General features: G+C 47.5%; 44 protein-coding genes (1 of these 44 cut by a window edge). 21 read left to right on the top strand and 23 right to left on the bottom strand.

Annotated features, from left to right (window positions below; translation table 11 throughout):
- The 3 genes from QUB63_RS21175 to QUB63_RS21165 all read right to left on the bottom strand — a co-directional run.
- A protein-coding gene (locus QUB63_RS21175; RefSeq protein ID WP_332947277.1) for a carbohydrate ABC transporter permease crosses the window boundary here: on the bottom strand, positions 1 to 436 show its 5' end (the start). It extends 443 nt beyond the left edge of the window; 436 of the gene's 879 nt are visible here — the first part of the coding sequence; the start codon lies at positions 434 to 436; the stop codon falls past the left edge of the window.
- Between the two features lie 354 nt (positions 437 to 790).
- Entirely contained in the window at positions 791 to 2,254 is a 1,464-nt protein-coding gene (locus QUB63_RS21170; protein WP_332947276.1) for a CIA30 family protein, read from the bottom strand.
- Between the two features lie 221 nt (positions 2,255 to 2,475).
- Entirely contained in the window at positions 2,476 to 5,022 is a 2,547-nt protein-coding gene (locus tag QUB63_RS21165) for an ATP-binding protein (RefSeq protein WP_332947275.1), read from the bottom strand.
- Positions 5,023 to 5,640: 618 nt separating this feature from the next.
- Between QUB63_RS21165 and QUB63_RS21160 the strand changes: the two genes are divergently transcribed.
- Positions 5,641 to 6,051, top strand: a complete 411-nt coding sequence (locus QUB63_RS21160; protein WP_332947274.1) for a hypothetical protein — start codon at positions 5,641 to 5,643, stop codon at positions 6,049 to 6,051.
- 124 nt (positions 6,052 to 6,175) lie between these two features.
- Here QUB63_RS21160 and QUB63_RS21155 read toward each other — a convergent pair whose 3' ends face one another.
- On the bottom strand, positions 6,176 to 7,030 hold the full coding sequence (locus QUB63_RS21155) for an Hpt domain-containing protein (protein ID WP_332947273.1): 855 nt from the start codon (positions 7,028 to 7,030) through the stop codon (positions 6,176 to 6,178).
- A 186-nt stretch (positions 7,031 to 7,216) separates the two neighbouring features.
- Positions 7,217 to 8,143 carry a DMT family transporter gene (locus QUB63_RS21150; protein WP_332947272.1) on the bottom strand — a complete coding sequence of 309 codons (927 nt, stop codon included), beginning with the start codon at positions 8,141 to 8,143 and terminating at the stop codon, positions 7,217 to 7,219.
- 1,112 nt (positions 8,144 to 9,255) lie between these two features.
- Here QUB63_RS21150 and QUB63_RS21145 point away from each other — a divergent pair.
- Together QUB63_RS21145 and QUB63_RS21140 are read left to right on the top strand one after the other, a co-directional pair.
- Positions 9,256 to 13,071: an FG-GAP-like repeat-containing protein gene (locus tag QUB63_RS21145; RefSeq protein ID WP_332947271.1), complete on the top strand. Its 3,816-nt coding sequence runs from the start codon at positions 9,256 to 9,258 to the stop codon at positions 13,069 to 13,071.
- A gap of 53 nt (positions 13,072 to 13,124) precedes the next feature.
- Positions 13,125 to 14,150 (top strand): SDR family NAD(P)-dependent oxidoreductase, encoded by a 1,026-nt coding sequence (locus tag QUB63_RS21140; protein WP_332947270.1) that lies wholly within the window; start codon positions 13,125 to 13,127, stop codon positions 14,148 to 14,150.
- A gap of 190 nt (positions 14,151 to 14,340) precedes the next feature.
- On the opposite strand, the gene QUB63_RS21135 is transcribed toward QUB63_RS21140, so the two are convergent.
- Positions 14,341 to 15,150 carry a calcium-binding protein gene (locus QUB63_RS21135; protein ID WP_332947269.1) on the bottom strand — a complete coding sequence of 270 codons (810 nt, stop codon included), beginning with the start codon at positions 15,148 to 15,150 and terminating at the stop codon, positions 14,341 to 14,343.
- Positions 15,151 to 15,348: 198 nt separating this feature from the next.
- Between QUB63_RS21135 and QUB63_RS21130 the strand changes: the two genes are divergently transcribed.
- The 6 genes from QUB63_RS21130 to QUB63_RS21105 all read left to right on the top strand — a co-directional run bounded on the left by QUB63_RS21130 (position 15,349) and on the right by QUB63_RS21105 (position 23,680).
- The gene (locus QUB63_RS21130) at positions 15,349 to 16,329 is read left to right on the top strand and encodes an ABC transporter ATP-binding protein (protein WP_332947268.1); all 981 of its coding nucleotides are present in this window, start codon (positions 15,349 to 15,351) and stop codon (positions 16,327 to 16,329) included.
- 224 nt (positions 16,330 to 16,553) lie between these two features.
- Positions 16,554 to 17,342: an ABC transporter permease gene (locus QUB63_RS21125; protein WP_332947267.1), complete on the top strand. Its 789-nt coding sequence runs from the start codon at positions 16,554 to 16,556 to the stop codon at positions 17,340 to 17,342.
- A 56-nt stretch (positions 17,343 to 17,398) separates the two neighbouring features.
- Complete coding sequence (locus QUB63_RS21120) at positions 17,399 to 17,764, top strand: four helix bundle protein (RefSeq protein WP_332947266.1); 366 nt, start codon at positions 17,399 to 17,401, stop codon at positions 17,762 to 17,764.
- Between the two features lie 263 nt (positions 17,765 to 18,027).
- Positions 18,028 to 20,589 carry a nitrite reductase large subunit NirB gene (gene nirB / locus QUB63_RS21115; protein ID WP_332947265.1) on the top strand — a complete coding sequence of 854 codons (2,562 nt, stop codon included), beginning with the start codon at positions 18,028 to 18,030 and terminating at the stop codon, positions 20,587 to 20,589.
- Positions 20,590 to 20,913: 324 nt separating this feature from the next.
- Positions 20,914 to 21,273, top strand: coding sequence for a nitrite reductase small subunit NirD (nirD, locus tag QUB63_RS21110; RefSeq protein WP_332947264.1), 360 nt, complete (start codon positions 20,914 to 20,916; stop codon positions 21,271 to 21,273).
- 310 nt (positions 21,274 to 21,583) lie between these two features.
- Positions 21,584 to 23,680 (top strand): HEAT repeat domain-containing protein, encoded by a 2,097-nt coding sequence (locus tag QUB63_RS21105; protein ID WP_332947263.1) that lies wholly within the window; start codon positions 21,584 to 21,586, stop codon positions 23,678 to 23,680.
- Positions 23,681 to 23,999: 319 nt separating this feature from the next.
- On the opposite strand, the gene QUB63_RS21100 is transcribed toward QUB63_RS21105, so the two are convergent.
- On the bottom strand, positions 24,000 to 25,727 hold the full coding sequence (locus QUB63_RS21100) for a pentapeptide repeat-containing protein (protein WP_332947262.1): 1,728 nt from the start codon (positions 25,725 to 25,727) through the stop codon (positions 24,000 to 24,002).
- A 375-nt stretch (positions 25,728 to 26,102) separates the two neighbouring features.
- Complete coding sequence (locus tag QUB63_RS21095; protein WP_332947261.1) at positions 26,103 to 26,531, bottom strand: hypothetical protein; 429 nt, start codon at positions 26,529 to 26,531, stop codon at positions 26,103 to 26,105.
- Positions 26,532 to 26,766: 235 nt separating this feature from the next.
- Between QUB63_RS21095 and QUB63_RS21090 the strand changes: the two genes are divergently transcribed.
- Genes QUB63_RS21090 through QUB63_RS21080 form a run of 3 tightly spaced genes read left to right on the top strand, consistent with a single transcriptional unit; the run spans position 26,767 to position 28,960 of the window.
- The gene (locus QUB63_RS21090; protein ID WP_332947260.1) at positions 26,767 to 26,919 is read left to right on the top strand and encodes a hypothetical protein; all 153 of its coding nucleotides are present in this window, start codon (positions 26,767 to 26,769) and stop codon (positions 26,917 to 26,919) included.
- A gap of 53 nt (positions 26,920 to 26,972) precedes the next feature.
- Positions 26,973 to 28,742 carry a S8 family peptidase gene (locus QUB63_RS21085; protein WP_332947259.1) on the top strand — a complete coding sequence of 590 codons (1,770 nt, stop codon included), beginning with the start codon at positions 26,973 to 26,975 and terminating at the stop codon, positions 28,740 to 28,742.
- Complete coding sequence (locus tag QUB63_RS21080) at positions 28,739 to 28,960, top strand: hypothetical protein (protein ID WP_332947258.1); 222 nt, start codon at positions 28,739 to 28,741, stop codon at positions 28,958 to 28,960. The genes QUB63_RS21085 and QUB63_RS21080 overlap by 4 nt, the downstream gene beginning before the upstream one ends.
- A 1,620-nt stretch (positions 28,961 to 30,580) precedes the next feature.
- Here QUB63_RS21080 and QUB63_RS21075 read toward each other — a convergent pair.
- Positions 30,581 to 31,363, bottom strand: a complete 783-nt coding sequence (locus QUB63_RS21075) for an SDR family oxidoreductase (RefSeq protein ID WP_332947257.1) — start codon at positions 31,361 to 31,363, stop codon at positions 30,581 to 30,583.
- Positions 31,364 to 31,563: 200 nt separating this feature from the next.
- Positions 31,564 to 32,478: a nuclear transport factor 2 family protein gene (locus QUB63_RS21070; RefSeq protein WP_332947256.1), complete on the bottom strand. Its 915-nt coding sequence runs from the start codon at positions 32,476 to 32,478 to the stop codon at positions 31,564 to 31,566.
- Between the two features lie 186 nt (positions 32,479 to 32,664).
- Between QUB63_RS21070 and murG the strand changes: the two genes are divergently transcribed.
- Both murG and QUB63_RS21060 read left to right on the top strand, forming a co-directional pair.
- The gene (gene murG, locus QUB63_RS21065) at positions 32,665 to 33,756 is read left to right on the top strand and encodes an undecaprenyldiphospho-muramoylpentapeptide beta-N-acetylglucosaminyltransferase (protein WP_442921783.1); all 1,092 of its coding nucleotides are present in this window, start codon (positions 32,665 to 32,667) and stop codon (positions 33,754 to 33,756) included.
- A gap of 213 nt (positions 33,757 to 33,969) precedes the next feature.
- Entirely contained in the window at positions 33,970 to 34,572 is a 603-nt protein-coding gene (locus QUB63_RS21060; RefSeq protein WP_332947255.1) for a hypothetical protein, read from the top strand.
- Positions 34,573 to 34,575: 3 nt separating this feature from the next.
- Here the strand turns inward: QUB63_RS21060 and ureG are convergent, their stop codons facing one another.
- The 4 genes from ureG to QUB63_RS21040 form a co-directional block, all read right to left on the bottom strand.
- The gene (gene ureG / locus QUB63_RS21055) at positions 34,576 to 35,178 is read right to left on the bottom strand and encodes an urease accessory protein UreG (RefSeq protein WP_332947253.1); all 603 of its coding nucleotides are present in this window, start codon (positions 35,176 to 35,178) and stop codon (positions 34,576 to 34,578) included.
- Positions 35,179 to 35,337: 159 nt separating this feature from the next.
- Entirely contained in the window at positions 35,338 to 36,051 is a 714-nt protein-coding gene (locus QUB63_RS21050) for an urease accessory protein UreF (RefSeq protein ID WP_332947252.1), read from the bottom strand.
- A 146-nt stretch (positions 36,052 to 36,197) separates the two neighbouring features.
- Positions 36,198 to 36,635, bottom strand: a complete 438-nt coding sequence (gene ureE, locus QUB63_RS21045) for an urease accessory protein UreE (protein WP_332947251.1) — start codon at positions 36,633 to 36,635, stop codon at positions 36,198 to 36,200.
- A gap of 413 nt (positions 36,636 to 37,048) precedes the next feature.
- Positions 37,049 to 37,498, bottom strand: a complete 450-nt coding sequence (locus tag QUB63_RS21040; RefSeq protein ID WP_332947250.1) for a DUF4168 domain-containing protein — start codon at positions 37,496 to 37,498, stop codon at positions 37,049 to 37,051.
- 911 nt (positions 37,499 to 38,409) lie between these two features.
- Here QUB63_RS21040 and QUB63_RS21035 point away from each other — a divergent pair.
- Both QUB63_RS21035 and QUB63_RS21030 read left to right on the top strand, forming a co-directional pair.
- Entirely contained in the window at positions 38,410 to 38,835 is a 426-nt protein-coding gene (locus tag QUB63_RS21035) for a DoxX family protein (RefSeq protein WP_332947249.1), read from the top strand.
- A complete protein-coding gene (locus tag QUB63_RS21030) occupies positions 38,832 to 39,329 on the top strand; it encodes a DUF4385 domain-containing protein (protein WP_332947248.1) in 498 nt (165 codons plus the stop codon). Before QUB63_RS21035 ends, QUB63_RS21030 begins: the two co-directional genes overlap by 4 nt.
- 557 nt (positions 39,330 to 39,886) lie before the next feature.
- Here QUB63_RS21030 and QUB63_RS21025 read toward each other — a convergent pair.
- The 4 genes from QUB63_RS21025 to QUB63_RS21010 form a co-directional block, all read right to left on the bottom strand.
- Positions 39,887 to 40,354 carry a regulatory protein RecX gene (locus tag QUB63_RS21025; RefSeq protein WP_332947247.1) on the bottom strand — a complete coding sequence of 156 codons (468 nt, stop codon included), beginning with the start codon at positions 40,352 to 40,354 and terminating at the stop codon, positions 39,887 to 39,889.
- 89 nt (positions 40,355 to 40,443) lie between these two features.
- Complete coding sequence (locus tag QUB63_RS21020; protein ID WP_332947246.1) at positions 40,444 to 40,851, bottom strand: AbrB family transcriptional regulator; 408 nt, start codon at positions 40,849 to 40,851, stop codon at positions 40,444 to 40,446.
- Positions 40,852 to 41,186: 335 nt separating this feature from the next.
- Complete coding sequence (locus QUB63_RS21015; RefSeq protein WP_332947245.1) at positions 41,187 to 41,378, bottom strand: hypothetical protein; 192 nt, start codon at positions 41,376 to 41,378, stop codon at positions 41,187 to 41,189.
- Positions 41,379 to 41,648: 270 nt separating this feature from the next.
- Positions 41,649 to 41,873, bottom strand: a complete 225-nt coding sequence (locus tag QUB63_RS21010) for a hypothetical protein (protein ID WP_332947244.1) — start codon at positions 41,871 to 41,873, stop codon at positions 41,649 to 41,651.
- A gap of 468 nt (positions 41,874 to 42,341) precedes the next feature.
- Between QUB63_RS21010 and QUB63_RS21005 the strand changes: the two genes are divergently transcribed.
- The gene (locus tag QUB63_RS21005; RefSeq protein ID WP_332947243.1) at positions 42,342 to 42,602 is read left to right on the top strand and encodes a hypothetical protein; all 261 of its coding nucleotides are present in this window, start codon (positions 42,342 to 42,344) and stop codon (positions 42,600 to 42,602) included.
- Here QUB63_RS21005 and QUB63_RS21000 read toward each other — a convergent pair.
- The gene (locus tag QUB63_RS21000) at positions 42,599 to 44,263 is read right to left on the bottom strand and encodes a CHAT domain-containing protein (protein WP_332947242.1); all 1,665 of its coding nucleotides are present in this window, start codon (positions 44,261 to 44,263) and stop codon (positions 42,599 to 42,601) included. The genes QUB63_RS21005 and QUB63_RS21000 overlap by 4 nt on opposite strands.
- A gap of 4 nt (positions 44,264 to 44,267) precedes the next feature.
- Positions 44,268 to 44,522, bottom strand: coding sequence for a hypothetical protein (locus QUB63_RS20995; RefSeq protein WP_332947241.1), 255 nt, complete (start codon positions 44,520 to 44,522; stop codon positions 44,268 to 44,270).
- A gap of 1,526 nt (positions 44,523 to 46,048) precedes the next feature.
- On the opposite strand from QUB63_RS20995, the gene QUB63_RS20990 reads away from it, so the two are divergent.
- From QUB63_RS20990 to QUB63_RS20980, 3 genes are all read left to right on the top strand, one after another.
- Positions 46,049 to 52,258 carry a cadherin-like domain-containing protein gene (locus QUB63_RS20990; RefSeq protein WP_332947240.1) on the top strand — a complete coding sequence of 2,070 codons (6,210 nt, stop codon included), beginning with the start codon at positions 46,049 to 46,051 and terminating at the stop codon, positions 52,256 to 52,258.
- Between the two features lie 122 nt (positions 52,259 to 52,380).
- Positions 52,381 to 52,509, top strand: coding sequence for a hypothetical protein (locus QUB63_RS20985; protein WP_332947239.1), 129 nt, complete (start codon positions 52,381 to 52,383; stop codon positions 52,507 to 52,509).
- Positions 52,510 to 52,539: 30 nt separating this feature from the next.
- Positions 52,540 to 53,094: a Uma2 family endonuclease gene (locus QUB63_RS20980; protein WP_332947238.1), complete on the top strand. Its 555-nt coding sequence runs from the start codon at positions 52,540 to 52,542 to the stop codon at positions 53,092 to 53,094.
- Between the two features lie 312 nt (positions 53,095 to 53,406).
- Here the strand turns inward: QUB63_RS20980 and phnE are convergent, their stop codons facing one another.
- The 3 genes from phnE to QUB63_RS20965 form a co-directional block, all read right to left on the bottom strand.
- Positions 53,407 to 54,201: a phosphonate ABC transporter, permease protein PhnE gene (gene phnE / locus QUB63_RS20975; RefSeq protein WP_332947237.1), complete on the bottom strand. Its 795-nt coding sequence runs from the start codon at positions 54,199 to 54,201 to the stop codon at positions 53,407 to 53,409.
- A 78-nt stretch (positions 54,202 to 54,279) separates the two neighbouring features.
- Positions 54,280 to 55,020: a phosphonate ABC transporter ATP-binding protein gene (locus tag QUB63_RS20970; RefSeq protein ID WP_332947236.1), complete on the bottom strand. Its 741-nt coding sequence runs from the start codon at positions 55,018 to 55,020 to the stop codon at positions 54,280 to 54,282.
- Positions 55,021 to 55,338: 318 nt separating this feature from the next.
- On the bottom strand, positions 55,339 to 56,334 hold the full coding sequence (locus QUB63_RS20965) for a phosphate/phosphite/phosphonate ABC transporter substrate-binding protein (protein ID WP_332947235.1): 996 nt from the start codon (positions 56,332 to 56,334) through the stop codon (positions 55,339 to 55,341).
- Positions 56,335 to 56,528: 194 nt separating this feature from the next.
- On the opposite strand from QUB63_RS20965, the gene QUB63_RS20960 reads away from it, so the two are divergent.
- A complete protein-coding gene (locus QUB63_RS20960; protein WP_332947234.1) occupies positions 56,529 to 57,509 on the top strand; it encodes a threo-3-hydroxy-L-aspartate ammonia-lyase in 981 nt (326 codons plus the stop codon).
- Positions 57,510 to 57,671 lie beyond the last annotated feature (162 nt).

Here is a 57,671-nt window from a genome sequence, read left to right as displayed (position 1 = left end):
GAGGCAAACCCAACAATTCTCCGAACTGATTCAGCAATCCAGTCTCAGCAAACAGCCACTTCCAAGCAATCCCGGCGACAACCATCGAAATCACCGCCGGCGTGTAATATGCTGCCCGAAACCAGTTCATCCCCCGCAGCTTTTGATTGCACAAAATCGCCATTCCCAACGGCAGAACAACCAATACAGGCACAACACAGGCGAGATACAGCAGCGTATTGGTCAAAGTTTCCCAAAAAGTGCGATCGCCCCACAACCTGTAAAAATTCTTCAAACCCACCCACTGCGGCATTTGAGTTAGATCGTATTCGTAATTAGTAAAACTCAAATAAAAAGCTTGCACCGCCGGCCACAAAACAGTCAAACTCAAAATAAACAAAGCCGGAAACAAAAACAAATAAGGCGTCGAATAGCGACGGAAAAAATTCAAATACATAATAATTGGGAATTAGTAATTGGTAATCTTGCCCCAAGAGCGAACCCGAAGGGTGGTAATTGGTAAGTGGTTCTCCTGGTACTCTTAGGTGCATCAAACTAAACTCAGTAACTCGCATTTTTAGGGTACGCACTGCGCACCATTGGTGTCAAATTATGAAGAAAGCCATTGATAAATCTCGCTTTTATCCAAATCTTGATCCCCCTAAATCCCCCTACAACCAGGGGAGTAGGGGTTGACGCAAGAATACTTCCTGTCCCCCCCTTTCTTAAGGGGGGCTAGGGGGGATCTAGGGCTTAAGAAACGCGCACCAAATCCCATTGCACGCACCAAACCCAGCCCTACAAACAATACCTATTTCACCCCAGAGAACAAACCCTCCCAATCTCCCGGAGAACCAGGATTTTCCCCCTCTTTCACCTCAAAAGTAACATTGCAAGCCTGCGGTTGTTCCAAAGCCTGCACGCACAATTCCGCAATATCTTCCCGACTAACTTTGCCCCTAATATTATCTCCTTGCTCGAATATCAAAGCTTTGCCGCCCGGTTCTTCAGTCAAAGCACAAGGCCTGACAACAGTATAAGGTATGCCGCTCGATCGCACGCAATCCTCACCTTTCAACTTCCAAGTCAAAATTCCCCCCAACATATCATTCATCCTGACAGCCGGCGGTTCCTCCTCCAAGTTAATTCCCGGGCGGCCCGGGCGAGTAACTCCAGCCGAACTCACCATCACAAATCGCGGCAAAATCTGCCCGCCATCAGCCTTAATAGATTCTAATTCCAGTTGAAAAACACCCGGTGTAAATTTCGGATTCAGCGCGCCATCGTATTCAAACTTGCTCAGCATTAACTGAAAAGAATAAATACTGCTCGGATCGAATTTCGAGCCATCCTTCACAGTTTTGGCGCGGAATACTGGAATCAACTTATCAAAGGGAACCGTCACAGTAATCCAGGTATTGTAAACAGTATCGAACGAATAGCAATAGCCAATTCCATCCCATTTAGCCTCGCTGCGCACGATCAACTTGTACCGCTTACCGTCCCCCTTGACCCGCAGCAGGAGGCCGCTAAATCCTGCGAGATTGACCGGAGGATCGAAGTTGCGGGTGCGCACGGAAGCAAAGCCGCCGGAGTTGGCGGTGGAAACATTGCCCGTGAATATAGCTGTACTGTCTGTAAGTACGATCGCACTTTCGCTAGTCCCGCCCATCACAACATCATCGAGGGCGCCCCAAGTTTCTTTTAAATCTTGGCTGGGTTTTGTGAAGTCGAAAATAGTTTTTTCGCCGGCTTTAATTAGCTGGCTGCGAACAGCTTGCACTAAATTGTTGAGGCCTTTGTATTCGACTATTTCGGGAACATCCACAACTTCCGGCATATAAAACTTGATGCCTTGATAGTATTTTTCCCTAGTTGGGGTGTCTCCTTCTACTGGTTGAACTTTAGTGCCAGTGCAGCAGATAACTGCTTCTACTCCCTCGGTTACTCGCGGTGTTAGCGTCTCGGCGATAGTGATATCTCCCTCGACTAATTCGACATTTTTGCCGATAATTTCTGTTGCTCTTTTGGTATCTCTGACGAGACAGCGGACTTGATATCCCCGCTGTTGCAGCCGCTTGACAACTCGCTTCCCGACGCCGCCGGTGGCACCGGCTACCAGTATTAGTTTGGGTTGGTCTTTTTTACTGTTGCTGCTGCTTCCGAACATTTGTTGCAGCCAGCTAATGCTGCCAATGAAGGGAATGACGCCGAAATAAGCCAAGGTTTTGACAAATCTGCCGGCATCCCATTGGGCGGTATTTTTTTCAGTCACAGTCGCTTCCTCAGAGTTGGCTCAAATCTACTTAGCTGCTTTTGTATTTTAATCGAATTTTAGATTTGTGCCTTTGGGCGATGAGCGCACTTTTTGGGGGAGCATATCATTTTTGCAAAAAGCATTTTTTTTACAGTGCGAGCTTAAGAGCTCGCACTGTAAAAGACTCGCGAGCTTAAGAGCTCGCACTCTTAAAAGCAAAACTGAGATACTCCATTTTTTCACTTGACATTGGGTTTAGGATAAGTTTGGCTCAAGGGAATTTCAATAATCAACTCGGTTCCCTCTCCGGGGGCTGAAATGCAGCTCAATTGGCCGCCGTGTTGTTCCACCACAATTTCGCGGCCGATTGCCAAACCTATCCCCGCACCTTTGCCCACCGGTTTTGTGGTAAAAAACGGCTCAAATATTTTCTGGCGAACGGCTTCTGCCATGCCCCAAGCGTTGTCCTTTATCCGAACTGCTACGGCTTTTTCTCCAGGACAAACTTCAGTCACGATCCGAATTTGTCCGCTCTTGGCTGGCTCTTCTTCGTACCCGCAGTGCGGCGATAAATTTTTGTTGACAAAGGCATCTTCTAGAGCATCAATTGCATTTGTCAGTACATTCATAAATACTTGGTTGATCTGAACTGCGTAACACTCAACCAAAGGCAGAGAGCCATATTCTTTGATGAGATGAATTGCAGGGCGATTCCCTACGGGATAGCTTTGCTTCACGGGCTTCGGTTTGAGTCGGTTGCTCAAAATCAGCAAAGCGCTGTCCAATCCGTCGTGAATGTCAACTTCTTTAATCTCGGCTTCGTCAATTCTAGAGAAATTTCGCAGCGACTGAACAATCTCGCGGATGCGGTTAGCTCCTACTTTCATTGAACCCAGCAACTTCGGCAAGTCTTCGACTATAAACTCTACTTCGGCTGCTTCTATTTCAGCTTGAATTTCCGGCGAAGGCGATGGGTAATGTTCCTCGTAAAGCTGCAATAAATTGATGAGTTTTTGAGTATATTCGTCAGCATAGCTAAGATTTCCGTAGATGAAGTTAATCGGGTTAGTCACTTCATAAGCTACGGCCGCCACCAACTGTCCCAAACTTGACATTCTTTCGCTTTGTACCAATTGAGTTTGCGTCCGCTGAAGCTCGTACATCGCTGTTTTTAAATGAGCAGTTTTTTCGCGTTCTCTGGCGACTGATGCTTCTAGTGCTGTATTTAATTTTTCGAGTTTTTCGGCTTGGCGCAGCACTATATTAATCATTGCTTTTTTCAGTTCCAATGCAGCGTCTATTTCGCATTGTTTCCAAGGCAACGATTTGCACCTCACATTTTCTTTCCACAGCTCGAAGGATTTCCGAGGAGACAGTCGGTGGCTGCCATCTTCATCTATTTGAACTAATTTGTTGGGGTTTCCCGCCCAATTTACCGTCTTAATTACTTCCGGGCGAAACCACAAAACGTATATTTTCTGAGTCGGCGATATTGCTACGGCCAAACACCCGCTGGCCGTGTCTTTGAATTCCTCAGCTTCAGGATAGCATTTGGCCAGCGAGTCTGTATAAAATATTTCTTTTTTTAGGTTATTTTGCACCCACTTAGTTAAGTATTTGAGCGCTTCTCCTTGAGGTGTTTCCCCGACTGGATAGCAATTTTCTCCAAATACTATTGCTGCTCCCTGGGCGTTGACTGCTTCCAGCAAATTATGCTGACATTTAACCAACACTTCTGACAAGTTGTCCGAGGTAGATATGTCTTCAAAAATCTTGGTTTGAATAGATTTTAAGTGTAGTTTGTAATCGTAGTCTTCGTTTCCTTCTTTGGATTGCAGTTCTAAAGACATTACTTGCCCGATAAATTCGCAGGCGGCCCGCAATTCATAGTTGAGGTATTTTGGTGTATAGTTATGGCCAACAATCAATCCCCACAGTTTTTGATCTTTGATTAACGAGATTGACATCGAAGCTGTCACACCCATATTTTGCAGGTATTCGATGTGAATGGGAGAAACGCTTCTCAATACGCTGAAACTGAGGTCTACGGGCCCTTTGGTAACAGAATTGTTTCCTGAAACGAGGGGAACGGGTTGATAATTAATATCTGGTATCAACCTCAGCCAATTTAACGAATACAGTTGTCTGGCTTGTTTGGGAATATCTGAGCTGGGGTAGTTTAATCCTAAGAAAGGACTCAGGTTTTCTGCTTTGTCTTCAGCGATTATAGCGCCGTGACCTTCGGGATCAAATTGATAGATCATAACTCTATCAAATCCCGATATTTTCCTGACTTGTTCTACAGTCACTTGACATAATTCCTTGAGATTTTTGGCGCTTTGAATTTGGCTGACAGTGGCTCTCACTGAATGATAAAAGCTAAAGACGGAAATATTTTCTGTATTGGTTGCCAATTCTAACTCGACTATCAAAAATCCTTCTACTCGGTGGAGGATACAGTCAAATTCTAAAGATTTGCCTGCTCTTTGGACAGACAGTTTAATGGGATTGACGGTTTTTAAGTTTTCCTTCTGCAAACAGGCCTTGAGTTTTTCTAGCTGAGTTAGATCGAATAATAAGCTTAAATCTTGACCGATCGCACTTTTGGCATCGAAGCCTAACAAATCTTGCGTATTTTCACTGGCTTGCAGTATTTCTAGTTGAGGTTCTCGTACAACCAGGAGAACCCCGTGGGGCTGAATGTGCCCCGATATGTGAATGGGTTCTCTGTCGCAGTTTGTCAAGTCAACTTCTTCGAGTGCTGGGATTGTGATTTGTCCATCCATTGTCTGTATTTTCCGCTGTAAAATTTCTCTTTGGGTTCTATCGATTTTAGATTTTCGCTAAAAGTGGCTTTTCAATAATAATCTTATAGCAACCGGCACATGGCGTGAGGGCATAAATAACTGCCATGAATGCAGACGAGAACCCACAGCATAAACGGTTTGATTCCCGTACTATGTAACTGTCAACTGTCACAGGTCACAGGTCAACTGCTATATATGGTTCGATCGCCTAACGGCTCTGGCCCTTTACTCCGGCTGACAATCAATCATCCGACAATCAGCGAGTCGAAAATGATTGAGTCGAAAATCACCCGGCCGTTGTGTTGCTGCTAGAGCAGTGCCAGCCTTCTAGATATTTTACTGACTTGGCTCTTCTATAGGAGCGCTCCCCGATATTAATTATCGCAGCAATTGTGGCCATTCTTCAAGTCGTTTTAATATTTTTCCACAAGTTTAATTATTGTGGTAATATTTGACCAGCACGAAAAAGGGGAGATAAATGCGTCTTCAGAGCGGCAAGGTGACGAAAATATTAAGTTAAGGTAAGGGTGACAAGACTTGAAAGTCAAGTCACGTTAAGCTCTTTAAGTATATCCAACAGGCCCGACAATTAGACTGATGCTCGACTTCAATACAGTTACTGAGTTTTCTCATGCCCACTGCATAGCTATCTGTGCCTTTTTAGTTCCGGCCAACTTGCTGACTACTTTGCAGACAGGGATTTTGACAGGACTAAACCGACCTCGAATGCAAGTTTGGGCGTCTGCGGCTGCGGCCAGCCTTTGGGCTACAGCAATGATATTTCACGTTTTTACCTGGTTCGCGATCGGGGTAGTAATGCCTCCGACATACATCTTGTTAGTTATGGGAATCACTTGTCTGGCTATCAATATCTGGGCCTTGGGACATCCGGCGAGCATGATGCAATTAATTCGAGTTGCGGTATCAGCTTTTAGGGAAGTTTTAGAAGAAGGAAGAAGGAAGAAGGAAGAAGGAAGTCGGAAGAAAGAAGAACTTGGAATAGGATAGCGTGAACAAGGAAGAAAGAAGAATTTGATAGCGGGCTAGGTCAAAAGTTTCAGGGAGAATATTGGTTTTTTCTAAAATTTTCCTTGGTGGCTAATCCTGGTTCGCAATCTTAATTTTATAACCCTTATTCCGGTTCGCGATCGCGACAATCTTCATCTTCCGGGCCGCGGGGATGGATCGTGCAGTTGAGCAGGTGGCCGCCGTCGCTTCTGCCGTAATAGTAGCGGCATCCGGTGCAAATTGCCGGAGGTTCGATCGCACTTTGGTAAACCGGATAATCCGCAGCGAGCAGCGAAAAGTCCCGCTGCGTCTGCACAGTACCGATAATAGCGCCTGAGAGTTCCACAGCTTGGCGGATGTTTTCGCTCCGGGTGTAAGGCGGCAGGTAAATGTCAATATAAAGGCGTATGCCATCGCCTTCGTGCTCGTGGCGCGTAATAGTGCCTCCGAGCAAACCGACGCGCGACGCAATCGCGGAGGAAAATTCCCCCCGGGAGGTGCAGTAACCGGAGAAAAGGTGAATGTGTTCGTCGGTAGTAGCTCTCACAGTCACGCGAGTGGGGATCAGCACTCTCAGGTAAGCGTCGAGTTCGTCAAAAACCGGTTCGGCGAGGGACAGCATTTGGTTTGCGTCTTCGTGGTTGAGCCCAAAACTCTTAGAAACCTTATACACGAGGGCTGCTAAAATGTCAAAAACTTCGGTTAACAGCGATTGCAGCCTCTTATCAATCGCGATCGGACATTCTCTGAGCAGTTTTAAATAATCCTCCAAACGATGGGCTATGCGCTGAATGCTGCTAAATCCCAGCATAGCAGCTCCCCCTTTAATCGAGTGCGAGGCTCGGATGAGCTGGTGTATCCTTTGGGGAGCTTGCACGGTGTTTTGCAAGCCCTGCAAGCCTTGTTCGATGATTTGGATGTGTTCTGTGGCTTCTTCGAGAAAGTAGCCGATAATGCGCTGTAGTTGTTCTGGGAGCATAATTTTATTCTCCGAAAGGCACCCGAGTATCTTGAGTCATTAGTCCTGCCGTCATTAGTCCTGCCGTCATTAGTCTGACATTTGATAGTTTTGAGCCGATATTTCACTGATGAGTTATTTGTGTCTTCAAGCCCTAATCTGTTTTATTCTGACTCACGCCAACCTTAGTGGCAATGCTGAAAACTGTTAACTGTTGACTGTGATTTTTTTGGCTCCGACGGTAGCGGTTGCTACGCCCAACAGCAGTACCGCAGCACCTGCGAGTACCGCCGGGGCGGGCACTTCCCCAAACAGCAAATAACCCAAACAACTCGCCCCAACCGGTTCAAACAAGATGGCAAGAGTTACCAGAGTTGGGGAAATCCGCACGACGGCCCAGTTTAAAATGGTGTGGCCGACTAATTGAGGCAAGGCTGCCGTCAACAAAATATACACATATACAATGTTCGGATAGCCCGCATAACTGGTGCCGAAGGCGAGGGGAAGAGGCAGCAGGACGATCGCACTAACAGTATAGGCGATCGCGATATAACCGCCAATTCCCAATCCCCGCCGTTGAGCTTCCCGGCCCAGCAGCAAATACAAGCTGACAGCCCAGGAACCAGCCAGAGCAAGGAAATCGCCCAGCAGTTGACTGTTCCCCGCATTCGCTGCACCCGCACTCCCGAGGGCGATCGCCATTCCCCCTGCAAGAGCTATAGTAATGCCAGCGATCGACATTTTGCTGAGTTTTTCGCCAAACCAGAAGCGCTCCAAGAGCGCTACCCAAACGGGATTTGTGGTAACGAGGGCTGTTGAAGCTGCGATCGAAGTATAAGACAGTGAGGTAATCCAGAGAGCAAAGTGCAGGGCGAGACACAAACCAGCCGCAGCAGCATAGCGCCGAGCTCCTGGTTGTAGGGCTTTCCACTGAATTTTCGGCCAAGCCGGAAGCAGAATTAAGGCAGATAAAGTCAAGCGAGAAGCGGCGAGTACCAGACTGAAACCGAGGCCGCCCGCGCCTGCTTTCTGGTTCGCTAGCCGGATTAAGATCGATGAGGTTGAGACGGCCAAAACGCCGATAATTAACAATAGGGCGATCGACCAATTCGGCGGTTTTTTCGGAATATTCATTTAAATTTCCCTTAGAGTATTTTTTTGAGAGCGCCCCAAGTAATCTATGGTATGGTTCCGTGCGATCGCATTTTGACAAATAGGATTTTTATTCACTCAAAATTATGAATTTTATGAAATCGATATATGAAATTTATGAATTGACTTTAAAAGTCGCTTATTTTATCGTCTTAATTACAAGATTTGATAAGGAAAGTATTTTATGGTTGTAAAAGTATACCCATCAGGATTACCGCAAGTAATTGGCGACAATACATCTGATGTAGCAATCTCATTACAGATTGAATTTCCAGCTTCTTTAAGCAGCTTCTTATCGCCAAATTTGCTAAACCGATAGCCGCTAAAGCACTTCAGGTACTCTAATCAAAGTCAGAAATTCGGGAGATGTAGTAGGCTTTGTTGAAGGTGTAACGCCGAGTCAGATTCAAGGTCCGATTATTTCGGTTCAGGGATTGTAGGTTCAAACCATAGGTTTGCAGTCAAAACTTCAGTGACTGAAACAATTAACAGCAGATCCCGCGTTTATGAATTGCACTCAAGAGCGATATAACTCTTAGGGACACGGCGCCGTGCCTTTCGTCGTGTCAATTTAACCCCGAAAACCTTTGTATCTCTCCTTTATAGCCGAGTCCCGATCCCCCTCGCATACCCCCTACTCGACCCCTACTCCCCTGGTTGTAGGGGAGTAGGGGTTGACGAAAGAGAAGAATCCTGTCCCCCCCTTGGTTCGGGGGGCGCCGGGGGGAGAAGAGCCTTAATCGCCAGACAAAAGACCAGCACTACGTTTGACGTGTTTGTTGACACGACGGAAGGCAAGGTGCGGTGTCTCTACCTCCGCTTTCTATGTACTCCAATTACCTGCACTATAACAGTGCGAACAAACTATTTTAGATTTTAGATTTGGGATTTTCTTAGATTGTCGATTTTGTCTAGCGCTTGCAACATAATTTTACAAATATGATTTTTATGAACTCAAAGTCATGACTTTTATGAATTGACTTTGAAAAATACTTGGTGTAGCATCTTAAGTGCGAGAAATGAAACGGGCGAGCGAGCATTTCTAATTCATCTTAAAAATTAATAAAACCCAAAATCAATCAGGAGAATCAACTATGGCTACCCCATTCAAAGTAACAGAATTCGATGAAGGTAGATATACCGTAAATGTCACCGCAGGAAACTTTAACGGCGACACCACAACAGATTTAGCAACCCTAGGTTTGCTCTCGACTGAAATTGGTATTTTACCAGGAGACGGTACAGGTAAATTCGGCCTTGGCAACTACACCTCTACGGGAGAATTCTCCTACGACTTTACCAGCGGAGATTTCAATGGTGACGGCAAAACAGATTTATTAGCCACTACTTACACTACTGGCAAAATTGCAATTTTGTGGGGAGACGGTAAAGGCAGCTTTACTTCTTACACCAACTTTGATGTGGGAGTACCATTTAATGTCATCTATCCGATCGACTTCAACGGTGACGGCAAACTCGATTTAGCCCCTGTAGACTATACGAATAACAAAATTTCCGTCCTCTTGGGAGACGGTACGGGTAAGTTTAGCAAAGCCCAGGCTATTGATATCACAACAGACATCTCTTCCATAGCTTGGGCAGACGTAAACGCAGACGGCAAAATAGACTTAACTACTGCCAGCCAATACTCAACAAATATTTCCGTGAAATTGGGAGATGGCACTGGAAAATTTGGCAAAGCTACCAACTTTAATCTAGGGAAATATCCCACCGCTATTGCGGCCGGAGATGTCAACGGAGACGGCAAAATAGACATCGCCTCAGCCAACTACTATTCCAATGACATTTCCGTCATTTTGGGAGACGGCAAAGGCAATTTTGGTACAGCAACCAGCTTTTACGGAGCACTCGGCCCTTCCTCAATTCAAGTATTAGACTTTAATGCTGATGGCAAAAATGATTTAGTAGTCGGAGATTTGCTGTCCAACTTCATTTTGTGGGGAGATAACAGCGGCAAATTCAACACTTATACCGACATTCCTTGGACGGGACTAGATCCTGTATATGCCGACTTTAACGGAGATAAAAAACCTGACATCGCCGGCCACAATTTTGGAAACCTGAGAATTTTAATCAACGATACCAGTCCGCTTACCGACACATCAAAACCAGCACCTTCGCCTACTGCCACCCCTACTCCAACACCACCAACAGCGACTGGAACACCTGCTGGTTTTACTATCACTCCGACATCGGGATTAAAAACTACAGAAGCAGGGGGAACGGCCGCATTTACCGTCAAACTCAACAGCAAGCCAACTGCTACTGTAGCCATAGGTTTAAGTAGTTCCGATAAAAAAGAAGGAACAGTTTCTCCAGCTTCTCTGAATTTCACTCCTACTACTTGGGATACTCCGCAAACTGTAACGGTAAAAGGAGTTGACGACAAGGTAAATGACGGCGATAAAATTTACACAATCATTACCCAACCCGCTGTTAGTGCTGATAAAAAATACGACAAACTAAATCCGTCTGATATCACCCTCACTAATACCGCCAGCAGTACGGTAACTCCAACTCCAACTCCAACTCCAACTACAACTCCAACTCCAACTACAACTCCAACTACAACTCCAACTCCCACTCCAACTACAACTCCAACTCCAACTACAAGTCCAACTCCAACTACAACTCCAACTCCAACTCCAACTCCAACTCCAACTCCTGCGGCTGGTATTACTGTCAGTCCAACAACAGGATTAACGACCACAGAAAACGGCGGTACAGACAAATTCACCGTCAAACTCAACAGCCAACCTACGGCCAATGTGACTATTGACTTAATCAGTTCCAATGTAGCAGAAGGAACAATTTCTCCAGTTTCTTTAAGCTTCACTCCTGATAATTGGAGTACACCCAAAACTGTCACAGTCAAAGGAGTTGATGACAAGAAAAAAGACGGCGCTCAAAATTACCAAATTCTCACTTCCCCTGCTATAAGTACCGACCCCAATTACAACAGTCTTAATGCAGCCGATGTTAAGGTAACTAACAAAGATACCTACACTAACACTCCACCAAAACTCAATGAAGGTAAGGATACAACTCCGTGGAAATTTGGTAACGTGAATGTCAAGGGATCGAAGTTTGAATATACTGTTCCCCAAAACACATTTACTGACCCCGATCTCGACGATAAACTTACTTACTCGGCAACTTTAGAAAATGGCAGTCCACTACCAAATTGGCTGACTTTCAATCCAGATACCCGTACTTTCAGTGCCGACAAGCCTCAGCCGAAAAAGTTTAATGTCAAATTAACGGCGAAAGACTCTTCGGGTGCAACTGCTAGCGACATTATACCGTTTGAATTTAAGAAGTCAGGTGTAGTTATTGACGGTTATATTGCCGATGCGACTGTCTTTTTAGACGCTAACAAAAATGGGGTTCTTGATGCCGGCGAACCCTCAGCCAAAACTGATAGCAAGGGTGAATACGATCTGGAAGTACCATTCGAGACTTTCGACAAAAATAAAAATGGCGAAATCGACCCAGCAGAAGGCAATATTGTGGTTTTTGGTGGCACGGATACTGCTACTGGTTTGCCATTAGAAACGCCTGTTTCTGCACCTGTTGATGCGACTGTTGTGACGCTGTTAACGACTTTGGTAACAAACTTAATTGACCAAGGTGTGCCACCGTCGGAAGCTGAAGCAAAAGTCAAAACAGCACTTTCTCTTCCTGCTAATGTTGCTTTGACTGAGTTAGATCCGATCGCAGCTAGTCAAAATAATCAACCGGGCGGTGTTGAAACTTTAGTGGCGATGACAAAGGTGCAAAATGTCATTACTCAAACTGCGAGTTTAATTGACGGTGCATCAACTGCTTCTACGGCTGATATTACTAAGGCTGTCGTCAGCGCAGTAAACAGTCAAATTCAAAGCGGTGGTAGTCTTGATTTGAGCAATCCCGCACAGTTAACCACCATTATTAACAAAGCAGCCGATCGCACAAAAGAAATCGATCCAAATCTTAACACTCAGAAAATTTCTCAAGTTGCACCGGATGCTGCTAAGGTGATGGCTGAGGCAAATCAAAGCACTGACAAAGTTGTCCTCAACTATCTTCCTAGTGCAATTCCATTCCAAATTGCTAACGTCCAAAAAGTCACCCTCGGAGAAACTAGCAAAGATTTAAAGGAAGCGGGTGCAGGCACTAAAACCATTCAAAGTGTAGTCACTGAAAACACGGGCGATCGCTTAGATTCCCAAATTCGACAAAACCCGCAATCTTCAGGGTCTGGCGGTGCAGTTACTGTTGGTGAACTTGAGGTAAGTACCCCTTCTCCCGGTGAGTTTTTCCCCACAGAAGGCGATGATTCTATTACAGGTGGCATTGACAGCGATACGATTACTGGAAAGGCAGGAAATGATACTATTTCCGGTTTGGGAGGCGCCGATTGGATTCATGGAAATCAAGGAAATGATTCCCTCAACGGCGGCAGTGGCAATGATACTCTGTATGGTGGCAAAGGCACTGATACTTTGCTGGGAGTTAACGGCGAAGATTTCTTGTTTGGTAACAATGATGCTGACAGTTTAGATGGAGGAGAAGGGAATGACACTCTTTATGGTGGGAAGGGCAATGATACTCTGATAGGCGGTTTGCAAGATGATTTCCTGAGTGGCGACATAGGCGACGATTTTCTCATCGGAGGAGAAGGTAGCGATCGCTTTTTGTTAAATCCTGAAAGTGGTATCGATACGATCGCCAATTTTGACACCGATAGCGATAAGATTATCCTTGGCAATGGCTTGAGCTTCGGACAGTTAGACATTACCCAGACTGCTGGTGGAAATGCGATCAAAATTGCTGCGACAGGCTCAGTGTTGGCAAATGTCAGTGGAGTCACCGGGCTGTTGCGAGCAAATGATTTTTTGGTGATTTAAAAGAGTCAGGAATTACTTCATTCAGTTGACAGTTGACCTGTGACAGTTGACCTGTGACAGCAACCTCTACCTGGAAGTCCGAGGATTGGAGTAATGAATCGTCTGCTTTTAATTTCTCCCTAAAACGGAGAGGCTTTCAACCAATTATTTCTGGTAATCAGCCGAGGGTAGGGGCTGGGGGCGATCGCCCCCAGCCCCACCTTTTTAATAGAAAAATGTGTAACAATCAGTTAATCTCGCAGTTAACGCTGACAACTCCCAACTTACAACTATCTATGGCTCCTACAGTTTTGATTACAGGCGCTTCTCAAGGAAGCGGCAAGGCAACGGCACTGTTATTTGCCCGTAAAGGTTACGATGTGGTGATGGTGGCTAGGGAGCCGGAGAGATTGGCAGCAGCAGCGGCTCAGGTGCAGCGTGAAGGCACTTCGGCTGTGGCTGTGGCGGGGGATGTGGGCGATATTCAACAAGTGCGGGCGATCGTCCAAAAAGCCCTAGATGCCTGTGGAAACATTGATGTTTTGGTGAATAATGCTGGAATTTGTCTCGCAGGGGCGATCGAGCAAACCACCTCTGAAGATTGGCAGCAATTAATGAATACCAATTTTTGGGGCTGCGTTAACACCATTCAAGAACTTTTGCCACATTTTCTCGCACGAAAAACGGGTACAATTGTCAATGTTGGTTCCATTGGCGGCAAAATGCCCTTACCTCAAATGACTGCCTATTGCGCCAGCAAATATGCAGTAACCGGTTTGACAGAAACTTTGCGATTGGAATTGGCGCCCCGAGGCATTCACGTTTCGGCCGTGCATCCGGGCTTGATTAACAGCGATTTTTTGGAAAGAGCTCAATTTCGCGATCGAGACGAACCGGCAGTCGAATTGCGCCGCCAGCAAATGAGCGAAATGCTGAAATCTCCCGGAGCAAGCCAGCCTGAAGATGTTGCTAAAGCTATTTGGGATGCTGTTAATAACAAGCGTGCAGAAGTTACCGTCGGGCCTGCCTTTTTGGCGTCGGAAGCTTATCGGTTATTCCCCGGTTTGATGCAGTGGGCAATGGAAAAGGGCAAATTGTGAGAGTCATTAGTCATTAGTCATTAGTCATTAGTCATTAGTAGACTTGCATTGCATTCATTCCCAATTATCTGAAAATCGTCTGCGTTAATCGTCGGTTGCATCTGCCTGACATCTGCGGTTTCATTATTAACGTTGGATTTATTTAATTCAAGTTTAGTAAGGTGCTTGATTCGCACCCTACACCTACAAATTACAGGAGAGAACTAGCATTAATCAAACGACCGGTTAAATCTGCTGGGGTCACGTTCAACACAGTACCCAACAAAGCATTAGTAAAACCAAATCTAATATTAGTAGCTTCCACGCGGCCGTTGCCATCGGGATCGAGACTTTGCTGCGAGATGCCGCCCTTGGCTAACAAACTCGTTCCCCCCGCTATAGTTGCAGGATCTATCAGCAGCAGTCTCGGATCGTTCAAGCTATAATTTACTTGTTCAAAGGAGATATTGCTGCTGGTAAAAGCTACACTAATTCCGATGGAATCGCTCGACTTATCAAAGTCCACAATTACCGCGTCAGGCAGTTCAATGCCAACGGATTTAATTCCCGCTTGATCGACTCGAAAAACAAAGACATCGCTGCCCGCACCTCCTTTGTAAATATCGACATCTCTGTCGCCAATTAAAGTATCGTTACCCTCACCGCCGACTAACAAATCAACACCTTGCCCCCCGCGCAGCAAATCATTTCCCGCACCGCCATCAACGAAATCGCTATTTCTATCCCCTGTCAAGAAATCGTTGCCAATTTCTCCCAAAACATCGTCATCAGCTTTGCCGCCGTAAATAGAATCATCGCCGGCACCGCCTAACAGACTGTCTTTACCATCGTTGCCGAAAATCCTTTCTGCATCTGACGCGCCCCTGACTGTATCATTACCGCCCAGCATCCAAACTCCCCCAGGAAAACTAGCAAGTTGTCCTGGGGCGAGTGTAATATTTTCAGGAGTATTGTCTCCTACCAAGCGAGAGATGCCTGAATTATCTGGCGTGAGTACCATAGTTGTAAATTTTGTGCGATGCGATAATGGAGATATTGGAATATTCTACAGCTTGGTAGGGTGCGCCAGAACCAAGTTACTTTTTCTGCAAAGCGCGATCGACTAATCGCACTTTACACCCTAGGAGACAGCTTGCTCCATTTTGGCACAAGGGCGATCGCGCTTTGCAGATTAAAATAAAAGTTAAAAGTTGAGCCGATGCCAATTATCTTAGTTGAAGACTTGAGCAAAGTTTATCCGGTAGCGATTAAAGAACCGGGACTGAAAGGAACAGTGCGGCACTTTTTCAGTCGCACTTACCGCAATGTCAAAGCAGTTGAGGGCGTTTCTTTCAGTATTGAACCTGGTGAAGTGGTGGGGTTTCTCGGCGCTAACGGTGCGGGCAAAACTACGACGCTGAAAATGCTGACCGGTTTGATTTATCCGTCGGGTGGTACTGTCAGTGTGTGCGATCGTACTCCTTTCCGCCGCCAAGCAGATTTTCTGCAAAAAATCACCTTAGTCATGGGGCAGAAACAGCAGTTAATTTGGGATTTACCCGTGCTCGACTCTTTGCGAATCAATGCCGCAGTCTACGGCATTCCCGATAAAGATTACCGGAGGCGAATCGGAGAATTGACAGAAATGCTGTCACTAGAAGGCAAGTTAAATCAGGCGGTGCGTAAACTATCTTTAGGCGAACGCATGAAAGCTGAATTAATGGCGGCGCTGCTGCACCAACCGGAAGTATTATTTTTAGATGAACCGACGTTAGGTTTGGATATCAACGCACAGTTTAGCGTCAGGCAATTTCTGCGAGAATATAACGATCGCTATCAAGCAACGGTGCTGTTGACAAGTCACTACATGGCTGACATTACTGCTTTGTGCAAGCGAGTTTTGTTAATTCATGAAGGGCAATTAGTTTATGATGGCAGTTTGGACGGATTGCTCGACAGATTTGCACCTTATCGGGAAGTTCAGGTAAAATTAGCCGAACCGCTAGCAAAAGATAGCGCTTTTGCTTACGGCGAGGTAGAATCAATTGAAGGTAATTCAGTCCGATTTTTGGTCAAAAGGGAGGAGCTGACGGTGAGCGTGTCGAAGATTTTGGCGGAGTTGGAAGTGATAGATTTGACTGTTACCGATCCGCCCATAGAAGAGGTAATTGGCAGAGTTTTTCGCACGGGAAAAGTGTAATTTTTTTTCTGGCGTTATCGTTCCCCGAATCTGCTCATAGGTGATAACTTAAGCCTAAATTTATTTGAGATTCTGGCTTATATCCCAGCCTCGCTCCCCCTAAATCCCCCTTAATAAGACCCACTTTGACCGTTTCCAGTCCCCCCCTTATTAAGGGGGGTTAGGGGGGATCGAAGGGCCAATTTTCACACAAAAACATCTCAATAATAAAATCTAAAATTGACATGACACGATTCATCAGAATTGCTAAAACTTTGCTGATTACCTACTACGCTTATGCGCTCGAATACCGGGCAGAATTGTTTGTGTGGGCGCTGTCGGGAGCTTTGCCTTTTATCTTGATGGGCGTGTGGATGCAGGCGGCCGAGACTGGTCAATTTGGGCTGAAGTCGATCGACTTTACCCGTTATTTTTTAGCCACTTTCATTGTCAGGCAAACAAATGTAGTTTGGGTGATTTGGGATTTTGAAAAGGAAGTAGTGCAAGGCACGCTATCTAATAGATTGTTGCAGCCTCTCGATCCCGTATGGCACCACTTGGCATCTCACGTTTCCGAAAGGTTTGCGAGGCTGCCCTTTGTATTGGGATTAGTGCTGCTGTTTTTTGCACTTTACCCGCAGGCTTTTTGGCTGCCGAGTTGGGGGAGGTTTTTGCTATTTTTGTTGGTTGTCGTCTTGGCTTTTTGCTTGCGGTTCCTGATCCAGTATACCTTTGCGCTGTTTGCTTTTTGGCTGGAGAGGGCAAGTGCGATCGAACAATTTTGGTCTTTGATTTACCTGTTTTTATCGGGACTTATCGCGCCGCTAGAAGTGTTTCCTCCAGCCGTGCGCGAAGTAGTTTTGTGGACGCCGTTTCCTTATTTGATTAATTTTCCAGCTTCAATTTTGATCGGATTACCCGTAGATATCGGCCGCGGTTTGTTGGTGATGCTGGGTTGGGGTGCAGTGTTTTTTGTGTGGAATCGCTGGCTGTGGCGGCAGGGGTTGAAACAGTATTCTGGTATGGGAGCTTAAACAGTTGACAGTTGACAGTCAACTGTCAACTGTCAACTATCAACTATCAAGTATAAATGACTGATAACTCACCACTCAAAAATAAATCTTTTGCCTTTGCCATCCGAACGGTAAACCTATATAAATACTTGTTTATCAATAAAAAAGAATATGTATTGTCAAAACAACTACTACGAGCTGGAACAGCTATCGGTGCATTAGTTAGAGAAGCAGAACAAGCCGAAAGCAAAGCCGATTTTATTCATAAAGTAGCGATAGCCCTCAAAGAAGCCAACGAAACAGAATACTGGATATTGCTACTTCGAGAAACCGATTATCTCACCCCAAAAGAAAGCGAATCAATCTTAAACGACCTAAAAGAACTCCTAAAACTACTAACCAGCATCATCAAAACAACCAAACAAAAACTCAATGACGGTTGACAGTTGACAGTGAACAGAGGGACAGTGGATATTTACCGAACAATCTCGGGCCCTGTCAACTGTCAACTGTCAACTGTCAACTGTCAACTGTCAATTATCAACTGTCCACTGTCAACTGTCAGCACACATCATGCAAAAATGCAATCAGGAGCATTCGACAATTGCATAAAAATTAATTTTTTGTATCTATACATACAAAACTTTACAAAAAACTCTTATATTAATAAAACTAACGACTGATAAACAGGATAAAAGAGACTCTAATGACAGCCAAAAAAAACCTCATTGTAATCGGCAATGGCATGGTAGGCCACAAGTTCCTAGAGTTAATGGTGAGCTCGGATGCTGCCAAAAACTGGAATTTAATTACTTTTTGTGAAGAACCGCGCGTTGCTTACGATCGCGTAAACCTCAGCGGATTTTTCTCTGGTAAAACAGCGGGAGACTTATCTCTAGTTGCGCCGGGCTTTTATCAAGAAAACGGCATTCAAATTCATATCGGCGACAAAGCAGTCGCCATCAATCGGGAACAAAAAACAGTATCTTCAGCCAACGGTTTAGAGGTTCCCTACGACAAAATTGTTCTCGCCACCGGTTCCTATCCATTCGTACCTCCCATCAAAGGCAAAGACGCGGCAGGCACTTTTGTTTACCGGACAATTGACGACTTGGAGGCGATGTCAGATTACGCTAAAAATTGCCGGGTCGGTGTAGTAATTGGCGGCGGTTTGTTGGGTTTAGAATGCGCTAACGCTCTGCAAAATATGGGCTTGAAAACTCACGTGGTTGAGTTTGCCTCGCGGCTGATGCCCGTGCAAGTGGACGAGACTGGTGGTGCAATTCTCCGCAACAAAATCGAAGAGTTGGGGGTTTCGGTTCACACCAGCAAATCTACAACCGAAATTGTCAGCGAAGATGGCAAAGTTACTAAAATGCTGTTTGCTGATGGTTCGGAATTGGCAACAGATATGATTGTCTTTTCTGCTGGTATTCGCCCCCGCGACGAAATTGCCCGAGATTGCGGGATTGCAGTGGGAGAACGCGGCGGCATTACGATCAATGATAGCTGCCAAACTTCGGATGCTGATATTTATGCGATCGGCGAATGCGCGCTTTATCAAAATCGCATCTACGGCTTAGTTGCGCCTGGGTATACGATGGCTGGCGTCGCAGCCGATATTTTGAGCAGTGCAGCGGATGGCAGCCCCCATGCTAGCACTAGCACTTTTACAGGTGCGGATATGTCCACAAAACTCAAACTTTTGGGTGTGGATGTGGCGAGTTTTGGTGATGCTTTTGCCAATTCTGCCGGTGCTAAAGAGATTGTTGTGGCTGACACTTTCCAAGGCATTTACAAAAAATTAGTTTTAAATCAAGACGGTAGCCGGATTTTAGGCGGAATTCTCGTCGGAGATGCTTCTGCTTACGGCACTTTGCTGCAATTCATGCAAAATGAAATTGCTCTGCCGCCGCATCCTGAAGATTTGTTGGTGCCGCCGCGCGAAGGCGGAGCAACTGCTGGTTTTGGTGTGGACAGTTTGCCGGATTCGGCTCAAATTTGTTCTTGCAATAATGTCAGTAAAGGGCAGATTTGTGAGGCGATTCGCGATCGCAATTTAACTGATGTCCCCAGCGTCAAGAAATGCACTCAAGCCGGTACTGGCTGCGGCGGTTGCGTGCCTTTGGTGACGGACATCTTTAAGTCCGAGATGAAGAAAGCCGGGTTTGCAGTCAAAAATCATCTCTGCGAACATTTTGAATATTCCCGTCAAGAACTGTACCATTTGGTGCGCTCTCAAGAGCTTAAAAGCTTTGACGAGACGATCGCCAAACACGGCAAGGGCCGGGGCTGCGAAATTTGCAAGCCTGCTGTTGCTTCGATGCTGGCTTCTACCTGGAACGACCATATTCTAGAGAAGTCTCACGTCGGTTTGCAAGATACGAACGATTACTTTTTGGCAAACATTCAGCGCGACGGTACTTATTCGGTGGTGCCGCGCGTACCGGGCGGAGAAATTACGCCGGAGAAGTTGATTGTTTTGGGAGAAGTTGCCAGGGATTTTAAACTTTATACTAAGATTACTGGCGGACAGCGGATCGATTTGTTTGGGGCTCGGGTGGATCAGTTGCCGCATATTTGGCGCCGCTTGATTGATGCGGGATTTGAGTCTGGACACGCTTACGGTAAGGCTTTGCGTACTGTAAAATCTTGTGTGGGCAGCACTTGGTGCCGCTTTGGGGTGCAGGATTCGACGAGTTTGGCGATCGAGGTTGAATTGCGCTATCGCGGTTTGCGATCGCCCCACAAGCTCAAGTCTGCTGTCTCTGGCTGCACTCGCGAATGTGCTGAAGCTCAAAGCAAGGATTTTGGGATTATTGCGACTGAGAATGGTTGGAATTTGTACGTGTGCGGCAACGGCGGGATTAAGCCGCAGCACGCGGTTTTGCTAGCGTCTGATATCGATAAGGAAACTTTGATCAAGTATGTCGATCGCTTTTTGGTTTTCTATATCCGCACGGCCGATCGTTTGGAACGTACCGCTACTTGGTTGAACAAGCTTGAGGGCGGAATTGAATACTTGAAGCAGGTGATAATTGAGGATTCTCTCGGAATTTGTGCAGAGTTGGAGGCGCAGATGGAGCATTTGGTGAATACTTATCAGTGCGAGTGGAAAACTACGATTGAAGACCCGCAAAAGGTGCAGCGATTCCAGCATTTTGTGAATTCCGATTTGCCAGATCCGAGTATTGTTCGCGTCGAGGAACGGGGACAAACTCGCCCTGCTTACGAGCATGAAAAGGCTCTAGCTGGAGTTGCGGAATAATTCAATGCGTGTCAACTTGAACTTAAACCTATTGTCAGCCTGATTGTTTTAGCCTAAGCCCCCGATCCCCCCTTAACTTGCCCCCTACTCGACCCCTACTCCCCTTTTTAAGGGGGGGACAGGAGTATTATCAAAGTTCTCCTAACCCCATTAAAAAAAGGGGGGGACAGGAGTATTATCAAAGTTCCCCTTTTTTAGGAGGATGCGAGGGGGATCGAGGCTCCCAGACAAACGAGAGCGCTCGTAGGTTTTAGCCAATTGTTGATACGATGAAAGCCGTAGACTGGGAACGAGATTAGTCGTATTAAATTAACAGGAAAAACAATGGTTCAATCATTACAGGTTTCCGATACAGTGACAACTTGGGTCGATGTGTGCTCGCTGGATGCGATCGCCCCGAATACGGGAGTTTGCGCTTTAGTAGCAGGCGAACAAGTGGCGATTTTCCGAGTGGGAAACGGGGATGAACTGTATGCTTTGAGCAATTACGATCCGTTTAGCAAGGCTTTTGTGTTGTCGCGGGGACTTGTGGGCGATCGCAGCGGCACTCTGAAAGTTGCTTCTCCGATTTACAAGCAGAATTTTAGCTTGGCTACTGGCCAGTGTTTGGACGATGAAACGGTAAAAATTCCGACTTTTACGGTTCGGGTTGCAGGATCTCGCGTCCAAGTAGCTGTTACCTAGATTCACGGGCTTAATTGTTCGAGATCCATCCGCCAACACCTCACATTCCGATTCGGTGGTGGCGGATTTTGCATTGGGGCGCTACGCAGCCTGTAGTTTTGGTATAAAATAGAGTCGATCGGCTCGGTACTTCAGGTTTGCTCAGAAAATTCTCAACTAATACCGGAGCTGATACCATTTTCGATTAAAGAATTGGAGAATGGCTGATGACTGCGAGAGTTTGGAACTGGAATACAGTTGCATTCTTTTTGGGGACTGTTATGATTTCTGATTTTCAATGCAAACAAATTCTAGGGGCCAGGATATCAGTATGTTATTAAAAAAACTTGTTTCCGAAAATAATCCCCAGACAGTGGCAGAGTTAATCGACGCAAAACTCAAAACAGGTCAACTGACTGGGGCAGAACTCAAAACACAAGTTTTCGGTCAGCACTGGCGGGACGAATCTTTGCACGAATTTCTCCAAGAAATTGCAGCCAAGCTCGACAAAGAAACAGCGAACGAAATTATAGAATATTTGATAGCTCAAAACGGTCAACAAGAAAAATTTATTAATTTATTTTTAGCATCAGAATGCCTGTCAAAAGTTAAAACTGGTATCAATGAAACAACAGAAAAAAAACTGTTAAACGCTTTAAAAAAGTTATCGCAATACGGCACGGTTTTCCTGATTCTTTATCAAAGCGCTCAAGAATTGCAGGAAACTTATCAAATTCGCTATCGATCGATCGCCGCGATCGCCCAAACTTGGAAAAACGACCCGCAAACCCTGCCCTGGCTGAAAATACTGGCACACTCCAGCGACAGCGGCGAAGTCCGCGCCACAGCAGTCAAAGCCATAGCCCGCGGTTGGCCCGACGAGCCAGAAATTTACCTGATGCTGAAAAACCTCGCTTTGGGCGATCGAAGCTGGGCAGTGCGATCGGCCGCAATCCGAGAAATGGCTTCTGGTTGGCCCTCTAACAGCGATACCTTGCCGCTGCTGGTGGCCATGGCTCAGTCCGATCGCAGTCCCGCAGTCCGCACCTGCGCCCTGGAACAGTTGGCATCTAATTGGCGCGATCGCACAGATACCCTGCTGCTGCTGAGAACCGCCGCCGAATCCGACGAAAATTTGGGAGTGCGAGTCGCAGCGTGGCAAGAAATAGCCAGAGGTTGGCACAGCGTTTTAGGCACTTTATCCCTGCTCAAAAACCTTGCGCAGACAGGAAGTTCTACCCTGCGCACAGTAGCGGTGCGGGAATTGGCAGCGGGTTGGCCCGCCGATGCCGAGGTTTGGTTGCTGCTGAAAACTCTAGCAGCCTCCGACAGCAGCGAAGAAGTGCGCACAGCAGCGATCGAAGAATTGGCCTGGCGAAAGCCGCCCAACGAACCAGACATTTACCCGCTGCTGAAAAGTCTCGCCGAGTCGGACGCGAGTTCCACCGTCCGGCAGGCAGCAGTCCAAGGAGTTGCCTCTGGCTGGCCCTGTGAGCCCGAAACTCTGGCTTTTTTGAAAAATATAGCTACGGGCGATCGCGACGCCGAACTGCGCGAAATAGCCCTGCAACAGATTGCCTCCGGTTGGCCCGACAGCCCAGAGACATTGCCCCTGCTGCAATCTGTTGCTAGCTCAGATGATTATTGGACTGTGCGGCAAGTGGTAGTTGTAGCCGCAGCCACGTTACCGTCAGCCAGTCTCGAAGTCTTTGAGTGGTTGAAAAATCTGGCTGAATCAGACAGACACATCAACGTCCGAGAAACGGCGGTGGAACAGATAGCAAGAGGCTGGCGACACCGGGGCGAGACGCTGCCTTTTCTCAAGCAACTGGCGGAGTCGGAACGGGATTATCACTTGCTGAGCGTGCTGGTGCGAGAAATAGCGCGGGGATGGCCAGAAGAGCCGGAAACCTTGGCTTGGTTGAAAATTCAGCTTGAGGCTGGGGAGGAGGAGGTGCGCGAGGTGGCGGTGCAGGAACTCGCTCGCAATTGGCCCGATGGTGGTGAAACTTTGCGGATGTTGGAGGCTAAAGCAGAGGGCGATGACAGTTCGGCTGTCAGGAAAATTGCTTTGCAAAAGTTAGCCCGGGGGCGGACAAATGAGTCTCAAACTTTCGAGTGGCTGAAAATTAGGGCCGCCCAAGATGAAGATTCGCAGGTGCGGGCGATCGCCCTGGTAGAGTTAATCCGGGGATGGAAGGACGAACCGGGAATGTTTGAGTTTTTGCGCCAGAGAGCTCTTACCGATCCCTACGATCGCATAGGTTCTTTTGCTTACAATCCCCGGTTTACAGCACTCGAAGCAATTATCGAACATTATCCCGAAAATGAGGAAACTTTGCCATTGGTGCGATCGCTCGCAGTGTCCGACGGCGACGAGCAAGTGCGGGCCTTAGCGGGCCGCCGGCTGGGTAGCCAAGATTGGTAATTAGTTATTAGTCATTAGTTATTAGTCCTGCCGTCATGAGTTATTAGTTATTAGTTATTAGTTATTAGTCATGAGTTGTTAGTCATGAGTTGTTAGTTATTAGTCATTAGTTATTAGTCATTAGTCCGGCCGTCATTAAGTAAATCCACCTAATTAAACATAAAATATGAAGCCCGAAAAAGCTTGCTGTGTATGTCTTCTTCCTTCTTCCTTCTTCCTTCTTCCTTCTTCCTTCTTCCTTCTTCCTTCTTCCTTCTTCCTTCTTCCTTCTACTTAGTTATTTGCCTGTGTTTTTAACAATCCCAAATCCCACATCGATTCATTCCCACAAAAGCGCGATCGCAAACCGCACCGCTTCCCCCATCATCGAACAGCGAACGCTCGCGGACGCCGTTTTCTCCCACAAAAGCAACTGTTCCCGAAAACCCGCGTCTTGCTTGGCCCGCTGCACGATCGCCTGACTGATGACTTTCCTCTGAATTTGCTCTGTCGGGATACCTTGCTGCTTCAAATAATCCAACAACCGCTGCACGCTTTCGGAGAATTTATCGGGCGTTTGAGACATCAAAATAAACGAAATTTGGCGCACCATTCTCTGATATATTTCCTGCCTTCTGAGCAACACCTCCTTTTGGCTCGGCATCGCCGGCTGCGGTGTTGCTGACTCCTCCTGCGAACCGTTATCGGCCACAGCCAATCCCAGCAAACTCAAAATTTCAGCGCCCTTAGCTAAAACCTTTTCCAACATATCTGGATAAAGCTCCAAAATGCGATCGCCCAAAATCTTGCCATTCACCAAACGGTTCGCGCTCAACCGCAGTAAATTTCCTTCTCCCGCTGACTCAAAAAAATGTACAGCCAACCTTAGTTCGTAGCTCTCCAACTCCACCTGACGCACCGTAAAAACCAAAGCCTCCCAATTAGGAGATTGGTCAAAACACACCTCCACAATCGAACTTTCCTGTTGATACTGCCGCCCCAATTCCCCAGACTCAAAATCGCGATCGGCTGGCAAGCGATTTGCCGCAACTTTTGCAGTATAATCAAACTTAGTAAAAACATAGCGACAGTCAACCTTCGACAGATCGACATCTTGAACCTGCCAATTTTGAATGCAGCAACCCGTAAGCTGCGCCCCCTCCAAATTAGTCCGAATCAAACGGCACTCAATCAAACAAGCTTCTCTTAAATCCGCCTCAGCCAACATCGCATCCATCAAATAAGCGCCGCTCAAATCAGCTTTCCGCAAATGGGCACTGCGCAAATTAGCTTCGCTCAAATCCGCCCGCAGCAAATACACTTCTTGCAGGTTAGCTCGCACCAAAAGCGCCTGCTTAAAACTCGCTTTCAACAGATAAGAACCCGCCAAATTAGATCGACTCAAATCAGCCCGCTCCAGCACCGCCTCAGTCAAATCCGCCCCCGCCAGCACAGCTCGGTGCAAGTCAGCGCCTGTCAGATTTGCCGATCGCATTTGAGTACCGTTCAAGTCAGCTTCAATCAAATTTGCACCGCTCAAAATTGCCGATCGCAAATTCGCTTCCACCAAATGCGCTTCCCGCAAATTAGCACCCGTTAAATTAGCACCAACAAGACTGGCGCGGTTGAGATTCGCCTCCATCAATTCCGCCCCCATCAACTGCGCGCCGTCGAGTTTCGCCCTTTCCAAATTAATTTGGTCAGATTTAACTTTTTGAAGATTAGCACCGCCCAAATCCGCCTCAGGGAGCGCCGCCCAATTAAGATCCGCTGCTTCCAAACAAGCAAGGCGCAAATCGGCTTTAGCAAGATTTGCCCCGCTCAAATTTGACTGGCTCAGATTAGCCCCGGACATCACTGCACTGCGGAGATCCGCGCGGCGCAAACAAGCCCCAATTAACTTGGCATTGCTCAAAAAAGACCAGCTCAAATTAGCACCGGTCAAGTTAGCACCAGTTAAGTCTATTTCTCGCAGGTTGACACCGCTTAAACTAGCACCGCTGAGGTCAATATGAGCAAAGTTGCGCTCTCCCTCTTGATAGCGCTGTAAAAATTCCTGTATTTGCATTCGCAGGGGAAGGGGAAGGGGAAGGAATAAAACGATTTCTAGTCGGGTAAAATAACACTTATCACGTTTGTAGTGAGGAATGCGAGTCCTCGGATTTGGATGCTGACTCGCATTCCTCACTACAAACCATTATCACGTTTGTAGTCAGGAATGCGAGTCCTCTGGTTTTATGCGGACTGAAGTCCGAACGATCAAACCAATTTGATTGCAATCTATCGACAGGACATCATAGAATTTAGAAATTCCGTTGATTCAATGATTTTTCCAGAAAGAATTGGTTTAAAGCCTCTCCCTTTTAGGGATAAATTAAAAGAAGAATATTCCTTACTCCAATCCTCTTTTTTCCAGGTAGAGGTCGCTATCAACTGTCACAGGTCAACTGTCAACTGAAAGAAAGCGCTGCAATTCCTGCTGCAAATACTTGGCCCATTTAGTCGCTAGAGGAACTTCTGTAAAAGGAACCTGCACTGCCGCAGCATCTTTTAACAAAAATTCTAGGGCGATCGCGCTTCCAGAATTCGGCGGCGACTCTAAATCTACCACAGCGCCGTTAACTAACAACCGCAGCGATTCCACATTTTTCAAAGAAAAAGTTTGCAAATTCACAGGCCCCCTGCGAGTAGGTTTCCCCCAAGTCAAACAGTCTTCTTGCTGACCGAGTACAGCATAAATATCGTACTTTGCCTTGGCGAATTGTTCCGCCCAAACGCGATACGCTTCCAGCTTTTGATACTCGTTCCATCCAGCCCAAGCCAGAGAAATAAAAATTGCCAGCAGCGGCAGCCACATTAAACCTCTTTCCATGCAATATCCTTTTCATTCAGTTGACAGTTGACAGTTGACAGTTGACAGTTGACAGATGACAGATGACAGATGACAGTTGACAGTTGACAGTTGACTTCGGAGGGCGACCTCTACCTAAAAGGAAGAGGATTGGAGTAATGAATAGTTTTCTTTTAATTTATCCCGATCGGGGAGAGGCTTTAAACCAATTATTTCTGGTAAAAAATACTCCCGGTTATGTTTGCCATCTGCTTTAATGATACAATTGATTGAACTTGTCAAACTTGCTCGGGAATTTAAACTAGAAACTAAAGCAATTTTCGATCGCACGGGCAGCCACAGCCGCCAAATACCAAACGCCCGCCCGATCGCTCTCCAGAACCAGCCGCCCCTAAAACTGGCGCTATAGGTGAAAATTGGGTTATTGTGGTGTACAAGCCTTCCCTACACGGACGATCGGCCATGAAAAAGTTTTTCCTTCTGTGCTTATTTTTAATCGGGCTCGGCTGGGCGATTTCTAATTTCCCAGGACTGGCTACTCAAGGTACTTACGACTCGATTGTGCTGGATTTCCGCGAAGATATCGGTGCTGCTGAGATTGCAAAAGAAGTAAATGCGATCGCCCAGCAGTACAAAATCGCACCGCAACTCAACAGCGAATTCTCAGCATCAGATAATGTGTATGTTGTCAAGGGCGATCGCGCTTTGCTTTCGGCCCTGAAAAAATCAAACTTGGCTAAAGATACCGAATACATTGAACCGAACTTTGTCTACAGCGCCTTCGAGATTCCCAACGACCCCATGTATACCAAGCAGTGGAATCTCCGCAGCATCAACGTAGAATCTGCCTGGAACGAAACCAAAGGCAGCGGCACAACAGTAGCGATAATTGACACGGGCATTACCCCCGTCGCCGACTTAAAAGAAACCAAATTTGTACCGGGCTACGACTTTGTAAACGATCGCGCCGAAGCCTACGACGACAACGGCCACGGTACTCACGTCGCCGGTACAGTCGCCCAATCAACTAACAACAACTACGGCGTCGCAGGCATCGCTTACGAAGCATCTTTAATGCCGCTCAAAGTATTAAGCGGCAGCGGCGGCGGTACAGTTTCCGACATTGCCGAAGCAATTAAATTTGCAGCAGACAACGGCGCAGATGTCATCAACATGAGTTTAGGCGGCGGCGGCGAAAGTCAGTTAATGGAAGAAGCGATCGACTACGCCCACTCTAAAGGCGTTGTCATCATCGCAGCCGCAGGCAACTCCGGCGACAGTTCGGCCTCCTATCCCGCCCGCTATCCCCACGTCATCGGCGTTTCCGCCCTCGGCCCGAACGACGAAAAAGCCGAGTATTCCAATTTCGGCGCAGGGGTTGACATTTCTGCCCCGGGCGGTTCTGAACTAGGCAAAATTCTGCAAAGTACGATCGACCCAGAAACCGGCGCCGAAGTCTTTGAAGGCTACCAAGGCACAAGCATGGCTTCTCCCCACGTCGCCGGCGTTGCAGCACTTATCAAGGCATCGGGTATCACAGAACCAGACGCAATTCGCAGCGTACTCTTGCAGTCCTCGCGAAATGTCACCGAAGACCCCTTAAACCATTTTGGTTCGGGACACCTAGACGCAGGCGCAGCAGTTCAGCTAGCCCAGCGCGGACAAATCAACTTCCGCGACTTCTTCCGCTGGCTGCGCGACAACGGCTATCTTAGCCCCCGCTTCTGGATCGACGGCGGTGCAGTCGCCCTGTTACCGAAAATTGCCATGGTGCTCGGTTCTTACCTGCTGGCTTTCATTTTGCGGAATTATTTCCCGTTCCAGTGGACTTGGGGCTTTTCCGGCGGCTTGATTGCTGGAAGTTCAGGCTTCTGTTTCCTCCGCAACTTGTTCGTATTTGACTTGCCGCAGTGGCCGATGAGAATCATGGGCAGTTCTATCCCCGAACTCGGCGGTGCAATTAACGGCAGCAGTATGCTGAATCCCTTGTTTGCTAGTGTTTTGATTCCCGGGATTTTGATTGTTTTGCTGTTGGGACATCAACAGTGGAAGTGGATCGCGATCGCAACTTCGATCGGCTTTGCTAGCTGTTTAGCTGTGAACGCTGTTCTCTCTCCCGCAGTTTGGGGATTGGGAACAGGTTTAGTAGCACAAACATTCTTGATTGTCAATGCTTTGCTGTGTTTTGGATTGGCACGTTTAGCACTTAAAACAGAGGTGCAGTCTGCATGAGTATTACAGTCAAAGGCAAAATTGAACGCAAAGGATTAGGCCCGGGCACTTGGGCTTTGGTTGGCGAAGATGGGGAAACTTACGAACTTAAGGATGCTCCTTCTGAATTGAAAAAAGCTGATTTGAAAGTCAGCGTTAAAGGTGAAGTCCGCAAGGATGTCATGACTTTTGCGATGATCGGGCCGGTGCTTGAGGTGCAGTCTTTCGATCTGTTGTAGGTCGATCGGCTCGCTCCAGCTTTCGAGCAAAAAAAAACCCCGGCCAAAATTGGCTGGGGTTTATTCATTAGGGTGCATCTACTAATTTAATGTCCGGCCCGAGAGCACCTCATTCAGGACAGTTTGGGAAAATCCATGATTTTAGAAACCCGGTTTCTTTCTAGATTTCTGGTTCCTGTACGCAAAACTCGTAGAAACCGGGTTTCTCGGCCCATGCACCTACGCCCTCAAACTGTCGCTACCTCTGGTTATACCTAATTTTTGCCAAAAAAAACCCGGCCAAAATTGGTCGGGAGTTAATTAATCAGGGTGCATCTACCAACTAAGCTTCCTAAGAATTCTCGCGCAATCCGGACACTTACCTCAAACTTTTTCAGCATCAGCCTCAATACCGCAAAAAAAAACCCGGCCAAACTTGGTCGGGAGTTAATTAATCAGGGTGCATCTACTAATCTAATCTCCGGCCCCACCGCACCTTGTTCCGGACAGTTTGGCAGAATTTGCAGGAATTTGCGGCGAAAGCGTGCGATCGACAAAAAAAACTCCCGCGCCAAACTTGGTCGGGAGTTAATTAATCAGGGTGCATCTACTAATTTAGTCTCCGGTAGCACCGCACCTCTTTCGGGACAGTTTGGGAAATTTGGCAGAATTTGAGGTAAGCGCGTGCGATCGCTCAAAAAAAACCCCAAACCAAAATTGGTCGGGAGTTAATTAATCAGGGTGCATCTACTAATCTACTCTCCGATAGCACCGCACCTCTTTCGGGACAGTTTGGGAAATTTGCCAGAATTTTCCGAGAAAGTGCGATCGCTCAAAAAAAAACTCCCGCGCCGTAATTGGTCGGGAGTTAATTAATCAGGGTGCATCTACTAATCTACTCTCCGGTAGCACCGCACCTCTTTCGGGACAGTTTGGGAAATTTGCCAGAATTTTCCGAGAAAGTGCGATCGACCCAAAAAAAAACCCCAAACCAAAATTGGTCGGGAGTTAATTAATCAGGGTGCATCTACTAATCTACTCTCCGGTAACACTACACCTTTTTCCGGACAGTTTGGAAAATTTGCCAGAATTTTCCGAGAAAGTGCGATCGACCAAAAAAAACCCCAAACCAAAATTGGTCGGGAGTTAATTAATCAGGGTGCATCTACTAATTTAGTCTCCGGTAATACCGCACCTCTTTCGGGACAATTTGGAAAATTTGCCAGAATTTTCCCAGAAAGTGCGATCGACCCAAAAAAAAACCCCAAACCAAAATTGGTCGGGAGTTAATTAATCAGGGTGCATCTACTAATCTACTCTCCGGTAACACTACACCTTTTTCCGGACAGTTTGGAAAATTTGCCAGAATTTTCCGAGAAAGTGCGATCGACCAAAAAAAACCCCAAACCAAAATTGGTCGGGAGTTAATTAATCAGGGTGCATCTACTAATTTAGTCTCCGGTAATACCGCACCTCTTTCGGGACAATTTGGAAAATTTGCCAGAATTTTCCGAGAAAGTGCGATCGACAAAAAAAACCCGGCCAAACTTGGTCGGGAGTTAATTAATCAGGGTGCATCTACCAACTAAGCTTCCTGAGAATTCCATCGCAATCCGGAAACTTACCACTAAAAACTCAAAACTATTTTCTGTGAACGAGAGTTGCACTAGCTTGGTCTGTCGGAACTAGCAAGACTTCGCTAATATTGACGTGGGGCGATCGCGTCGCACAAAAATACACCACATCGGCTACATCGTCCGCAGTTAGCGGTGTCAGTCCTTGATAGACATTTTTTGCCTTTTCTGCATCGCCGTGAAACCGGACATTGCTAAATTCTGTTTCCACCAAACCGGGTTCTATTTCCGTCACCCGCACCGGTGTTCCCAAAAGGTCTTGTTTCAACCCTTCAGAAATAGCTCTCACCGCTGCTTTGGAAGCGCAATAAACATTACCTTTCGGATAAGTTTGGCGGCCTGCTATTGAGCCGATATTCACTACGTGGCCGCGGCCTCGGCTGACCATTCCCGGCACGATGTAGCGAGTCATGTACAGCAAGCCTTTCACATTGGTATCAATCATTTCTTCCCAATCTTGAAAGTTGCCTTCGTGCAGTTTGTCTAAACCGCGGCTCAATCCCGCATTGTTAATCAGAATATCGATGCTTTTCCACGCTTCGGGCAGCCCAGTTATCGCCGATTCGACTTGCGGGCGATCGCGCACGTCCAATTCTAGCAAGTAAATCTCGTTCGCCGACGCGATCGATTTTGTGTCTGCAAGTTCCTTTGCCAGTCGATCGAGCTTTTCAAGGCGGCGGGCTGCTAAAATTAGTTTGGCTCCACAGGAGGCGAATATCTTGGCACAGGCTGCTCCGATACCGCTGCTCGCACCCGTAATGAAAACAATTTGATTTTGGATAGAAATCATTTTTTGTCAGTTGTCAGTTGACTGTTGTCAGTTGACTGTTGGCTGTTGTCAGTTGACTGTTGGCTGTTGTCATTAATCATTAGTCGGTAGTCATTAGGGAAAATTACCAATTACCTGCGCGGGCCTGCGCGGGCCTGCGCGGGCCTGCGCGGGCCAATTCCCCATTCCCCATTCCCAATTCCCCATTCCCATAACATCTATTATTTAACAACCCGCAATCGCACACTAATCATTGCAATTCCGCCTTGCCGCATTAAAACTGCCGAAATCCAGCGATTTTCCGGCGTAGCGGGAGCTTTACCTACTTTAAAAATGCCCCCCGAATTCAGCAAATCCAGATCGAGTTCTGCGGACTTGAAAAATGTTTTTTCGCTAACGGGTTCCTCCAAAATAGTTCCTATTAAAATGTCATTACCGATCGGCTCTAGAACAATGGCATCAAAATGGTACTCTTCGCCCACCTTCACTTGCTCCGGGACATTCACTTGAATTTTGGGAGGATTTTTTCCGGAACTAAGCTCATTTTGTTCTGCTAAAATCTCTTGATTAACTATTTTTTCACCTTCAAAGCGCTGCTGAGAACGAATGGTAGCTTTGAGATTTAATTCTCTCCCATCCTGTTTTTGAGTGCCGGCAATTGTAGTTATTGTTTCAGCGACAATCGCGCTACCTTCGGTTTTCCAAGATTTTAGTTCGGTGCGGTAATTCAAACTCGGATACCGCTGCCAGAGTTGGGTGAGGGCTTTTTCCATGCTTTGGCTGTTTAAGCCGTCAGAATGAGTGAAATTCTGGCTGTAAAATGCCATGACTGCTTTGACATCGCGCCGGTTGGCGGCTGCGTCTATTTCTGTTAGGAGTTTGGTGAGTGGGGCGGGCGCATTTGCAGGAGTTTGGGCGAGATCCCCACTCGCCCCGATCGCTCTTACCGCACTCGGATGCAGCACGCCACCGCTTACCACTGCTAAACATAACAAGATTTGAGCGATCGACTGGCGGCCGAAGCAGCCAAATACGATCGCCCGTTGGCGCAGCCCTCGAAGAGGATCGGCTGTTTCGTCCCGACGGCTGCAAAAATACTGAGATACACTTGGCACTAAATTCAAAAAATTACGCATTAGATGATACTTTGGTTATTTGTCAGGAGTCGCGGCGCGGGCAACTGTTCGCCAGCAACGAAAAACTGACAACGGAAGGAGGGACACGGCACAATCTAATTTTAGATTGCTGATTGAAAATTGGCTGAAACTGCCGGAACAATAAGCATAATAATCTAAAACCTCTAATCTAAAATCTATCGACCTGTGGAACTTGTAAAAGAAACAAATACCTTGACAAAAGCCCCCTTGCGGTTGTTGGTTGCAGCTAGCGGCACGGGAGGACATCTATTTCCGGCGATCGCCACCGCTGCGGAGTTGAACGACTGTCACATCGAATGGCTGGGAGTCCCAGACCGCATGGAAACGCAGTTAGTTCCCTCCCTTTATCCCCTCCACACGATCGCCGTCGAAGGCTTCCAGCAGCGATTTGGACTCGGTACAGCGCGCATTTTGGGCGGACTGATCGGCTCCATCCTTCAGGTGCGAAAGTTGCTCAAAGAAGGAAATTTTCAGGGAGTATTTACTACCGGCGGTTACATCGCAGCACCGGCAATTTTGGCAGCCCGCTCTTTGGGTTTGCCGGTGATTCTCCACGAATCTAATGCAATTCCGGGCAAAGTGACGCGGTGGTTTAGTCCTTTTTGCAGTGCTGTGGCGATCGGATTTGCAGCAGCAGCCCAGCATTTACCCCGCGCGAAAACGGTGGTTGCAGGTACGCCAGTGCGATCGCAATTCCTCGCGCAGCAACCTCTAAAGTTACCAATTCCTGACAGCGTACCTGTAATTTTAGTCATGGGCGGCTCCCAAGGTGCTGTCGCAGTCAATCAGTTAGTGCGCGAGTGTGCTCCGGCTTGGTTTGATGCGGGTGCTTGGGTAGTTCACCTCACCGGAAATAATGATCCGGATGCTGAGAGTTTGAAACACGAGCAGTATCTGTCGATGCCATTTTACGACAATGTGGCGAGTTTGTTGCAGCGAGCAAATATAGCAATTAGTCGATCGGGCGCCAGTGCCTTAACAGAATTAGCAGTAACTGGAGTACCTTCTATTTTAATTCCTTTTCCTCACGCCGCAGACGACCACCAAAGATTTAACGCCGAAGTATTTGCCGCCGCCGGCGCCGCCGCGGTATTCCGTCAAAGCGAACTCACAGCAGAGGTATTGCAAAGCAAAGTGCTGTATTTGTTAAAAGATTCCGAATATTTGGCAAAAATGTCTCAAGCTGCTCTTCAATTAGCGGTGACAGACAGTACAGAACGTTTGGCTAATTTGGTCAGGGAATTGGTGGTGCGGTAGGGAGTGTTAGTCAGTAGTCAGTAGTCAGTAGTCATTAGTCATATCAACTTCGATCTCTGGGTTATTATATAATGCAAAATCTTGTAGGGGCGGGTTCACCAGTATTCTCGTATCCAAAGCCAACAAATTCATAAACCCGCCCCGCCCATACCGGCACAAACCGACCGGACATCTAAATAGGCGATCGAGAATTTGTAACAAGGAGAAAGTCAAATGGCATACAGTGACTTTACTTTAGACAGAGTATTGAAAACCTTTGACTTAGCTTATTCTGAAATAGTCGAAATCTTCACTCCTGCACCCGAGTTAGAGTGCAGCAGATTACTGACAGAAGTTTTGCAAGAAAATCTGCCTGTAGCTCTCGGTAGCAATACAGAAAAAGCTCGTTCAGAACTGATTATCGCGCCGATTTTAATGGAAGTGAGAAAACTTTTGCAGCATCGCGTGAGCTTATTCTCTGGCATTGATTTTACTGTAGATGCTGAAAGAGGGCTGAATGGGAATTGTGATTTTCTGATAAGCCGATCGCCAGAATTGTTGATTGTAAAAGCCCCAGTCATTGCTATTGTAGAGGCTAAAAAGGAAAACATTAATTCAGGATTGGGACAGTGCATAGCTTCCATGTTAGCAGCTAAAATCTTCAACGAGCGCGAAGGCAATGAGATTGCCACAATTTATGGGGCTGTCACTACAGGAGATAGATGGAAATTCTTAAAACTCCAAGGACAAGCGATTTCTGTTGAGACAAGCGAAACTTTGCTTACTAATTTGAGTAAAATTTTGGGAATTTTAGCATTGGGAATGGACGGCGCTTAATCCTTAATTATCGCCCATATTCAACTTAACAAAATCAACCACCGACGCTAAGCCATCCTGAGTTTTCAAATTAGTAAAAACAAAAGGTTTCTCCCCGCGCATCTTTTTAGCATCCCGTTCCATCACGCCCAAATCTGCTCCCACAAAAGGCGCCAGATCTGTTTTATTAATTACCAATAAATCCGACTTAGTAATTCCCGGCCCGCCCTTGCGCGGAATTTTATCCCCCGCAGCCACATCAATTACATAAATTGTCAAATCCACCAACTCCGGGCTAAAAGTTGCAGCCAAATTGTCGCCGCCGCTTTCGACAAACACTAAATCTAAATTAGTAAATTTGTATTCTAACTCTTCTATAGCTACCAAATTGATCGAAGCATCTTCGCGGATGGCGGTGTGGGGACAGCCGCCAGTTTCTACTCCCAAAATGCGATCGCTCTCCAAAGCTTGACTCCGAACCAAAAACTGTGCATCTTCCTGAGTATAGATATCATTAGTAACAACAGCAATCTGGTAATCCTGACGCAGCGACTTGCACAAAGCATCAAGCAAAGCCGTTTTTCCCGAACCAACCGGGCCAGCAATTCCTACACGAAAAGCACTCATAATTATTTTGGTAATGGGGCATTGGGCATCGGGAATTGGGCATTGGGCATAGTTTATTTATCTTCCTTCTTCCATCCATCCGTTACAAAATTCGTTGCCGAACTTCCTTACATCCGTTAAATCCGTTACATAATCCGTTGCCGAACTTCCTTCCTATTTTCAACTCCGAAACAACCGAGTGTACTGAGTTTCGTGCGCCATGCTAGCTAGCGCCAGTCCCCAACTGCAACTACCAAGGTCATCATCTTCTAATTGTAAAACTTCTCGCGCCGTTGAGCTAATTTGACAGTGCAAATCTAACAGCAACTGCTGGCCCGCAGTTTGACCCAGAGGAATCAATTTCACGCCCGCACTCGCCAAATTTGCAGCCCAACTGTACAAATATCCTACCGCGGCCGCTTCCTCTTCAATCTGCCAACTGGCGGCCGCAATCCCAAAGCCGATCGCAAAATTGCACGGATTGCCGCCAACTTCCACCAAATCTTTTACAATTGTTGTCAAGCCAGAAGCAGCGGGCGATTCCCTGCGGGATAGCTTCGCTTCACGCAAATCCAGCAACAACCGCGTCAAAGTCCGTCCCATCTGCCAACTTTGCAAGCGCAACTCTTCAGTTTCCTTAGCAGCAGTCGCCCAAGCATTCCAATAACTCAAAGCCCTCAAATCCCCAATCTTCGCCGCCCTCAAAGCCCGTACCGCCACAGCAGCCTCTACTCGCACCGCCCCGAATTCCAGCGAATTTTCCAACCAATTCCTCAAACTAATCTCGCTGTCGATCGCACCGGTTTCTACCAGACTTTCAATTCCCTCAGAATAACTATAAGCTCCCACAGGCGCAAAAGCTAACTGCAACAAAGATAAAAGTTGATTGTTCACGGCGTTGACTGTTGACTGTTGACTGTTGACTTCTTGCTTCTTGAATGGCCGAAAGCAATTTAGTCACAAGCCCTCGGATTCATCGGTGGGAGTAAATCTAAAATCTAAAATCTAAAATCTAAAATCTAAAATCTAAAATCTAAAATCTAATGACTGTGCCCGTAAGCGCCCATTTCCGGCTGAAACGGCACAATTTCCTGTGTTACTTCCAAACCCATTTTTTCCAGCATTCCCTGCAAAACAGAGTCAGGAGAAAGCCTTAAATAATTATCGGCCACTTCCAAAGCTACGTGGCGGTTTCCCAAATGATAAGCCGCCCGCATCAGCAGCAGCCCAGTCGAGGCCCTTGCGGTCAGTACCGGTTCGGGTTTTGCGCTTACGAGTACCAAACAGCTACCGTCTTCCGACTGCAATAAATCTCGATCGCGCAGTACCGTACCTCTAGGCAAAGCCAAGTGTAGCACTTCTCCGGCATCCGTCTCGAATCGGTGGCGGCTGCGAGTGCGATCGTCCGCTGTCATCGGTAAACTAAAGTTGACAGCAGCATCGGGATTTGCAGGCAAATGTTTTGTGAAAGTTAGCATTTTCCTATTCTATTCCTCCAAGGAATTCCCTTCTTACCATGTCCGGTCAATTCCCTCCGGAACGATTGGCCCGCAATTTGTAAAGGTTCGATAGTTCCGAATGCAATTCAAGCGTTATGGATGAGGACTTGCATTCGGAACGATCGAACCAATCTTATTATGGTCGTCCGAGCGGACACGATATCACATCTAGTTTTTCAGGAATATCTTTTTTATCTCTAATTGCGATTTACAGCCAGTTGCAAAATAATCATCTCTCTGAACCGCTCCCGTTCTTGTTTTACTACCAAATTTTGGTCATTTTGTCAAGCACTTTTTTACAGACGAGCGCCCTTTTTTCAAATATTTTCGCATACCGTCTAGTAACTCGAACCATAGAACGGGAGAGGAAGAAAGACTCAAACCCATCGATTTTATTGATTGCCCACTTGTTGCAGCCGCAGCAGCTCGGCTTGAATTCGCTGTTTGACTGCCGGATTCGCTTGCTGGAGCAAAGTGAGTTGGTTGAAGCGGCTCACTGTCAAGCCATTGCTTTCGATAATTTTTTTAGCTTGGTCGCAGTAATTCACCGCCACGCCGCGAAGGTTGCCAGAAAGCCTGTTAATTTCCTGAGTCTCGTTGCACACTACTCTGGGAACCGATCCTCCTGCCATTCCTTTAATTTCCTTATAAGCTTCTACCCGTCTGGGTTCTATTGCCAAGACAGCGCGAGCGTAGTTAGTAATTTCGGTGTTGCTAATTTCTTGAGCTTGGGCGGCCGCTCCGAAAACGAGGCTTGGGGATTGTCCGTACAAGCCCGGGGCCCATCCGAAGGCCAAAGCTGCTCCAGAAAGAATGCCCGCGAACACTGATTGTCGCAGCATCCGGTTTAATCTAAATTTAGGGGTGTTGACTGAGGTGTTCATGGTCGTCGGTGATTGCTTGCGTGTTGATAAAAATGACACAGCCCCCAGAGGCTCAATCTTTTTGAATAATGTGGCGGCTAAAAAGTTCCTGCCTAAAAGTCACAATTTTTAATTCAAGCACGATGATTTGCTAGTTGCTACGGCGATCGACTTTTTAGCAAATTCGATAATTATATCCACTCTAGCATCTTTCGGAAGTTGAGATCGCACAAAATTTTCACGGTAATTTTCATTGCAGAGCGTTCCCCAATTGCCTCTACCAAATAATTCTCAAAGCTCAAATATTAAATAATTCTAAAAGTCCTTGACAAATTCCTCGCATTAATTCTGGGAATCAAGGTGCGATCGCCTTTCATTCAGTTGACAGTTGACAGTTAACAGTTGACAGTTAAGAGCGACCTCTTCCTTTTAGGTCAAGTGCTATCACAGGTCACAGGTCACAGGTCAACTGAAATCGATCGTTTAATGTTAAGCGGAGGCTCCCACGCGATCGACTGCATTCGGGCCCCCTTTGCCTGCTGAGTGCGCCCGAACCAACGCCAGTTTTACTACCCGAAGACAGAGGCAGCATTCGCGAACTAGACATTAAAATCGTCCTATCAAAACACCCGCTATCTGTTTTCGGCAATCACCCGCAGGCCTTCGATTCGAGCCCCCGCTTCCTCAAGTTTCGGGCTGGGAAAACTTGTCTCCGACTTACCCAGAAACCCAGTTTTTCTACGAAATATCGTTACAGCTACCAGCCAGACTAGAAAAACCCGGAACCCTGGAATTTTTGTGCCTAAGTTGTCTTGTCATATCGATCGCAGATAGCGAAATTTGGCAAGCGTTTTCGCAGCAAGTTAACAATTATTAATTACCGATTGCCCATGAAAGCTCAAAAAGAAATTTGGCGCGTTATCCTCGCAGTAGCTCTGAGTATTGTAGGCGTGCTGCACTTTGCAGTACCCGCACCCTTTGTCAGAATCGTGCCGCCCCAGCTTCCTTACCCGGAAGCATTGGTTTATATCAGCGGTTTTTTCGAGATTTTGGGGGGAATTGGGCTGTTAATTCCGGCCGTCAGCAGGGCGGCCGCGTGGGGATTAATTGCCTTGTTTATTGCCGTGTTTCCAGCTAATATCAATCAAGCCGTCAACAACATTCCCATAGAAGGGATTCCCCACAACCAATTACTGTATTGGTTCAGGCTGCCTTTTCAAGCAGTCTTCATTGCTTGGGCCTGGGTTTATACCCAACCAGACGAAGGTAAACCGCGGGCTTCTATAGTTCCAGATAGAACAGAAAACGCTCAATGAAGCAGTTCGACTACTCTTTGGATTTTAAGAACCTCGACTTTCGACAGCACCCGGAACTTTATCGGGTGGGGAAAGGAGAACAGGGAGTGCTGTTGGTGGAGCCCTACAAAGCAGAAATTCTGCCTTTCTGGAGATTTAAGACTCCTGAAATTGCCCGGGAGTCCAGCAGCAAAATTTACTCATTGTTTTTAGAGTATCTCGATGCCGATGATTTTGTGGGAGCCGACATGGCGCGCAAGTTCTTGCAGATGGGGTATACTCGATCGCGCCGCTACGCCAACCACAAAAGCGGCCGAAAATACCAGCAGAACCCTCAGAAGCTGGAGTCTGTTGCAGAGCAAGCCGCAGCTCGAAAAGATATTTTACCGCTAGAAGCAGATCCGGTGAAAGCAGAATCCGCCGCGATTTTTCAAGAAAAATGGATGCTGGCCAAAACCAACGAGAAATATCTCCACCTTTTAGCCAGACACCGGCAGATGTACGAATCTTCTTGAGGTAAGTCTGAGGATTGATATACACTTACAAAAATTCAGAGCTCGCAATTTATACCATTTTCCCAAAATCATGGAACTTTAGGGAAGCTCTAAACCCATATCCAGTCAATCGATTTTAGATTTTAGATTTTAGATTTTAGATTTCGGCGTGATATCGTGTCCCCTCGATTAACCCCAATCAGATTAGTTCGTAGTGCGCCCGAAAGTCCGCTCTCCGGCTGCGGACGCTCAGGGGGCACAGATCAGTTTTTGTTATGGTAATCGATCGCACGCGATCTGAGACGTTCGGCGAGGGCGAGCGCGTTGTCCGGCTCGCCGAAGTGTCAAACGATTTTAGATTTACTCGCCTTGATTAATCTGGGAGCTTAAACAAAAGTCTAAAATTTTCGGCTCTACCCTCAGGAATGTCCTTCGCAACTATCCGTTTTTGCGCCGGCTCAATCATTCCCAATCTCAAATCTCAAATCTCAACTCTAAAATGGTATTAGCCCCCAGGGCAGCAGTGAAATTGTGCTTGCCTATCTGGGGGCCACACCGAGCAAGGGCGGCCCGACAATTTACTCGTCCTCTTCTTCTGTTTGCCACTGGCGCCACATTTCAAAGCCATTAAAGCCCCTGTATTGCAGGTAATTCAAGACTTTGCTTTTGGTTTTGGGATCTACTTTACTCCAAGCATCGATCTTGTATTTCCGCATGACTTTGGCTTTTAATTCTGCCAGTTTTTCGGCTTCCGAGTCCTGATTTTCGGCAAATTCTTCTTCCCAGACTTGCTCGAACAAATCGCTAGTAATTCCTTTTTGCAGGCACTTGCGCTTAATGGCCGATTTCCCGTATTTGCCCGCAGCAGAGGCGATCGAGTTTGCCACCAAGCGAGTGTCAGACTGATAGCCCCGGTCTTGAATTTGCGCGATCGCCTCCAATATTTCCTCATTGCCAAAACCTTTCTCTTGCCCCTTTTTGCGAAGTTCAGAGGCACTGTAGTCTTTGCGGGACAAGAGAAAATAGAAATAGTCAAGACAGCTCATCAGTTAAATTGAAGGGTGGCGCGCAAATACTCGTGTAGCGAATGCCAAATCCAGTCGCCTTGCTATCGGCCGACTGCATCGATCTGCCTCTATTCTTCTGTATCCTCCTCGTCTTCCTCTTCCACATCCGGTCTGTCCACATCGATCTGAATCAAGCGAATGTGCTTGTATCCGAGTTTAATTTCAAACTCGTCACCCGGCTTTAATCCCATTTCTTGGGTATAATTTGCCCCGATCACGATCGAGCCATTCTTGTGAACGCTAGCTCGATAACTCGCTTCTCGCCCGCGTCCGTCTGCTTTCGACTTCTCTAGCTCAATGCCCTTAGCAGCTAACACTGCATCGTAAAACTCAGCCAAGTTAATCCGCGTTTCTCCACTCTTGCTGACTGTGAAGTAGCCGCAAAGCTTTGCGAGTTCTCTGCGCGGCAAATCGCTGCCTTTGATTTTTTGAAGCAGACCTTTTCCTGTTAAGGGTGCTGTAGCTGTTTCTGCCATTGACCTTACCTCGGTTATTGGAGTTTACTTATATCAATTACAACACATTAGATTAACTTTGTTTCACTGTCAATACTAAGAATTCGGAATATAAGATTCTGGAGAAATTTCTGCGGCCTCAAAACCGGGGGTGCAAGTAAGGAGGCTCGAAGGGCGATCAATTTGCTGCTCGCCCTTGATGCTAGCGCAAGCCTCAAGGGCGCGATCGCGCCCTTAATTATTGTCGCAAATTAAATGCTTTACTTTTTTACAGTAAAGTCTGTTCCCAACATTCACCAATTCCCGATCCTGTCTGCGGTCAAGCTAAAAAGCAAGTCAGCCATGAATGAAAATACCTAGAGCGCGGCTTCTGTCAAATCTGCCACCAGCCCTGTTACCGACGCGGGGTTAACTTTTACCTCAATTCGGCGAGGCAGCACTTGTTCTCGATGCCGCAGCCAGCTACTTGCAAACCCTGTTTTTCGGGCGGCCAATCCCCTCAAAACGCCAAATACCGAAGAGCAATCTTCTATTAAGGTGTTCGGCATATATAGCGCATCCGCCCATCAGAGTTAGGACGTTCTTAATGGCCCTTTCCCCATGGAGTCGATTGCGACTTCCTTGTTCTGACTTCCATTTCTCCAATTCCTTCTGCTATAACTTGCACAGAATGCAGTCCGGGTTCGGCAATCCGGTTAAAAATTAAGGAAATTTCACCTGTTCGTTGAACGGTTTTTAGCTTAAACCCGACTCAATGGGCCCCGCGGCAGAAACATCGCGCAGCCACATTGAGGGGAATAAGCTGCGGCGCCTCTAGATTATCTGTTATGTTCGACCGTCAGATGGTCGGAGGGGGATTCCAGTCGGCAATAGGGAATTGAAATATACAATTTAAATGCCGAGCGAGCGATTTGTTTCGATCGCGCGCGATCGCGCCAAAGCCACTGTTGGCGCTTCGGCGCTTTCTCAGTAGAGTGCTCCGGGGCGATCGGGAAAATCTTCCTCGGACGGCCCAAAGCCAGAGAATTTGACGTTCTTTCCACAGGGCAATTGAAAAAGACCGAGTTAAATGCAGTACAGCTTAAATGTTTGATGGACTACAAATTAGCAGCCGTTCCCCGCAGGGAGTGTTGGTGGAAATGTACTGGGTTTCCACTCGTTGCCTGGAAGCTGCCCGACTCTGAAAATTTATGGGCAAGCTGTAGGGACAGGTCAAACTCACAGCCGCTTCCACCATCAGTAATTGTGAAATATATAGCCGAGTCTCAGACAGATGAGGTGTGTCCGCTAATGGGTAATGGGTAATGGGTAATGGGTAATCGATCGAGGCTAGATGCGCGATCGGGTTTTTGGAGGTGCAGGCGCTCGGTAGTGCCCAAATCCTGACATTCGCAGAATCTGGCATACCTCATGGAGCGCGAGAACCGCTATAGCAACTGCCGATCGATCGGGGTTAAGACGTTCTTAATTCTTACAACTCTGGCTTTGATTATCTTGTCGCACATGACGAATTGTCGATCGAGCAGTTTGGCACGTACTCTCTCGACGCGAAACCCCGTTGCTTTTTAGATACGCAAATTCCCCAGCTTCTGATTTTGGGTAGAAACCGAGTTGATGAGTGTAAGTTTCCTCACCCCGATCGAGCAGCAGACTTTCGATCGCGCCAGATGAGCTTTCATCCGATCGCGAATTGCCAGCGACAACCGCAGTTAGTTTGGAGCAGCAGCCAGCGGGCCCAAACTCAGCTCCGGCGATCGGATGAAAGCTGTTAGTGGCGTTGTTGCAAGTAATTTTGCGACAGGGGAGTCCGTACCGCCGGCAGTAACTCTTCCGGTTTCGTGCCTCGGTGATTCCAGTGCCGCCACCCAAAAAAGCCAGCACTCAAAGCAACGGGCAACAAGCAAAGCGTCACTACCAGACATTTTTTCAATCCCGATTGTGTTAACGATTTCTGAGTCGGTGCAGTGGCGCGAGTTGCTTGGATCGCCGAAGACTCAGAATTAGGAATAGAGTTCGATGAATTAGCAGCATTCGGCCGATCGAGAGGGTTCACCCCATCCCTGCGATCTTTTAATTGGTCGGGAAAATACCAGACTTCGCCGTCATCACTGTCTGACTCATGGGGTTGATTGGCTGGGATTGGCGGGTATTGGGCGATCGCCCTGAGCGAAGACGGCGCCTTCCATTCTGTACCAGAGCCCGCCGGCGGCGTTCCCGGCGCGATTAAATTTTGCACCAGAGAGCCGGATGGCCCGCTTTGAGCTGGGGCGCCGGTCAGATAGCCGTCAAAGTCCGGGTGCTGGTAGAGAATTGGCAAAGCCCAGTATAACTGGTGAGAACCGTAGGCAGAAATTAGTCCCGCCCTGGCCCGACTCAGGCTGAGATCGACTGGATAGCCTTGATTGAGGTTGCGGTAAAACAGCCGCGTCAGAGTTAGGGCTACATCGTCGGGGATGCTTTCTGCCATTGCTAGCACTGCCGGAATGCCCCGCTTGACTAGAGCTTCGGTTAAGTTGCGTTCCGGGCTGTCGTCCGCCATGTCTGAGGGGTCGCCGTAGGCGCCGCGGCACGAGTTGAACACGGCCATCTGAATGCCGTTGTTGACGAGCAATCCGGCTAAGTCGTCGCCGCTCAAGGTTTCGGTTAAGCCGGTGCGGCTGCTGACTAGGTAGAGCTCGCCGCCTCTGGAACCTAAGTTGCTGTGGCCGGAGTAGTGCAGGACTTGGTAGTGTCCTTGTTCTAGGGCTTGGGTAAGCTGTTCTCGATCGGGCTGTTCGAGAACAGTCAGTTGAATTTCCGGGGAATGGGGGCTGTTTTTGAGGGGGTTAGCGCTGCGGTTTTGCAGTTCTTGTTGCAGGTGGAGCACTTCTCGCTTGAGCTGCAAGCTGTCTCGATCGCTCGGAGAGGCGATCGCCACTAAAATTTTGATCGGCCCCCCGCTGGGCACTATCCGGGTTTGTTTGAACAAACTTGTACCTGGTTGGTAGCGGGAAAACACGACATCGGTGCCGGTTGCCAAAGGGCGATCGCCCGCGTGCAGAACTTCCCACGGCAGCCGCGGCAAGTGCCTGCCTTTGAGTCCGAGCCGCAGTTGCAGCACTTCTCGGCGGTGCTGGGCGATGCCTTGAGCGCAAGTCCAGCTATCGCGCAAATTTCCTTGAAACAGCCCGCTGTATAATTGTTGCCCTAGGGCTACTAAATTCGGCGCTGAGTTTTTTGTCGATCGCGAGAGTCCGCGACCGCCAGCACCGGTTCCCTGGAACACGCCCACCAAGGGGTCGTTCATCAGTTGAGCAGACAGTGCAAGCCATTGGTCGATCGGCCAGCGGACTTGTTGTTCTGCTAAGGGTACACCGGGTGCAACCTTTTCTGTCCGCACTAGATATTCGTCGTCCCCTACTGGGGTGACTGAGAGTTGAAATTCCTGGCTCACGGATTTAGCGCCCTCCCGCCTTAATTCTGAATTTGCCTGCGTTTTTGCGGCTAGCAATAGCGATCGGCAAAATAATTTTTACTCTTTCAATCAAAGTTTCTGAATGCGCTTCCCCCGATCGGGCGAGCGCCGGGCTCAAATATATTTGTTCAAACACTTTGAGGGTATAAAAGTTGTACTTTAATAACAGTTTATTAGTTTTGATTGCCCTATGGCTCGGTGAAAGCCGAATTTTCTCCAATCTTGCTATCTTTAACATTTTGCACCTCTACCGCAGACCCCTTAACATTCGTCGGGAACTCGAGTTTGTCATTGCTGAGTAAAGTTAAATAGGAGGCACTTTACCAGGCGGATCTCTAGTTCTTATTAAAATTACTTCGGCTCTCGCCAACCACTTTCAGGGCAATATCGGAGGCAAAGTTGAGTAAAATTTTGGGGGCGGCGATCCGTCGATCTGTCCTAACCGCTTATCCTCTACCACCAACCCCCCATCTAAAATCTTGATTTTGTGTCAATTAATTAATTGGTCAGCGGGGGAGTCCTCATCCGTAAGCCATCCCCCCTCATCCGCCAGCCCTCAGCGGCGATCGTAATCGATAGAGCCACCACCGATAATTGCCGATCGAGCATTGCTAATTTACCGCTTTCCCTGTTATTGGGATTTTTTTATTTAACTGTCTTAATTTAGTTAAAATTCATCCGAAAAATTTAATTCAACTCTCCAATAATTTTCCACAATACAACTGCTATCAAATATTCGGGTTCTCTCAAGCAACAAGCATTTTTATCATCGAGAGGACTAAGCCTCATCCAGCCTCTTTTTCGGACAAATATTGGCGAAAGGCAACTATAAACATACATATAAACCGGGTTTCTGTGGCCAAGAGTGCGTCATTCCCGCTCAAAATGCCGAGCGACGATCTTGCAACTTTAACCAAAAATAATGCCTGTTTCAAAAAATCATGCAACTGTAGGCAAGCTTCAAAGCCCTACAAAATCGGTCATCCCTAATCTAAAGTCTAAAATAGAAAATCTAACAGGGCATAACTCCTGCTTTTATTCCTGTGCGTTTCATAATTTTACAATCTGTCTTGAGATAGATAAGTTTTTGGATAGTAGGTAGTATTCAGCTAAAAAAAAATATTTTCTCAGTTCGATGGCGGGATCTAATCGAGAGAAACTTGTGCGACAGAAAATGAAAACAAATATTTGCCTGGGCGATCTATCTAAATTTTTTATTAATCATCGGGAACTAAAATTAGGAGCGTGCAGTCACTTGCAAAAGAGATTCAAATCCTAAGTCAGGGAAGGATTTGTCAGAGCCCGGAGTGTTACAAAAAGTTAAGGCGACCAGGCTCGATCGCAGTCCAAGCAAGGGTAAAATTTGGGAATAAAGGTTTTGGGTAGTTATGTGGGAGTTGTGAGTTGCGAGTTTAAATTCTGCTAATTCACTGTAGAAATTACGTAGAAAATCTACAATGAGGCGCTCTTCGGCGCAGCTTACTGTAGAAATTACGGAGAACATCAAAAGCGAGCCGCGCTTCGGCGCAGCAATTACGGTGTAAGTGGCAGCTCAATTATTTTGGGTGCGCCACTGCAGAAGAGAAAACTCGCAACGGATCGAAATAACCCCTTGCAGTTTAAAGAGCATCTATAACAGAAAGGTGGGGAAACCAGCCGCTCTAAAAGGCGAAAGTATGAAGTGATAATTTTCGGCTTCTGCTGCCTCCTCCTTGCTGATAAACTGATTCTAAGAAGCTGAGTCCTTTTTTGGAAATATCAAAGATGACCGAAGAAATATTGTTAGGAAATGTATCGGGAACACTTTTTCCCGATCGCGATGAAACGGAAATTTCTGACCTGACAAAAACCAGTTTGTTTGCACCGATCGCCCAGGATGACAGCCCAAAACTCGTCTTTTCCGCCAGCGAACTCGATCGACTCGCGGATTTCCGCAACGCCAGCGCTATAAATTCCGACGGCGGGTTAGTCAAGTTAGTTGACGATGCGATCGCAGAAAACAGCGGCAGCAGCGATAAGGGCAAAGTTCCGAATCCGTCTGACGGCACATCCGAAACAGGTGCTGAGGATAAGAGCAACATTCGTGAATTTAACGGCGTACCCGAAGAAGGTGGGGGCGACAAAAAAGACAAAGACAAAAAAAATGACAGCGGCAGCGATCCGCAGACGCTCGAAGGTACCGATGACGATGACTTAATTGTCGCCACCGGCGCTAACCAGTCGCTCTACGGCAAAAAAGGCGATGACAAAATCAAAGGAAAGCGCGACAAAAAAAATAAAATCTACGGAGGTAAAGGCAAGGACGATTGTGAGGGCGGCGATGATGACGACGAAATAAAGGGCGATCGCGGCGACGACAAATGCGACGGGGGTGGCGGCAACGACACTCTTTATGGCGGCAAAGACAACGACACTCTTTCTGGCGGCAGCGGCAACGATACCTGCCAAGGCGATGACGGCAATGACTGGGTGCACGGCAACGACGGCAAGGATGACGTTGACGGCGGCAGCGGCAGCGATACCGTCTACGGCGGCAAAGGCGACGACACCTGCAAGGGTGGCGAAGGCAACGATACGGTCAGGGGCGATCGGGGCAACGACAACGTTAGTGGTGGCGAAGGCAACGACACCGTTAACGGCGGCAAAGATAACGATACCGTCATCGGCGGTGCTGGCAGTGACGGTTGCAGCGGCGACGACGGCGACGACACCGTTATGGGCGGCAGCGGCGACGACACCACAACAGGCGGTGCCGGCAACGACAACGTTAGCGGCGACGAGGGCGACGACAGCGTTGTCGGCGGTGAGGGCAAAGATACCTTGATCGGCGGATCGGGCAACGACGCTTGCAGCGGCGACGAAGGCGACGACAGCGTTGTCGGTGGCGCCGGTGACGACACCGTGATGGGCGGTACTGGCAACGATACCCTCGTTACTGGCGACGGCAATGACATGGGAGACGGCGGCGACGGCGACGACAGCGTTGTCGGCGGCGGATCTGGCGACGATACCCTGATGGGCGGTACTGGCAACGATACGCTGATGGGCGGTACTGGCAACCATACCTGTACCGGCGGTGCTGGAAATGACGTTTTTGTCATGGATATGGGTAACAATACCACTCCCGGAAGTTCCGTCATCACTGACTACGCAGACGGCTTAGACAAGTTTGTGCTGTCTGGCAGCTTGAACTTTAGCAGCTTGTTGTTTGTACAAGTCGGCAGCAATACCGAAATTCGGCTCAGCAGCAATCAGTTGGTGCTGGCGCTATTGTTGAATGTTAGCGCCACGATTCTCAATGCTGGCGACTTTTTGGGAGTTAATGGTAGCTCTCCAAGTCCAACTCCAAGTCCAACTCCAACTCCAACTCCAACCCCAACTCGAATAGTTAATACCCCTCCGCGATCGCAAGCTAATAAGACCCTCACTGTCGGTTCCGACGGCAACCCGCAAACTATTACGGGTGACTTGTTGAAGTTTGTCGATAACGAGCAAGGTGCTAGCGACACAGTGTTTAAGTTAACGGAACTGCCTGATGCTAAAACCGGGAAACTATTCTTTAAGGGAGCAGAGGTAACACAAGCCGGTTTGACCTTCACTCAAGCAGACATTAGCCTCGGTTTGTTAACTTTCAAAGCGGCAATAGGTTTTACCGGTGCGGCTAGTTTTGGTTTTGAAGTTGGCGACGGCAAAAACATTGTCACGAGCCAGCGTTTTAGCTTCAATGTCGAGCAAAATATCTTTAATTTTGCTGGCAATACAGCTCCTCAAGTTATTGTCGGTTCCGCGACGCTCGATAACGACATCCAAGGCGGCGACGGTAACGATGACATTAAAGGCGGTAACAAGACCAACAAAATTAAAGCAAACAAAGGCAACGACAAAATTCAAGGCGGCGATGGCGATAACGATATCGACGCCGGCGATGGCGATGACACTATCATCGGCGGCAAAGGCACAAACAAAATTAAAGGAGGTAATGGCAAAAACAAAATTCAAGGCGGTGATGGCGATAATGATATCGAAGGTGGCGATGACGCTGACGATATCGTAGGTGGTAAAGGCAAAAACAAAATCATCACTGGCAAAGGCAACGACACAATTAAAGGCGGCGACGGCGAGAATGATATCGACGGCGGCGAAGACGATGACAATATCATCGGTGGTAAGCTCAAAGACAAATTAACCGGCGGTATTGGCAATGACACATTAGCCGGAGATGACGGCGATGACTCGCTCGACGGCGGCGAAGGAACCAATACTCTAAGTGGGGGTGCTGGCAAGAATCGCTTTATTTACCGCGTTTCCCGCGAAAAGATTAAAACAGTTGCAGAAGCTGACTTAATTACTGACTTTAAGGATGACGATTTGTTAGAGTTGTCGGCCGCAGCTTTTGGTAATCTCAGCGCTGCCAGCTTGACTCGAGTGGCGATTAGTGCTACTTCTGCTTTTGGGGCGATCGGCAGTGCTAACTTGCTCGACTTCACCGCCGATATCACCGTTACCAGCATCGCCAGTTTGGAAGTGCGGTTTAAAACTTTGGGCGGCAACACCGACGCGCCTGTTTTCTGTCAGTTTACAGATGCCGATACCGGCCGTTCCGTGCTGGTATTTTCTGTTGGGGCGCGCTTTGAAGTTGTCACCAGTTTCTCGCTGAAATTTAGCCTGCAAATCAAGAACTTTGTCTTCAGCGGCCCGCCACTAAATGTTCCTGTCGGTACTTCCGGCCCTGACAATTTAAACTTCGGCACTTATCCAGCCGGAGTTAATTTCAATGCTTTAGGTGGCGATGACAACATTGTCGGCAGCAACTTTAACGATACCATCAACGGCGGTGACGGCAACGATACCATCACCGGCAGCCTCGGTGCCGATGTCCTCAGCGGTGGCACTGGTGCGGATCTCTTTGTTTACAGGACAACTAAAGAAGGCGGCGATAAAATTACCGACTTCAAATCTGGAACAGATAAATTCCAGTTTGTATCGAGCGAATTCGGCAATTTGACAACTACTAACTTTGACGGTGTTAGCGGTTCAACTCCTGACATTACCGGCAAAGAGTTAGTCATTTTCACTGGCGGAACTTATGCCAGTCTCGAAGCGGCTCAAGCTAAGGCTTTGGGCAGTTCAACAACTCCTGGTTTCTTCGCATATAACAATGCTGCGAACGAAACGGTGTTGGTGTTTGACTCGAACGGTACGATCGCAGGTGGTTCGACAATTGTTGCTAATCTGGGTACGGCTGCGGGAACTTTGGGCACAGCAGACTTTGTGTTTACTGGTGCGAGTGCAACTTCTCCGACTGGTACTTCTACAAATTCCGGCAGCATTGTTGATTTAAATGCTCCTGGGAATACGTATCCGAGTGCGAGCAATAATTTCGGTTCAGGTGCTGGCGGTTACAACTTCAGCACTCCCGTCTTATTTACCGGAGATGCGAAGGCTAACAATGTCACTGGTACTCAATTTGCTGACATCTTCAGCGGTGGCAGCGGTGCAGATATTCTGACTGGTGGCAGTGGTGCAGATATCTTTGCTTACAATTCTCCCGGTGAAGGCGGTGATACGATTACTGACTTTACCTTTGGGGTTGACAAATTTAAGTTTGTCAGCGGTGCTTTTGGGAATTTGACTACTACTAACTTTGACGGTGTTAGCGGTTCAACTCCTGACATTACTGGTAAAGAGTTGGTGATTTTCACGGGCGGGAATTACTCGACTGTGGAAGCTGCGCAAGCTAAGGCTTTGGGCAGTTCTACGAGTGCTGGTTTCTTCGCATTTACTAATACTGCGAGCGAAACGGTGTTGGTGTTTGACTCGAACGGTACAGCGGCGGGCGGTTTTACAACTGTTGCTAATTTGGGTACGGCTGCGGGGACTTTGGGCACAGCAGACTTCTTGTTTACTGGTGCGACTGGTTCTGCTCCGGCTGGTACTTCAACCAATTCGGGCAGCATTGTTGATTTAACTGCTAATCCGGGTACTTTCCCGACAACCGGAGTTTACAACTTTGGTTCAGGTGTTGGCGGTTACAACTTTACCACGCCTGTCTTGTTTACCGGAAATTCAACTGTGGCGAATAACGTCACTGGTACTGAGTTTGCTGACATCCTCAACGGTGGTGGCGGTGCAGATACTATCACTGGTGGTGGCGGTGCAGATACTATCACTGGTGGTGGCGGTGCGGATATTCTCACAGGCGGTTCAGGTGCAGATATCTTTGCTTTCAAGGCTCCAGGCGACGGCCCGGATACGATTACTGACTTTACCTTCGGAACTGACAAATTCCAGTTTGTCAGCGGTGCTTTTGGGAATTTGACTACTACTAACTTTGACGGTGTTAGCGGTTCAACTCCTGACATTACTGGTAAAGAGTTGGTGATTTTCACGGGCGGGAATTACTCGACTGTGGAAGCTGCGCAAGCTAAGGCTTTGGGCAGTTCTACGAGTGCTGGTTTCTTCGCATTTACTAATACTGCGAGCGAAACGGTGTTGGTGTTTGACTCGAACGGTACAGCGGCGGGCGGTTTTACAACTGTTGCTAATTTGGGTACGGCTGCGGGGACTTTGGGCACAGCAGACTTCTTGTTTACTGGTGCGACTGGTTCTGCTCCGGCTGGTACTTCAACCAATTCGGGCAGCATTGTTGATTTAATTGCTAATCCGGGTACTTTCCCGACAACTGGAGTTAACAACTTTGGTTCAGGTGTTGGCGGTTACAACTTTACCACGCCTGTCTTGTTTACCGGAAATTCGACCGCGAATAACGTCACTGGTACTGAGTTTGCTGACATCCTCAACGGTGGTGGCGGTGCAGATACTATCACTGGTGGTGGCGGTGCAGATACTATCACTGGTGGTGGCGGTGCGGATATTCTCACAGGCGGTTCAGGTGCAGATATCTTTGCTTTCAAGGCTCCCGGCGACGGCCCGGATACGATTACTGACTTTACCTTCGGAACTGACAAATTCCAGTTTGTCAGTGGTGCTTTTGGGAATTTGACTACTACTAACTTTGACGGTGTTAGCGGTTCAACTCCTGACATTACTGGTAAAGAGTTGGTGATTTTCACGGGCGGGAATTACTCGACTGTGGAAGCTGCGCAAGCTAAGGCTTTGGGCAGTTCTACGAGTGCTGGTTTCTTCGCATTTACTAATACTGCGAGCGAAACGGTGTTGGTGTTTGACTCGAACGGTACAGCGGCGGGCGGTTTTACAACTGTTGCTAATCTGGGTACGGCTGCGGGGACTTTGGGCACAGCAGACTTCTTGTTTACTGGTGCGACTGGTTCTGCTCCGGCTGGTACTTCAACCAATTCGGGCAGCATTGTTGATTTAATTGCTAATCCGGGTACTTTCCCGACAACTGGAGTTAACAACTTTGGTTCAGGTGTTGGCGGTTACAACTTTACCACGCCTGTCTTGTTTACCGGAAATTCGACCGCGAATAACGTTACCGGCACCGAGTTCTCCGATATTTTGAACGGCGGATCGAGTGCTGATATTTTCAACGGTGGCGCTGGTAATGACAGCATCTCCGGCGGCGCTGGTAATGACAGTCTCAATGGTGGTGCTGGTAATGACACTTTAATCGGCGGTTTGGGAACAAATGTTCTCAGCGGCGGGCTGGGTTCTGATGTGTTTGTGTTCACCGGAACTTCTGCTGGTGGCGATATCATTACGGATTACAGCATTGTTGATGATGTAATGAACATTGACAAGAATGCTTTTGCCGGATTGGGCTCGGGTCCTTTGGGTGTGAATTTCTACCGGTACAGCAGCACGGTTGCTACTGTAAGCGCGATCGAGTCATCGTTGACCTCGCCCTCGATTATTGCTCTCTTCGATAGTGCAGCTAATACTACTAAGCTGTATTACGATAGCAACGGTTCTACGGTTGGTGGCAACAGTTTGTTTGCTACTGTCAATGTGAATTTGGGAGTTTCTGGTAATTCTGAATTGTTCTTGTTCTAAACGGCAAGAATTCTAATCTGAATATCCAGGGTATGCACGGGGACACAGCAATGCTGTGTCCCAACAAGATAAGGACGCGGCAATGCTGTGTCCTTATTTTGTGTTAATTGTTAAACAGTTTGGTGGCTCTTTTTTGGGTGGGGAAACGGCGGGAGTGCGGTGTTTTTTTTGGCGGTGTTGTTGATGGTGGATGCGATGGCGCGATCGACTTTTGGGGATTTGTGCGATCGCAGACGGCAAAAACAGTGTAAAATGAGAATAAAATAATAGGAATAATCACCGTGAGCGTCACGACTGTAAAATGGACAGTTGAAGACTACCACCAGATGATTGCCGCCGGTATTCTGGAAGGGCGAAACGTTGAATTAATCGGTGGAGAAATCATCGAAATGAGTCCCGAAGGAGAATCCCATGCTTACTCCAGCGATGAGGGTGGAGAGTACCTGATTTACTTGCTGGGCGCGCGCGCCAAAGTCCGCCAAAATAAGCCAATAACCTTGTCGTCGAGCAACTCCGAACCCCAACCAGATATCGCTGTAGTTCAACGTCTGGGACGAGATTACCGAGAACATCACCCTTATCCAGAAAACGTCTTTTGGCTGATTGAATACTCAAACTCAACTCTCAGTAAAGACTTGGAAATTAAGACCAAAATTTACGCGCAAGCGGGGATTCCTGAGTATTGGGTAATCAATTTGCGAACTATGGAATTGATCGTATTTCGAGATCCTACCAATGACGGCTATCAATTCACACAAACTCTGACACAGGGTAATATCAATCCCCTAGCTTTTCCCGATGTTACAATTGCGATCGATCGACTCTTAGAAAATTAACTCTTCTTTCTTCAACCCACGGAGGTGGGTTTCGTCTGACTTTCTGGCGGTTTCAACCGCCGTCTCAATTACAATATATATCGATCGACTCTTAGAAAATTAACTCTTCTTTCTTCAACCCACGGAGGTGGGTTTCGTCTGACTTTCTGGCGGTTTCAACCGCCGTCTCCATTACAATATATTTTGGGGTTTGTTTACAATAATTCTTGAACGGTGTCGGTGCGTCGCTATGAGATTGTCTGTGTTGATTCAGAGTTTTTTACGGGCGACACACCCTACGGAAGACTGTTAAATGATTTTTAAGAAGTGGTATTACTTCGTTTCCAACCGCTGCCGCCATTTACTGCTAATAACATCGATCGCTGTTACCACCACCAACAAAACCAACATCATTGTAGTAGCCTTATTGTACTCAAAAGAGCGGATGTAATTCACCAACTCAAAACCAATACCGCCGGCGCCCACAACTCCCAACACCGAAGCCGCCCGGATATTGTATTCAAACATCCACAGCGTGTAACCCAGCGCTAGCGGCAACACCTGCGGGAAAATCCCGTATTGCGCCACTTGCAGCCAAGATGCGCCCGCGACTTGTAACGATTCGACCGATCGCGCTTCCACAGACTCGATCGCCTCCTGATAAAATTTAGCAAGATAGCCTATAGTATAAATTCCCAGCGCCAAAGTACCAGCCGGCGCGCCCAAACCTGTCGCCGCGACAAACAGCAACCCCAGCACAATTGAAGGAACCGATCGCACTGCATTTTGCAATAAATTTGCTAGCCATTGCAACCACTTTGGTGCTATATTATGGGAGCTGGCAATCGCAATCGGTACGGAGAGAATTGCGCCGATTGTCGTTCCCCAAAGCGACATTTGAACTGTTTCGATTAAAGCCTTAACTGCTACATCAATAATTTCGAGATTCGGCGGCCACAAGCGGGAAACAAAATCGGTCATGTAAGGCCAACTGCTTACCAAAGTTGCGGCATCAATTTCTAGTCCCCGCAGCGCCCAACCGTAAAGTACAATTAAAATTGCTACGATACTGAGATTTTTGATCCAGCCGTAGTTTTTAGAGGAATTACCTGAGTTGTTTTGGGTCATTTGTGTTTATTTTAAGATGTTTTTTATGAACCGCAGAGGGCGCAGAGGGCACAGAGGAAGAGGGGAGAAGTGAGGGGTTCACGCTTCTACTTTGGGGGGTGTTAGTTTGCTGAATTTGTCGGACAGGTTGTGACATTTGCCATCATAGACTATCTGGCCGGCATCTAGGACGATCGCCCTTTCGGGATAAGTGCTGGCCATTCCCAGGTCGTGCAATACTACAACTACGGTCATTCCTTGTTTTTGGTGCAGTTGGGCGAGGATTTCCATTACTTGTTGGGCGGCGATTACGTCTAATCCGGTGGTGGGCTCGTCTGCGAGTAAAATCTGAGGTGATTGGATTAAGGCGCGGGCGATGGCGACTTTTTGCTGTTGTCCGCCGCTGAGCAGTCCGGTTTTTTGATATGCTAGGTCTTGGAGTCCGAAGTCTGCGAGTAATTCAAAAGCTCGATCGCGCTTTTGCTTCGGAAAACCCCACAGTGTCTCCCAAGTATTCAAACTTCCCAAGCAACCACAAAGCACATTGTCGATCGCCGGTGACTGTTTTACCAACCCGCCACCTTGAAAAATCAAGCCAATATCGCGCCGAATTCGTCTCAGAGTGCGCGGTGTTATGACTGTATCGTTAATCCGAATTTCTCCGGTTTTGACGGGAACTAGCCCGACAAAAGAACGCAAAAGCGTAGATTTTCCTGCACCGTTCAAACCCAGCAGCGCTACAAATTCCCCAGGTTGAATTTTGCAATCAATCCCGTTCAAAATCGGGCGTTTTAGCGATGTTGAATAAGCTGTTTCAATTTTACTGCATTCGATAGTCATAAGAAGAAGGAAGAAGTCATCAGTCATCAGTCATAAGTCATCAGTCATAAGTCATCAGTCATCAGTCATCAGTCATTAGTCAACAGAAAAAATTTTAGCTATCTATATTGATTTTTAATTGGGTGTATTAACTTGGTAAATATTTGTCGATCTACTTTGCCATTAATATAATGTCGGATCGATGGGTTACAATAAAATAGGTTCGCAGCATCGGAATGCGAGTCCTTCTTTTTCTGCGGACTGAAGTCCGATGCTGCGAACCTTGACTTTAGTCCGGCTTTTTCTGCCGACTGAAGTCCGATGCTGCGAACCTTGATTTTACGGTTCGAGTTGGGCGCGCTGCAAAGCTTGGCGCAAGGTTGCTAAATGGCGCGCATGATCGACTTTTACCAATTTTTGGGAATTGTACAAACTGCGGAACAATTGATTGTTTGCAGGTTCGTTCATTTTCATGAAAGCATTAATAAGTCTTTCGCGCATCGGTGCCGGAATGCGATCGTCAATCACAATTCCGTGGGCTGGAACTCCGGGAACTTGTTGCAGCACGCGCAATTTCTTGCCTTCTTCTGCTGTGATCCAAGGCGGGAGCAAAGCGTATTCGGAGACGGCTGCAACTTCGGCTTGACCTCTTAAAACTGATTGCAAAGCGCTGCTGTAACCGTCGCCGTAGGTGACATTTCCGAAGAAAGTTTCCAGTCTATCCGGGCCTGAGACTAATCCTTGACCTACCAATTCGCTAACTGGAAAAATGAATCCCGAACCGGAAGTTCGAGAGGTGAAAGCCATTTTTTTGCCTTTCAATTGTTCGAGGGTTGGCTTTGCTGAACCTTTGGGGCGCAGCGGACTGTCTTGGCGCACTACAAACACTGAATCGTAGGTATTTCCGCCGGAATAATCGCTGCGAACTTCTGCTAAATACATCCGCGCTTTGGCCAATTGTTCTGCTTTTAATGCCGCGCGCCCTGCTACGAATGCCACATCTGCTCTGTCGGCTCTCAAAGCTTCCACAGCGGCGGTTTCGTCGCCGATGACTGCTTCTACGGGCATTCCGATTTCTTTGGAAAGTATTTGCGCTACTTGATTGGCTTTATTTTGCAAGTCTGTAGCATCTCTGCGGTTGGCAAATACGATTCTAATGCGATTTATGGCAGCTTGTGCTCTTAAATCTCGTTGGCGAAGCCCTCGAAGAGGATCGCCCTTTGGTGCTGTTTGCGCGATCGCCAGCGGCCCGATCCCAACTGCATTCGCCGTTAAACCAGCTAGCAGCAACAACCCTGCGCTAGCGCTTGCTAGCGCTTTAAACTTTGCATTCATCAATCGCTCTCCTGCCTAACCGCAACTTTTTGATAACTTATTGCAATAACCTTGAGCCTATCCTACAACGCTTTTAGTAATTAGTTGCAACAGTCAAATGATAATAATTTCCGATATGTCATATCATCAAAAGCGATCGTGCTTTGACTCTATATATGATATAATCCCGCCCAAGCACCCGAGGCAGAAAAAATATGACAGCCAACCTTCCCGATCAAAATGCTTTGCCCGTCTGTTTTGCCGATGTGGAGGCGGCGGCGAAGCGCTTGCAGGGTAAAGCTTTCAAGACGCCGGTGCTGACTTCGCAGACTGTCAACAAACAGACTAATTCTCAAGTATTTTTCAAGTGCGAAAACTTTCAGCGGACGGGTTCGTTTAAATTTCGCGGTGCTTGCAATGCTTTGATGCAGCTATCTGAAGCCGAAAAACAGCGGGGAGTGGTGACTTTTTCTTCGGGAAATCACGCGCAGGCGATCGCCCTTGCCGCACAGTTGCTCGGAATTGGTGCTACTGTGGTAATGCCGGCAGACGCGCCCAAAGTCAAGCAGGAAGCGACTCGCGGCTACGGTGCCCAAATTGTTTTGTACGATCGAACTCGCAATTCCCGCTCCGAGCTCACCGCCAAAATTGCCTATGAGCGACACTTGACAATTATTCCTCCTTATGATGACGCGCGGGTGATCGCGGGACAAGGTACGGCGGCGCTGGAATTGCTCGCAGAAGTTGGGGAGTTGGATTTGCTGCTGGTTTGCTGCGGCGGCGGAGGTTTATTGTCGGGATGCGCGATCGCAGCTAAAACTTTGTCTCCCGAGTGTAAAGTAATAGGAGTAGAACCAGAGCAAGCAGACGATGCAGCGCGATCGTTCCGCACAAAAACGCTGCAAACTGTTAGCAACCCGGATACTATTGCTGACGGCGCGCGCACGCCGTCTTTAGGGAAATTGACTTTTCCTTTGGTGCTGCATTATGTGGACGATATGGCAACAGTTTCGGAAGCAGAGATTGGCAAGACAATGTTTTTTATGTGGGAGCGGATGAAGATAGTTGTCGAGCCGACGGGAGTGTTAGCGGCGGCGGCTTTGCTGTCAGGAGTTGTGAAAGCTGAAAATAAGAGAGTTGGTGTGATTGTCAGCGGGGGAAATGTGGATATTAAAGAGGTCGATCGCTTTTTTTAATGTAGTTAAGTCCGCCAGTTCGCAAGTCCGAAAGTCCGCCAGGGGTTTAAACCCCTGTCTAATAGCAAAAGTCCTCTCAAGAGGACTGAAAAGTCTTCTTTATCTTTAGTCCACTTCAGTGGACTTTAGCTTTGAGACGGGGGTTTAAACCCCCGGCGGACT

This window comes from Microcoleus sp. ARI1-B5 (genome assembly GCF_036705795.1).
In the GTDB taxonomy this organism is placed as follows: Bacteria; Cyanobacteriota; Cyanobacteriia; order Cyanobacteriales; family Microcoleaceae; genus Microcoleus.
The sequence above is the reverse complement of the archived record's forward strand: the minus strand, read 5'-3'. Positions and strand labels throughout refer to the sequence as shown.

What these genes read in the sequence shown, in the direction of transcription:
- QUB63_RS21165 (WP_332947275.1), bottom strand. Translation starts at nt 5,022, where the DNA reads ATGGATGGACAAATCACAATCCCAGCACTCGAAGAAGTTGACTTGACA.
- QUB63_RS21160 (WP_332947274.1), top strand. Translation starts at nt 5,641, where the DNA reads ATGCTCGACTTCAATACAGTTACTGAGTTTTCTCATGCCCACTGCATA.
- QUB63_RS21155 (WP_332947273.1), bottom strand. Translation starts at nt 7,030, where the DNA reads ATGCTCCCAGAACAACTACAGCGCATTATCGGCTACTTTCTCGAAGAA.
- QUB63_RS21150 (WP_332947272.1), bottom strand. Translation starts at nt 8,143, where the DNA reads ATGAATATTCCGAAAAAACCGCCGAATTGGTCGATCGCCCTATTGTTA.
- QUB63_RS21145 (WP_332947271.1), top strand. Translation starts at nt 9,256, where the DNA reads ATGGCTACCCCATTCAAAGTAACAGAATTCGATGAAGGTAGATATACC.
- QUB63_RS21135 (WP_332947269.1), bottom strand. Translation starts at nt 15,150, where the DNA reads ATGGTACTCACGCCAGATAATTCAGGCATCTCTCGCTTGGTAGGAGAC.
- QUB63_RS21130 (WP_332947268.1), top strand. Translation starts at nt 15,349, where the DNA reads ATGCCAATTATCTTAGTTGAAGACTTGAGCAAAGTTTATCCGGTAGCG.
- QUB63_RS21125 (WP_332947267.1), top strand. Translation starts at nt 16,554, where the DNA reads ATGACACGATTCATCAGAATTGCTAAAACTTTGCTGATTACCTACTAC.
- QUB63_RS21120 (WP_332947266.1), top strand. Translation starts at nt 17,399, where the DNA reads ATGACTGATAACTCACCACTCAAAAATAAATCTTTTGCCTTTGCCATC.
- nirB (WP_332947265.1), top strand. Translation starts at nt 18,028, where the DNA reads ATGACAGCCAAAAAAAACCTCATTGTAATCGGCAATGGCATGGTAGGC.
- nirD (WP_332947264.1), top strand. Translation starts at nt 20,914, where the DNA reads ATGGTTCAATCATTACAGGTTTCCGATACAGTGACAACTTGGGTCGAT.
- QUB63_RS21105 (WP_332947263.1), top strand. Translation starts at nt 21,584, where the DNA reads ATGTTATTAAAAAAACTTGTTTCCGAAAATAATCCCCAGACAGTGGCA.
- QUB63_RS21100 (WP_332947262.1), bottom strand. Translation starts at nt 25,727, where the DNA reads ATGCAAATACAGGAATTTTTACAGCGCTATCAAGAGGGAGAGCGCAAC.
- QUB63_RS21095 (WP_332947261.1), bottom strand. Translation starts at nt 26,531, where the DNA reads ATGGAAAGAGGTTTAATGTGGCTGCCGCTGCTGGCAATTTTTATTTCT.
- QUB63_RS21090 (WP_332947260.1), top strand. Translation starts at nt 26,767, where the DNA reads ATGATACAATTGATTGAACTTGTCAAACTTGCTCGGGAATTTAAACTA.
- QUB63_RS21085 (WP_332947259.1), top strand. Translation starts at nt 26,973, where the DNA reads ATGAAAAAGTTTTTCCTTCTGTGCTTATTTTTAATCGGGCTCGGCTGG.
- QUB63_RS21080 (WP_332947258.1), top strand. Translation starts at nt 28,739, where the DNA reads ATGAGTATTACAGTCAAAGGCAAAATTGAACGCAAAGGATTAGGCCCG.
- QUB63_RS21075 (WP_332947257.1), bottom strand. Translation starts at nt 31,363, where the DNA reads ATGATTTCTATCCAAAATCAAATTGTTTTCATTACGGGTGCGAGCAGC.
- QUB63_RS21070 (WP_332947256.1), bottom strand. Translation starts at nt 32,478, where the DNA reads ATGCGTAATTTTTTGAATTTAGTGCCAAGTGTATCTCAGTATTTTTGC.
- QUB63_RS21060 (WP_332947255.1), top strand. Translation starts at nt 33,970, where the DNA reads ATGGCATACAGTGACTTTACTTTAGACAGAGTATTGAAAACCTTTGAC.
- ureG (WP_332947253.1), bottom strand. Translation starts at nt 35,178, where the DNA reads ATGAGTGCTTTTCGTGTAGGAATTGCTGGCCCGGTTGGTTCGGGAAAA.
- ureE (WP_332947251.1), bottom strand. Translation starts at nt 36,635, where the DNA reads ATGCTAACTTTCACAAAACATTTGCCTGCAAATCCCGATGCTGCTGTC.
- QUB63_RS21040 (WP_332947250.1), bottom strand. Translation starts at nt 37,498, where the DNA reads ATGCTGCGACAATCAGTGTTCGCGGGCATTCTTTCTGGAGCAGCTTTG.
- QUB63_RS21035 (WP_332947249.1), top strand. Translation starts at nt 38,410, where the DNA reads ATGAAAGCTCAAAAAGAAATTTGGCGCGTTATCCTCGCAGTAGCTCTG.
- QUB63_RS21030 (WP_332947248.1), top strand. Translation starts at nt 38,832, where the DNA reads ATGAAGCAGTTCGACTACTCTTTGGATTTTAAGAACCTCGACTTTCGA.
- QUB63_RS21025 (WP_332947247.1), bottom strand. Translation starts at nt 40,354, where the DNA reads ATGAGCTGTCTTGACTATTTCTATTTTCTCTTGTCCCGCAAAGACTAC.
- QUB63_RS21020 (WP_332947246.1), bottom strand. Translation starts at nt 40,851, where the DNA reads ATGGCAGAAACAGCTACAGCACCCTTAACAGGAAAAGGTCTGCTTCAA.
- QUB63_RS21015 (WP_332947245.1), bottom strand. Translation starts at nt 41,378, where the DNA reads ATGCCGAACACCTTAATAGAAGATTGCTCTTCGGTATTTGGCGTTTTG.
- QUB63_RS20995 (WP_332947241.1), bottom strand. Translation starts at nt 44,522, where the DNA reads ATGTTAAAGATAGCAAGATTGGAGAAAATTCGGCTTTCACCGAGCCAT.
- QUB63_RS20990 (WP_332947240.1), top strand. Translation starts at nt 46,049, where the DNA reads ATGACCGAAGAAATATTGTTAGGAAATGTATCGGGAACACTTTTTCCC.
- phnE (WP_332947237.1), bottom strand. Translation starts at nt 54,201, where the DNA reads ATGACCCAAAACAACTCAGGTAATTCCTCTAAAAACTACGGCTGGATC.
- QUB63_RS20970 (WP_332947236.1), bottom strand. Translation starts at nt 55,020, where the DNA reads ATGACTATCGAATGCAGTAAAATTGAAACAGCTTATTCAACATCGCTA.
- QUB63_RS20965 (WP_332947235.1), bottom strand. Translation starts at nt 56,334, where the DNA reads ATGAATGCAAAGTTTAAAGCGCTAGCAAGCGCTAGCGCAGGGTTGTTG.
- QUB63_RS20960 (WP_332947234.1), top strand. Translation starts at nt 56,529, where the DNA reads ATGACAGCCAACCTTCCCGATCAAAATGCTTTGCCCGTCTGTTTTGCC.